Genomic DNA, 57,538 nt, shown 5'->3' with positions numbered 1-57,538 from the left:
GAACAGCGTCGATTTTCCGACGTTGGGCAGCCCGACGATTCCGAGGGTGAGACTCACGAGGAGCAGAGTCTACGCGGCGTAGCCTGGGAGCCATGCAGCCCACCTCCGAGGTGGTGACGGCCCGGCCCGCGCAGGCGCTCGCCGGGTTCGTCGACCACTACCTCGGCTATCGGCAGACCGGGTACGCGCCCGGGCTGCATCGCGGGCTGCCGTCGCGGCATCTCACCTTCATCGTGGCCATCGGGCCGCGGATCGAGGTGGTCGCGCAGGCCGATCCGGGGCAGCGGCCGGACGCCTACGGCTGCGTGCTCGGCGGGTTGCAGGCCGGGCCGGCCACCATCCGGCACGACGGCAATCAGGAGGGCGTCGCCATCGCGCTGACGCCGCTCGGCTGCCGCACGCTCTTCGGGGTGCCCGCCGGGGAGTTGTGGAGCCTCTCGCTGGAGCTGGCCGACGTCGCGGGGCCGCTGGGTGAGCGGCTCTGGACCGAGTTGCAGACAGTGCCGGACTGGCCGGGGCGGTTCGCGGCGGTCGATCGGGTTCTCACCGACCTGGCCGATCACGAGCGGCAGGTCACGCCGGAGCTGGCCTGGGCGTGGCGCACGGTGGTGCGCAGCGGCCCGGCGATCGGGGCGCTGGCCGGGGAGATCGGCTGGAGCAGGCAGCATCTGACCAGGCGGTTCACCGGGGAGTTCGGGCTGGGGCCGAAACTGGCCGGGCGGATCGCCCGGTTCGAGCGGGCGCGGCGGATGATCGAGCGGGTGCCGTCGCACATCTCGCTGGCGCAGGTCGCGGCGGCCTGCGGGTACTACGACCAGGCGCACCTGAACCGGGACTTCGCGGAGCTGGCCGGGTGCGCGCCGACGCTGTGGCGCACCGAGGAGATTCCATCCGTCCAAGACGGGACCACCCACCTGGCGTGAAGGTGGAGCCATGAGTGAAAACACTGTCGGCCTCTGGCCCTGCCTCTCCTTCCGCGACGCGGAGAAGACCGTCGATTTCCTGGTGCGCGCCTTCGGATTCCGGAAGGTCGCCGAGTACACGAGGGAGAACGATCCCTCGATCGTCGAGCACGGCGAACTCCGCTGGCCCGCGGGCGGCGGCATCATGTACGGCACCGCGAACAAGTCCGAGGATCCGTTCTGCTCCCGCGCCACCGGCAACGACAACATCTACCTGGTGACCGACGAGCCGGACGCGCTGTTCGAGCGCGCCACCGCGGCAGGCGCCGAGCTGGTGCGCGGGCTGCGCGACGAGGACTACGGCTCGCGCGGGTTCAGCGTCCGCGATCCCGAGGGGAATCTCTGGAGTTTCGGAACCTACCGCGGGGAATGACGCGCGGAGGAACAATATGGAACAAGGCCGGGCCGGTGCTCTCCGATCGGATACGTTGACTGCTGTTTCGGCAACGGGGCTGGGCGTCGACGGGAGAGTGAGCAGATGGCGACGATCGAATATCTGCGGACGGATCCGGATCTGCCACCGGTCGGCGTGGTGGACAGACGTCCGATCACGCCGGTCAAGAAGGGGATATTCGGCGCCATCGCGGTGCTCGGCGCCGTCGCCTGGGCGATTCTCGCGGTGGTCCGCGGCGAATCGGTGAACGCGGTGTGGATCGTGATCGCGGCGGTCTGCACCTACGTCATCGCGTACCGATTCTACTCGACGCTGATCCAGCGCAAGATCACCAAGCCGCGCGACGACCTCGCCACCCCGGCCGAGATCCTGGACAACGGCAAGGATTTCGTGCCGATGGACCGGCGGGTGCTGTACGGGCACCACTTCGCCGCCATCGCGGGGGCCGGGCCGCTGGTCGGCCCGGTGCTCGCGGCGCAGATGGGGTACCTGCCCGGCACGATCTGGATCGTGGTCGGCGTGGTGCTGGCCGGCGCGGTGCAGGACTACCTGGTGCTGTGGATCTCGCTGAAGCGCCGCGGGCGTTCGCTGGGGCAGATGGCCCGCGACGAGCTGGGGCTGGTCGGCGGGGTCGCCGCCATCGTCGGCGTGCTGGTGATCATGATGATCCTGCTCGCGGTGCTCGCGCTGGTGGTGGTGAACGCGCTGGCGGAGAGCCCGTGGGGGATCTTCTCCATCGGCATGACCATCCCGATCGCGCTCTTCATGGGGGTCTACCTGCGCTACCTGCGGCCGGGGAAGGTCGGCGAGGTCTCGATCATCGGCTTCGTGCTGCTCATCCTGGCCATCGTCTCGGGCGGCTGGGTCGCCGAGACCAGCTGGGGCGCGGACTGGTTCACGCTCGCCCCGGTGACGATCGCCTGGCTGCTGATCGGCTACGGCTTCGTTGCCTCGGTGCTGCCGGTGTGGCTGCTGCTCGCCCCGCGCGACTACCTCTCCACCTTCATGAAGATCGGCACCATCGCGCTGCTGGCGATCGGCATCCTGGTGACGCTGCCGGTGCTGAAGGCGCCCGCGATCTCGGAGTTCGCGATCAGCGGCACCGGCCCCGCCTTCGCGGGCAGCCTCTTCCCGTTCCTGTTCATCACCATCGCCTGCGGCGCGCTCTCCGGATTCCACGCGCTGATCGCCTCCGGCACGACCCCGAAGCTGCTGGAGAAGGAGTCGCACGCCCGGATGATCGGGTACGGCGGCATGCTCATGGAGTCGTTCGTCGCGGTGATGGCGCTCATCACCGCCTGCATCATCGACCAGCACCTCTACTTCGCGATGAACGCGCCGGCCGGGCTCACCGGCGGCACCCCGGAGACGGCAGCCGCCTACACCAATTCGCTCGGCCTCTCCGGGCCGCCGACCACGCCGGAGGCGCTCGGCCAGGCGGCGGCCGACGTCGGCGAGGAGAGCATCATCTCGCGCACCGGCGGCGCGCCGACGCTGGCGATCGGCATCTCCGAGGTGTTCTCCCAGTTCCTCGGCGGCGCGGGCATGAAGTCGTTCTGGTACCACTTCGCGATCATGTTCGAGGCGCTCTTCATCCTCACCACGATCGACGCGGGCACCAGGGTGGCGCGGTTCATGCTCTCCGATTCGCTGGGCAACTTCGGCGGGCCCGCGCGCAAGTTCAAGGATCCGTCCTGGCGGATCGGGGCCTGGTTCTGCTCGGCGGCGGTGGTGCTGGCCTGGGGCTCGATCCTGCTCATGGGCGTCACCGACCCGCTCGGCGGCATCAACGCGCTCTTCCCGCTCTTCGGCATCGCGAACCAGCTGCTCGCAGCGATCGCGCTCACCGTCGTGCTCACCATCCTGATCAAGAAGGGCATGGTGAAGTGGGCCTGGATCGCGGCGGTGCCGCTGGTCTGGGACCTGGTGGTGACGATGACGGCGTCCTGGCAGAAGATCTTCTCCGCCGATCCCAAGCTCGGCTACTGGAAGCAGCACAGCATCTGCCAGCAGGCGCAAGAGGCGGGCACGCTGTGTCTGACCGCCAAGACGCCGGAGAGCGTGGACGCCGTCGTGCGCAACACCTTCATCCAGGGCACGCTCTCGATCATCTTCGCGGTGCTGGTGATCATCGTGGCGGTGGTCGGTGCGCTGGTCTGCGTGCGGGCGCTGCGCTCCGGCGGCGCGGAGACCACCGAGTCGCCGGAGGAGCCGTCGAAGCTCTTCGCGCCGAGCGGGTTCTTCCCGACGGCGGAGGAGAAGGAGGTGCAGCGGCAGTGGGACGAGCTGGCGGAGAAGCCGACGCGGACGCCGGAGCCGGCGAGCTGACCGGGCGGGACGGCCGGACCGCGCTCCCGGCCGTCCTGCGCCGGGCGCTCGCCGGGGTGCTCTGGTGGTTCGACGGCGTGCTCGGGGGGCAGGACTACCAGCGCTACGTCGCGCACCTGCGGCGCGCGCACCCGGAGCGGCCGGTGCCGTCGGAGCGGGACTACTGGCGGGAGCGGCACGCCGAGGCGGAGCGGAATCCCGGGGCGCGCTGCTGCTGAGCGCAGGCCGACCCGCGGCCGGATCCGCCGTCGGCGCCGAGTGGCCGCGTGCGGGCTCGACCGCGCTGCGGCGGCGGGTGGCCCGCGTGGCGGTGAAACGCACGCCGCACGGTCGTGTCCGATTCCCGCTGGCCCGCGGTGGACGGCGCTGCCAGAGTGGAGGGCGTGAACGACACGGCTCTCGACTTCGAACGCTGCTACCGGGCGGTCTCCACCCGGGACGCCCGCTTCGACGGGCAGTTCTTCACCGCGGTGCGGACCACCGGCATCTACTGCAGGCCGTCGTGCCCGGCGATCACCCCGAAGCGGGCCAATGTCTCTTTCCTGCCGACGGCAGCGGCCGCCCAGCAGGCCGGCTACCGGGCGTGCAGGCGCTGCCTGCCGGACGCCGCTCCCGGCTCGCCGCACTGGAACACCAGGGCCGATCTGGCCGCGCGGGCGATGCGGCTGATCGGGGACGGCGTGCTGGAGCGCGGCGGGGTCCAGGGGCTGGCGGCCGGGCTCGGCTACTCGCCGCGGCAGCTGACCCGGGTGCTCACCGCCGAGCTGGGCGCGGGTCCGCTGGCGCTGGCCAGGGCGCATCGCGCGCACACCGCGCGGCTGCTGATCCAGACCACGGCCATGCCGATCTCGGACGTGGCCTTCGCGGCCGGGTTCGCCAGCATCCGGCAGTTCAACGACACGGTGCGCGAGGTCTTCGGGGTGAGCCCGACGGTGCTGCGCACCGAGGCGCGCCGCCGCGGTGCCGAGCCGGACACCGCCGCCGGAACGCTGACCCTGCGGCTGCCCTTCCGGCCACCGCTGGACCGGGCCTGGCTCGGCTGGTTCCTCGCCGCGCACACCGTGCCCGGGCTGGAGGGCTGGGCGGACGGCGTCTACACCAGGGCACTGCGCACCCCGCACGGGCACGCGCTGGTCCGGCTGACGCTGCTCGACGACCACGTGCGGGCCGAGCTCGCGCTGCGCGACATGCGCGACCTGGCGCCCACCGTGGCCCGGGTGCGGCACCTGCTCGATCTCGACGCCGACCCGGTCGGCATCGACGAGGCGCTCACCGCGGTGCGGCCCGGGCTCACCCCCGGCATCCGGGTGCCGGGGAGCGCGGACGGCGCGGAGTTGCTGCTGCGCACCATGATCGGGCAGCAGATCTCGGTCCCCGCCGCGGCCACGCACACCGCGCGGCTGGTGGCGGCGCTCGGCGAACGGGTCGAGGGGGCGGTGCTCTTCCCGGAGCCCGCGGTGGTCGCGGAGCGCGGGGCCGAGGTGCTCACCGGGCCCGGGCGGCGGGTGGCGGCGGTGCTCGGTGCGGCGCAGGCGGTGGCGAGCGGGGCACTCGTGCTGCACGCCGGACGGACCGCCGCCGAGCTGCGGCGCGACCTGCTCGCGCTGCCCGGTGTCGGGCCGTGGACCGCCGACTACGTCACCATGCGGCTGCTCGCCGATCCGGACATCCTGCTCGGCACCGACCTGATCGTGCGGCGCGGCGCGGAGCTGCTCGGCATCGACCTGGCCGAGACGGCGGCGTGGTCGCCCTGGCGGTCGTACCTCTCCATGCATCTGTGGCGGGTGGCGCTCGGCGCTCGGGTGCCCGCCCTCTCCGACTCGAAAGTGCAGGTTCAGTGATGATTTCGACTGCCGACTACGCCGTGCTCCCGACGCCGATCGGGCCGTTCACCGCGCTCGTCGACGCGGACGGGGCGGTGCTCGCCAGTGGGTGGACCGGTGATGCGGAGGGGTTGCGCGGGCTGATCCACCCCGCGCTGCGGCCCGATGCGCTGCGCGAACGGGATTCGCTCGGCGCGGTGAGCGAGGCGATCGTCGCGTTTCACGACGGGGAGGTGGGGGTGATCGATGCGGTGCCGGTGCGGCAGCGGTCGGGGCCGTTCCTGCTGCACGCGTGGGACGTGCTGCGGAAGGTGCCCGCCGGGGAGCCGATCACGTACACCGAGTTCGCCGGGGTGGCAGGGCGTCCGGCGGCGACTCGCGCGGCCGCCAATGCCTGTGCGCGGAACGCGGCGGCGCTGTTCGTGCCGTGCCACCGGATTCTGCGGATCGGCGGGGCGCTCGGCGGTTTCCGATGGGGGCTGGAGGCCAAGCGGTGGTTGCTCGCGCACGAGGCGCGGGCGGTGACCGGTGGCGCCGCGGGCGAGCTGGCCGGAGCGGTACGGCGATAGCCGGTTGCCTCGCGCGCGGGCCCCGGCTCCGGCTCCTCCGCGCCGGGCGGAGTCGCTCGCGGCGCGCGGCTGTCGATGATTGAATGGCGCTCCGCTGCGGGCCGCCAGTCAGGCGACGGTGGCCCGCAGCGAAGAGCCCTCACGGCCGCGGACGACGTGCAGGCGGCTGGGGATGCGCTGGCGCATCTCGTCGACGTGGCTGACGATGCCGACCACCCGCCCGCCCGCGCGCAGTTCGTCGAGGACGCCCATGACGGCGTCGAGCGTGTCGGCGTCGAGGCCGCCGAAGCCCTCGTCGATGAAGAGGGTGTCCAGCACGATGCCGCCGGATTCGGCGGCGACGGTGTCGGCGAGGCCGAGCGCGAGGGCGAGCGAGGCCATGAAGGTCTCGCCGCCAGAGAGCGTCTTGGCGGGGCGGACGCGGCCGGTGTAGTCGTCGCGGATGTCGAGGCCGAGACCGCCGCGGCGGCCGCGCGGGCCTGCCCGGTCGGAGTGCACGAATTCGTAGCGGCCGCCGGACATGCGGCGCAGCCGTTCGGAGGCGGCGACGGCCACCTCCTCGAGGCGGGCCGCGAGCACGTAGGAGCGCAGCGACATCCTGCGGTTGTTCTCGCCGCGGCCCGCGACCACCTCGGCCAGGCCCGCGAGCTCTTCGAACTGGGCCTGCACCGGGGCCACCAGGTCGACGGCGGCCCACAGCTGGCTGCCCAGCTCCTCCAGCTGGACGACGCGGCGCTGCGCCTCGGCCTGCTCGGCGATGGCGCGGTCGCGCTGCTCCTGTGCCTCGGTGAGGTGGGCGCGGAGGGTCTCCAGGTCGGCCGGTTCGGTGTCGGTGGCGGCGCCGACGTCGGGCTCGGCCAGGACGGTTTCGGCGCGGTCGCGCAGGCGGTCGGCGGCGGCGAGTTCGGCTTCGGTGTCGGACTGCCAGCGGGGGTCTCGTGCGGCCGGGGTGACCAGTTCGGAGATCGTGGTCAGGCGGGTGATGGCCGCGGTGAGGGGGGCCTCGGCCGCGGCGGCGGCATCGGCCTGCGCCTCGCCGGCGGTGAGGGAAACGAGGTCGGCGGGAGCGGCCGGGTCGGTATGGGCGGTCGAATCGGCGGGTCCTGCCTCCGCGGGTGCCGGAATCGCGAAGAGCGCTGCGGGAGCGTCCGGCAGATCGAACAGGGTCCCGAGTTCCGCGTCGGTGTCTGCGGACCCGCCGGGCGCGGGGTCGAGAAACCCCTCCGCCCTGGCGAGCCCGTCCACCCGGTCCGCCACCGACTCGACCCGCTCGACGGCGCTGCTCACCTGATCGCGCGCGCCGCGCAACCCCTCGGCGGCGCGCACCAGGGCGCGCAGCCGGTCGCGGCGGCGGTCGAGGGAGGTGTCGGCGCCCGCGGCGGTGCGCAGCCGGTCGGTGAGCTCGGCCAGGCGCTGCTCGCCCGCGGTGATGGCGGAGCGAAGCGTGCCGCGCTCGGTCTCGTACTCGCGCAGCTGGTCCTGCATCCCGGCCGATTCGGTGCGCAGCCGCTCCACCTCGGCGGCGGTGCGCTCGCGGGAGTCGGCGAGTTCGCGGGCGTCCTCGACGCGCAGGGTGGCCTCGCGCAGATTCGCGGCGAGCTCGACCCGGTCGGCGTCGCCGCCGCGCGCCGCCAGCGCCTCGGCCTCCCGCTCCAGCTCGGTGACGAGCGCCAGCGCGGTGTCCCGAGCCCGCTCGGCGGCCTGCTCGGCTTTGCGGGCGCGCGCCTCGGCGGCCTCGGAGACGGCCTCGGCCGCCGCGGCGGCGGGCTTCGGGTGCTCGGCGGAGCCGCAGACGGCGCAGGGCTGCCCGGCGGCGAGCGCGGCGGCGAGCTCGCCCGCCATTCCGGCCAGGCGGCGCTCGCGCAGGTCGAGCACCTGTTCGCGGGCGTCGGTGTGCGCGGCCCGCACGGTCTCGAAATCCACCCGCGCGATATCGAGCTCGCGCCTGCACTCGGCGAGCCGGACCGCCGCGGTGGCCGCCGCACCCAACCGCTCGATCTCGGAGGTCAGCGCGGGCAGCGCGGCGACCGCGGTCTCGGACTCGCGGAGCCGGGCCTCGGCATCCGCGAGCCGGGCGGGGAGGGCATCCCTGCGGCCGGCGAGCTCGTCCAGCTCGCGGCCGAGCCGGGTCTCCCGGCCGCGCAGCTCGGTGAGCTCGGCGCCGAGCCGCTGCGCGGTGGCGGCGTCGGCGGCGACCTCGTCCAGCGCGCCGATCCGGCCGCTCCAGACCCGAACCGCCGCATCGAGATCCGCGGCGGCGGTGACCACCCCGTCGGTGACCGGCAGCTCCCCGACCCCGGCGATATCGGCGGCCGCCGGTTCGGTGAGCGCCGAACCGAGCCGCGCGGCCGCGGCCGCGCGGGCCTCCAGCCTGGCCCCGGCCTCGCGGACGGCGGAGCGGGCCTCGGCGAGCGCGGTCGTCACCGGGGCGGCCCGGCGGGCGGCGTCGAGCTCGGCGCGCAGCGCGGCCCTGCGCTCGGCGTCGGCGGCGTGCGCGTCCAGCTGGGTGCGGGCGGTGGCGGCGCGGGCGCGCAGCTCGGCGGCGCGGCGTTCGGCGTCGAGCGCCTGCCTGGCGGTGTCGTATCCGGTGCGGCAGGCGCGCACCCCGGCGTCGGCCGCGGTGAGGGCGGCGCGGGCGGCGGCAAGCAGCTCCTGCGACCAGCCGACCGCCTCGGACGGCGCGACCGCCGTTGTCACCGGCTCCCCCGCCGCCACCCCGACCTGCGCGACCAGCCGGTCGATGTTCTGGTGCCTGGTCTCCAGCTCGCCCGCCGCTACCCGGCGCCGCTCGGCCAGCCACTGCTCGGCGGCACCGAACCGCTCGGTGTCGAAGAGCTTCTCCAGCAACTTCTCCCGGTCCTCGTTCTCCGCGCGCAGGAAGCGGGCGAAATCGCCCTGCGGCAGCAGCACCACCTGGAAGAACTGGTCGGCGCTCATGCCGAGCAGGCGCAGGATCTCGTCGCCGATCTCCTGGATCCGGGAGAGGTTGGTTCCCCTGCCGTCCAGCCAGGTCAGCGTGGCCTTCGGCTGCTCCTTGGTGGTGCCGTCGCCGCGGCGCTTGGGCCGCTCGAACTCCGGCGTGCGGCCGATCCGGACCCGGCGGCCGCCGAGCGTGGCCTCCAGCGACACGCTGGGCGGGATGTGCACCGGGGCGTGGTCGGAGTGCAGCCGCTTGCTCTCCGCGCGGGCGCCGGGCACCCGGCCGTAGAGCGCGAACGCGATGGCGTCGAGCACGGTGGTCTTGCCCGCGCCGGTCTGGCCGTGCAGCAGGAAGAGGCCGTCCGCGCCGAGCGCGTCGAAATCGATCACGGTCTTCCCCGCGAACGGGCCGAAGGCGGTCAGCTCCAGCCGGTGCAGCCTCATGCGGAGAGCTCGCCCGGCTCCGGGGCGGCCGCCGCCGGGGCGTCCCGCTCGGTCACCGCGGCGGCCAGCGCCCGCTCCAACAGCCGGACCTCGCCCGCGGACGGCTCGTCGCGCACATCGCCGACGAAGCTCGTGGCGATCTCGATATCCCGCCTGCCGTGCACCCGCTCACGGTAGCGCAGCTCCGGATTGCCCTCCGGCCGAACCCATTCCACGTGTACCGCGTGCGGGAAGCGCTCCCTGAGCCTGCGCAGCGGCTCCACCGGGCGGGTGTGGTCGGTGAGCGTCGCGGAGATGTAGTCGTCGACCGCGGCGTCCAGCGCCGGATCCTCCAGCAGCCCGTCCAGGGTGCCGGAGAGCGCGCGCAGGCCGCGGACCACGGGCAGCTCGCGCCCGCGCACCTCGCGCAGCCCGCTCGCGTCCAGGTCGACCAGCCAGACGGCCTTGCGGTGCGAGCGCTCGCCGAAGGAGTACGGCAGCGGGGAGCCGGAGTAGCGCACCGACTCGGTGAGCGTCTGCGGCGAGTGCAGGTGCCCGAGCGCCACGTAGTCGATGCCGGCGAAGGCGGCGGCGGGCACCGTCTCCACCCCGCCGACGGCGATCGAGCGCTCGGAGCCGGTCGCCTCGCCACCGGTCACGAAGGCGTGCGCCAGCACCACCGAGCGCGGGGTGCCGCGGGCGACCAGATCTGCCCTGATCCTGGCCATGGCGGCGGCCAGCACCTCGGCGTGCGAACGGGCCTGCGGCACGTCGAGTTCGGCGCGGGTGATCTCCGGCTCCAGATAGGGGATGCCGTAGCAGGCGACGGTGCCGTGCTCGTCCTCGAGCAGGATCGGCCGGTCGCAGGCGGCAACGGTGGTGCAGAGGTGCAGCCCGCCCGCGGCGGCGAAACCGGCGCCCGCGCCGAGCCGGGCCGGGGAGTCGTGATTGCCCGAGGTCGCCACGATGCGGGCGCCCGCTTCCCGGATCGCCTCGAAACCGCGGTTGCAGACGGCGATGGCGTCGGCGCTGGGGATGGCGCGGTCGTAGACGTCGCCGGCGAGCAGCACGACGTCGACCGACTCGGCCGCGACCAGCTCGGCGACGGCGGTGAGCGAACGAGCCTGATCGGCAAGCAGATCGACGCCGTGGAAGGTGCGCCCGATGTGCCAATCGGAGGTGTGCAGCAGCCGCATGCCGCGAAACCTAGGCCAACCCACCGACACAGTTCAAACATCCACGCGGTGACCGGGGCGTCCGCGGTAACCGACCCGCCGTTCCGTCCCACCGGCCGACGGCGGGTTAGTGTGCATTCCGTGGCTGCTTCCCAACGTGTGCGACCCCGCGTGCCCGCATCGCAGCGCTCGGCCCTGCCCGCGGTCCGTGGCGTCTCGGCACCGGTGGCGGTACTGATCGCGGTTGCCTGCACGATCGCGGGGTTTCTGGTCGATGCCGCCGGTGGTGGCAGCGAACTGACCCTGGTCTTCTCCGGGGCGTACGTGCTCGGCTGCCTGCTCGCGGTGCTCGCGGTGCGGTACCGGGGGCTCTTCACGACGATGGTGCTGCCGCCGCTGTTGCTCTTCGCCTCGGTGCCGCTGGCGTACCAGTTCCTCACCGCGGGCGGCTCGACCTCGATCAAGGACATTCTGCTCAACCTGGCGATTCCGCTGGTCAACCGGTTCCCGGCGATGCTGCTCGCAACGGTGCTCGCGCTCGCCGTCGGCGGACTCCGGATCTGGCTGCGGCGGCGCGAGGCGGCGAGTGAGCGGGCGGGCGAGGCGCGGCGGGGTACCAGCTGGGGGCGCGGGTCCTCGCTGCGCGATACCGGGGAGCGCGGGCGGCGGTCGCGGAGCGAGCCGGAGGACGACGTCAGCGAGATGAAGACCGAGTTGCTGCCCGGGCCGTCCCGGCGACCGGCCGTGCCGCCCGCCGAAGCGGCGCCGCCGCGGAAACCCCGTGGCTCCGGCCGTGGGCGCGCCGCCACACGGGACCGCGAGGACGAGCCCCAGCGCCGCCGCGAGGGCGCGGCGCCGGGGCGGCCGACGGTGCGCTACCGCGACCGCGACGACGACCGGCGCAAGCCCAAGCGCTAGCGGCGGGCGGGGCGCAGCTCGCGGGGCAGGGCGAAGACCAGCGTCTCGTTCGCGGTGGTGACCGGCTGGACGTCGGCGAAGCCGTGCTCGGCGAGCAGCTCGATCACCCCGTCGACCAGGATCTCCGGCACCGACGCGCCGGAGGTGATGCCGACCGTGCGGACCCCGTCCAGCCAGGCCGTGTCCACCTCGCGGGCGTAGTCGACCAGGTAGGCGGCCCGGGCGCCCGCGTTCAGCGCGACCTCGACCAGCCGGACCGAGTTGGACGAGTTGCGCGAGCCGACCACGATCACCAGGTCACACTCCGGCGCCATCGCCTTGACCGCGGTCTGCCGGTTGGAGGTGGCGTAGCAGATGTCGTCGCTCGGCGGATCCTGCAGCAGCGGGAACTTCTCGCGCAGCAGCCGGACCGTCTCCATGGTCTCGTCGACGCTGAGCGTGGTCTGCGAGAGCCAGATGACCTTGTTCTCGTCGCGCACGGTCACGCCGTCGACCCCGCCGGGGCCGTCGACGAGCTGGACGTGGTCGGGCGCCTCACCGGCGGTGCCCTCCACCTCCTCGTGCCCTTCGTGGCCGATCAGCAGGATGTCGAAGTCGTCACGGGCGAAGCGCTTGGCCTCCTGGTGCACCTTGGTGACCAGCGGGCAGGTGGCGTCGATGGTGCGCAGGCTGCGTTCGGCCGCCGAGGCGTGCACCGCGGGCGAGACGCCGTGCGCGGAGAAGACCAGCAGGGCGCCCGCAGGCACCTCGTCGGTCTCGTCGACGAAGATCACGCCGCGTTCCCGCAGCGTCTCCACGACGTGCCGGTTGTGCACGATCTCCTTGCGGACGTAGATCGGCGCACCGTGCTTCTCCAGCGCCTTCTCCACGGTCTCGACGGCGCGGTCGACGCCTGCGCAGTAACCGCGCGGTTCGGCCAGCAGCACCCGCTTCGCATCGGCCGCACCGGAGGAACCGGCGGAGCGCGCGATTCCGACGTTCAGGGAAATAGCCGAGGACATGTCCCACAGAATACGGACTCGGGCCGGGTGCCGCCCGCAGCGGTCGCGCACGGAAGAATCACACGCCGTGACACTCGTCCTTTGCATCACACATCGTTTCGGGCAGGCTGGGACCATGTTCCGACCACCGTTCCTGGCCAGGGTCGCGGCCGGCGCCGCCGTGTACGCCCTCGAAGAGAGCCGCAGGTTGCCGAGCGCGGCAATTCATTTCCCGATCACGGCGGTGAGCCAGCTGCTGCAGACGTCGATGCACGTGCAGCAGTTCGTCACCAGTTTGGCGCTGAAGGGCGACGCGGTCTTCGAGCGCCTCGGCGGCAATCCGGTGGAACAACCGGAATGGGCGACCTTCGACGAGGACGTCGACGAATACCGGGACGATTTCGCCCCCGGCGGCATCGCCGACCCCAAGGTCAGCCGTTTCGACCGCTACACCGGCGACGACATCGGCAGTGGCAACGGCCATCTCGCGACCGCGCCGAGCTACAGCGCGCCGGAGATAGCGGCCGAGCCGGTCCCGGACGACGCCATCGCCTCGGTGACCGATATCACCCCGGAGCACCCGCTGGAGACCGGCTCCGCACCGCAGCCGCTCGCCGAGCCGGAGCCGAGCGCGCCCGAGCCGAGCGGCCCGGAGCTGCCCGAGGTCGCCGCCAAGTACGACTACCCCGGCATGACGCTGGCCCAGCTGCGTGCCCGGCTGCGCATGCTCTCGGTGGACGACCTCTCCGCGCTGCTCGCCTACGAGGAGCAGACCCTGGCCCGCGCGCCCTTCCTCACCATGCTCACCAACCGGATCGCCACCGTGCGGGCGCAGTGACCTCCGGCCCCGCGAACTCCGCGGAGCAGCCGTGGCCGGTGCGCACCGTCTCGATGAAGGTCGCGCAGTGGATCGACAAGCTGGGCAGCGTCTGGGTCGAGGGGCAGATCACCCAGATCTCGCTGCGGCCGGGGACGCGGACCGCGTTCCTCGTCCTGCGCGACCCGTCGGCGGACATGTCGCTCGCGGTGACCTGCGATCCGGAGCTGGTGCGCTCGGCGCCGGTGCCGCTGCGCGAGGGCACGCGGGTCGTCGTCTTCGGGAAGCTGCAGTTCTATCCGGCGCGCGGCAGTCTCTCGCTGCGGGTGCTCGAGATCCGCGCGGTCGGGGTCGGCGAACTGCTGGCCCGGATCGAGCGGCTGCGCGCGCTGCTGGACGCGGAGGGGCTCTTCGACCCGCGGCTCAAGCGCCCGCTGCCCTTCCTGCCCGGCACCGTCGGGCTGATCACCGGGCGCGGCGGCGCGGCCGAGCACGACGTGCTGACCGTCGCCAGGAACCGCTGGCCCGCGGTGCGGTTCGAGATCCGCAACACCGCGGTGCAGGGCGCGGCGGCGGTGCCGCAGATCCTGAAGGCGCTGGCCGAGCTGGACGCCGACCCCGCGGTCGAGGTGATCGTGCTCGCGCGCGGCGGCGGCAGCGTCGAGGACCTGCTCCCCTTCTCCGACGAGGCGCTGTGCCGTGCCATCGTCGCGGCGACCACGCCGGTGGTCAGCGCGATCGGGCACGAACCGGACAGCCCGCTCAGCGACTACGTCGCCGACCTGCGCGCCGCCACCCCGACCGATGCCGCCAAGCGGATCGTGCCGGACGCCGCCGCCGAGCTCGCCGGGGTGCGTGAGCTGCGCGAGCGCGCCGCCGGGGCGCTGCGCGGCTGGGTGCACCGCGAGGAGCGAGCGCTGGCGCAGCTGCGCTCGCGGCCGGTGCTCGCCGACCCGCTGCGCGAGATCGAGCGGCGCGCAGACGAGATCGAGCGGCTGCGCGGCGCCACGCGGCGCTGCGCCGAGCACCGGGTGAGCGGAGAGCGGACGACGCTGCGGCACCTGCGGGAGAAGCTGGTCGCGGTGGGTCCGGCCGCCACCATGGCGCGCGGCTACGCTGTCGTGCAGCGCGTCAACGGCCGGGAGCGGCACGTGGTGCGCACCGTCGACGAAGCGCAGGCGGGCAGCCAGCTGCGCATCCGGGTGGCGGACGGCGCGATCAGCGCGGCCGCGCTGGGAACCGAGCGGACAGGAGGGGCGTGAGCGTGCCGGACAAAGATGCCGGGGAGAACGTCGATGACGTTGCCGCATTCGGCTACGAGCGGGCCCGCGACGAGCTCGCCACCGTGGTGCGGATGCTCGAGCAGGGCGGGCTCGACCTGGACGAATCGCTCACGCTCTGGGAGCGCGGAGAAGCCCTGGCCAACCGCTGCGAGGAGCACCTCGCCGGTGCCCGCGAACGCGTCGAGAACGCGCTCGCGCGCGCCGACCTGGAGCACGGGGAGTGAACGGCCTCAGCGGGACGGCGGCTGTAGCGGCCGCGCCGCGGTGGTGGCGCCGGCGAGGGTGCGGAAGGCGGCCTCGTTGCCCGCGCCGGTGACGAGCACCCGGACCGCGCCGAGGTCGGCGACCCAGGCGTTCTCCTCGGTCGGCTCGCTGTAGACCACCCACTTCACGCCGTCGACGTCGACCGTTCCGGTCGGGTAGCGGGAGCCGAGCACGAACCGGGCCAGCTGCTCCTCGGTCGCGCTGCTCTGCGAGAGCCGCACGTAGGTGCCATCCCCGGTGATGTATCCGACGGTGCTGACCGGCCCGCCGCCCGCGGCGGTGATGGTCTCTCTGCTGCCGGAGTTCGGGGTCCAGTCGGCCGGGAGCTCGGGGTTACGGATGGGGAAGGGCAGGGTGCGGGCGTCCGAACCGAGCGCGGCGTCGACGTCGAAATGCGGGATCCGCCCCTGGGTGGGGCCGGTGGCGGAGAAGCTGCACTGGCTGGCCAGCCCGGCGAAGACCACGGCGATCAGCACCAGCGGGATCAGCGAGAAGAACAGATCCCTGTAGTCGTGCAGGATGCGTGGCTTCTGGTTCGGCACACCTCCAGTATCCCCACCTGCGGCGCAGCCCGCGCACAGGGGTGTACGGGCGTACCGGTCGTAGTGAGACAATCGCGGTGGATTTCCCGAACCAAGGAGGCACCCCGCGATGACGGCAACTTCGCCCGCACCGAGCCGCCGTGAGGCACCCGACCGCAACCTCGCGCTGGAGCTGGTCCGCGTCACCGAGGCCGGTGCCATGGCCGCCGGCCGCTGGGTCGGCCGCGGGGACAAGGAGGGCGGTGACGGCGCGGCCGTCGACGCGATGCGCCAGCTGGTCAGCTCGGTATCGATGCGCGGCATCGTGGTGATCGGCGAGGGCGAGAAGGACGAGGCGCCCATGCTCTACAACGGCGAGGCGGTCGGCGACGGCACCGGGCCGGACGTGGACTTCGCGGTCGACCCGATCGACGGAACCACGCTGATGTCGAAGGGCTCCCCCGGCGCCATCTCGGTGCTCGCGGTGGCCGAGCGCGGCGCCATGTTCGATCCGTCCGCGGTGTTCTACATGCACAAGATCGCGGTCGGGCCGGAGGCAGCGGGTGTGGTCGACATCTCGGTGCCGATCTCGGAGAACGTCCGCCGGGTCGCCAAGGCGAAGGGGTTGCACAAGTCCGACCTCACCGTCTGCATCCTGGACCGCCCCCGGCACTCGGACCTGATCCAGCAGGTCCGCGACGCGGGCGCCCGGATCCGGCTGATCTCCGACGGCGACGTGGCAGGCGCCATCGCCGCGGCCCGCCCCGACTCCGGCACCGACATCCTGGTCGGCATCGGCGGCACCCCGGAGGGCATCATCGCGGCCGCCGCCATGCGCTGCATGGGTGGCGAAATCCAGGCCAAGCTGGCGCCGAAGGACGACGAGGAGAAGCAGAAGGCCGTCGACGCCGGCCACGACCTGGACCGCGTGCTCGGCACCGAGGATCTGGTCTCCGGCGAGAACGTCTTCTTCTGCGCCACCGGCGTCACCGACGGCGACCTGCTGCGCGGCGTCCGCTACTTCGGCGGCGGCGCCTCGACGCACTCCATCGTGATGCGCTCGAAGTCCGGCACGGTGCGCATGATCGACGCCTACCACCGCCTGACCAAGCTGCGCGAGTACTCGTCGGTCGATTTCGACGGCGACGAGAACGCCAACCCGCCGCAGTTCTGATCGCCGCGGCCCCGGCCGGAGGATTCCGCGCCGGGGCTGTGCGATTCCTCTCGACCGTGGCTCCCCCATCCCGCCGGGGCGCGGCCTAGGGTCGGAGTTATGACCGAGGACACGCAGTTTCGGATCGAACACGACACCATGGGAGAGGTTCGCGTCCCGGTGGAGGCGCTCTGGCGGGCGCAGACCCAGCGCGCGGTGGAGAACTTCCCGATCTCCGGCCGCGGCCTGGAGCGGGCGCAGATCCGGGCGCTCGGGCTGCTCAAGGCGGCCTGCGCCACGGTGAACAGGGAACTCGGGCTGCTCGACCCGTCCAAGGCGGAGGCCATCGTGGCCGCGGCGACCGAGATCGCGGAGGGCAAGCACGACGACCAGTTCCCGATCGACGTGTTCCAGACCGGCTCCGGCACCAGCTCGAACATGAACGCCAACGAGGTCATCGCCTCGATCGCCGCGAACGCGGGCGTCACGGTGCACCCGAACGACGACGTGAACATGTCGCAGTCCTCCAACGACACCTTCCCGACCGCGGTGCACCTGGCCGCCACCGAGGCGATCGTCACCCAGCTGGTGCCCGCGCTGGACCACCTGCGGCTGGCGCTGCGGGACAAGTCGAGCGAGTGGCGCACGGTGGTGAAGTCCGGGCGTACGCACCTGATGGACGCGGTGCCGGTGACGCTCGGGCAGGAGTTCGGCGGCTACACCAGGCAGATCGCGGCCGGGATCGAGCGGGTGCTGGCCACGCTGCCCCGGCTCGGCGAGCTGCCGATCGGCGGCACCGCGGTCGGCACCGGGCTGAACGCGCCCGCCGACTTCGGCGCGCGGGTCGTCGCCGAACTGCGCCGCAGCACCGGTCTGGAGGCGCTGCGCGAGGCCGATGACCACTTCGAGGCGCAGGCGGCGCGGGACGGGCTGGTCGAGGCGTCGGGCGCGCTGCGCACCGTCGCGGTCAGCCTCACCAAGATCGCGAACGACATCCGCTGGATGGGGTCGGGGCCGCTCACCGGGCTCGGCGAGCTGCAGCTGCCCGACCTGCAGCCGGGCAGCTCGATCATGCCGGGCAAGGTCAACCCGGTGCTGCCGGAGGCGGTCACCCAGGTGGCGGCGCAGGTGATCGGCAACGACGCGACGGTGGCCTTCTCCGGCGCGAGCGGCGCCTTCGAGCTGAACGTCTACATCCCGGTGATGGCACGCAACCTGCTGGAGTCGATCCGGCTGCTCGCCAATGTCTCGCGGCTCTTCGCCGATCGCTGCGTGCACGGGCTGGTCGCCAACACCGAGCGGCTGCGCACGCTGGCGGAGTCCTCGCCCTCCATCGTGACCCCGCTGAACTCGGCGATCGGCTACGAGGAGGCGGCGGCGGTCGCCAAGGAGGCGCTGAAGGAGGGCAAGACCATCCGGCAGACGGTGATCGACCGGGATCTCATCGGCGACAAGCTCAGCCTCGAGGAGCTGGACCGTCGGCTGGACGTGCTGTCCATGGCGCGGGTGGCCGAGGACCGATAGGCCGGTCCCGGCTGCGCGACTTCGTTCGGGCAGCGCCCCGGCCGGGATACCACTCGGCGGCGCAGCCGGGTCGGGCACCGCGGGCCCGGCCGGAGCCACTCTCCGGCCGGGGCGGAGGAGATCAGCCCTTCAGATGCGCCAGCTCGGCGCGGGCCTTCTCGCCCGCTTCACCGAGGTCGGTGCGGGTGAAGACCTTCCACCGGTCGAGCAGCGGGGCGAAGACCAGCCGGTTCTCGTCGGCGGCGCGGTAGATCCCGGCCTCGGCCAGCACATCGTCGCTGTTGCGGCCGTCCGGCAGCGCGACGGTGGGCACCCGGAACTCGGCGACCCGGTCGGCGACGGCGCGCAGCGTCTGGTCCGGCGCCAGGTCGAAGGCGGCGGAGATCAGGTCGGCGAAGAACTCGGACTGCAGCTCGTCGTCGCGGGCGATGCGCTCGGCGATGGCGGTGACGATCGGGTTCTCGTTCAGCGCGGCGGTATTGCGGTGCCTGATGGCGGAGGCGGCCTCCTCGAAGGCGGCATTGGCCAGCACGTCGAGCAGGTGCAGCGGGGCGCGCCGGAAACCCGTGGTCATGTGGTCCATGCGCAGCCGCTCCAGCTGCACCGGGTCCACCGAGCGGGTAAGCATCAGGTAGTTGCGGATGACGATCTCGTGCCGGTTCTCCTCCGCGGTCCAGCGGCCGACCCAGCGCCACCACGGCCCGCTGCGCAGCGACTTGCCCAGCTCCCGGTGGTACGAGGGCAGGTTGTCGGCGATCAGCACGCTCACCGTGAGCGCCAGCTTCGCCGTCTCGCCGAGCGTGGTCTGGCTCGGATCCCAGTCCTCGCCGCCGAGGAAGCCGAAGTTGCGGCCGTCGGACCACGGGACGTAGTCGTGCGGCTGCCAGCCGTCGGCGATCTGGATGTGGCGATGCAGGTTCAGCTCCACCTCGTCGGTGAGCGACTCCAGCAACTCGCGGTCGGTCAACACTGTGTGCACGCTGACAAGGTAGCGGGTCCGCGCCCGATACGGGGATGCCCGGTCGAGAAACTGGGCAGTACCCCAGCGCGGCCCCCCTTCCGCGAGGGCACGCACCAACCGGCGGCCCCCGGAAGGGGACCGCCGGACGGCTCAGCGGCTCAGGAGTTCGGCCCGTACTCCTCCAGCATCTCGGTGACCAGCGCCGCGATCGGCGAGCGCTCGCTGCGGGTCAGCGTGATGTGCGCGAAGAGCGGGTGGCCCTTCAGCTTCTCGATCACCGCCGCGACGCCGTCGTGCCTGCCGACCCGCAGGTTGTCGCGCTGCGCCACGTCGTGCGTGAGCACCACCCGCGACCCGCTGCCGAGCCGGCTGAGCACCGTGAGCAGGACGTTGCGCTCCAGCGACTGCGCCTCGTCCACGATCACGAAGGAGTCGTGCAGCGAGCGGCCGCGGATGTGCGTGAGCGGGAGGACCTCCAGCATGCCCCGGCTCAGCACCTCCTCCAGCACCTCCCGGCTGGCCAGCCCCTCGAGGGTGTCGAAGACGGCCTGCGCCCACGGGCCCATCTTCTCGCTCTCGCTGCCGGGCAGGTAGCCGAGCTCCTGACCACCCACCGCGTACAGCGGCCGGAACACCACCACCTTGCGCTGCGTGCGCCGCTCCATCACGGCCTCCAGCCCGGCGGTCAGCGCGAGCGCCGACTTGCCCGTGCCCGCGCGGCCGCCGAGCGAGACGATGCCGACACTCTCGTCCAGCAGCAGATCCAGCGCGATGCGCTGCTCCGCGGAGCGGCCGTGCAGCCCGAACGCCTCGCGCTCGCGCACCACCTGCACCCGCTTGTCCGGCGTGACCCGCCCCAGCGCGCTGGAGTTCGGCCCGAGCAGCCGGATGCCGGTGTGGCAGGGCAGCTCCCGCGCCTCCTCCAGGTCGATCGACGACTCCGAGTACAGCGCGTCCACCCGGTCACCGGCGACGTCCAGCTCGACCATCCCGGACCAGCCCGAGGTCACCACGTCCTGGGCGTGGTACTCCTCCGCCGCCAACCCGACGGCGGAGGCCTTGACCCGCAGCGGGATGTCCTTCGACACGAGCACCACCCGTGCCCCCTCGGCCGCGAGGTTCAGCGCGCAGGCGAGGATGCGGGCGTCGTTGGTGTCGGTACGGAAACCGACGGGGAGCAACGCGGGGTCGGTGTGGTTCAACTCCACCTGGAGGGTGCCGCCCTCGGTACCGATCGGCAACCGCTCGTCCAGCCTGCCGTGCTGCAGCCGGAGATCGTCCAGGTTGCGCAGCGCCTCGCGGGCGAACCAACCCAGCTCGTGGTGGTGCCGCTTGGACTCCAGTTCACCGATCACCACCAGCGGGAGGACCGCGTGGTGTTCACCGAACCGGGTGAAGGCCCAGGGATCGGAGAGCAGGACGGAGGTGTCGATGACGAAGGTCTTGCAGCCGTCCACGGCTTCCCCTCGCGGGGAATCTGCTTTTGCCGGCGATACGGACGACGCGGGAGCGGAAACGGAGCGTGCAGCAGTCACGGTGGGCTCCTAAAGTGTTCGCACGGCACCCGCACGAACGATCGCGCTGGACCGGTCCGTCCTGATGAAGGCCGACTTGCGTCAACCGTCACGAGGGCCGGGTGCCGGCCCCCTCGTACTGATTGCCTCAGTCACGGTCAGGACCTCCCGTACGAACCACAACGACGCGGCCCGCACCAACGAAGTTACCGCCGACCCCCGACACCGCGCTGCATGTAGCGCGGGACTGGCGGTGAATATGTCGTTAACGAGCAGGCAGCGGCATTCCGGTCGGGCTGCGGTTAAAGTCGCGGACATGGCCGTACCAGAGGATCTCGCCGCACTGTCGTCCAAGGAGCTGCACGACCGGGCCGTCAAGCTGGCGGTGCGCCGCGCCGACGTGAAGTACCTGTGGCAACTGCTGAAGCGCATCCCGGCGGCCGAGGCCGCGGCGGGCAAGGTCGGCGAGAGCGAGGCCGACATCAAATACGTGCTGCCCCTGATCGACGACTACCTGCACGCCGGGGAGGGCGAGGTCGCCGAGCAGTTGCGGCCGTTCTACCTGGAGTACCTCGCCGAGCACTCCGGGTAGCGGGTCAGCGGCGGGAGAACACCGCGCGGAAGACGCCGCCGACGGTGCCGCGCAGGAAGTTCTCCCAGCTGAAGTGGTCGTCCCAGAGCACGATCTTCCCCTCGCGGAGCACGAAGGTGCCCATCACCCAGAACCGGATGGCGACCGGGCCGAAGCGCAGCACGTCGGTCCGGTCGGTGAGCACGACCGCGCCGTCCGCGGCGATGTGGTGCACCTCGACCGCGAAGCCGAGGGCCGGGCGCTCCAGCCCGCGCAGCACGCCCGCGACGCGGCGCGCGCCGCGCACGTCGGGCAGCGTGGTGTTCTTCCACACCACGTCGGGGTGCAGCAGCTCGACGGCGGCGTCGGTGTCGCCGCGCTCCATCGCCTCGAGGAAGGTGCGGACGGTGCGCACCGACTGCGTGCCGGGGCTGCTGCCGTTCAGCGACTGCGGCGCAGTGCCGCCGTTGCGGGTGGTCTCCAGATCGTCGGCCATGTACCGACGATAGGCGGTCCCCCGCGACGGCGACAGCCCTAGCCGAGCAGGCCCCACTCCTCCAGCCCGGAGTACAGCGGGAAGTCCTGCGCCAGCTTGCGCACCCGAGCCCGCAGCGGCTCGCGCTCGCCGCCGGCGAGCGCGGTGGCGATGATGTCGGCGACCTCGGTGAACTCGGTGTCGCCGAAGCCGCGGGTGGCGAGCGCGGCGGTGCCGATGCGCAGCCCCGAGGTGACCATCGGCGGGCGCGGGTCGAACGGGACGGCATTGCGGTTCACCGTGATCCCGATCTCGTGCAGCAGATCCTCGCCCTGCTGGCCGTCGAGCTCGGAGCTGCGCAGATCCACCAGCACCAGGTGCACGTCGGTGCCGCCGGTGAGCACGCTGATGCCCCTCCCCGCGACGTCCGCGCCGGTCAGCCGCTCGGCGAGCAGCGCGGCGCCGGAGAGCGTGCGCTCCTGGCGCTCCTTGAACTCCGCGGTGCCCGCGATCTTGAACGCCACCGCCTTGGCCGCGACGGCGTGCATGAGCGGCCCGCCCTGCTGGCCGGGGAAGACCGCGCTGTTCAGCTTCTTGGCCCACTCCTGCCTGGCCAGGATGATCCCGGAACGCGGGCCGCCGAGGGTCTTGTGCACGGTCGAGGAGACGACGTCGGCGTGCGGCACCGGCGAGGGGTGCAGTCCCGCGGCGACCAGCCCGGCGAAGTGCGCCATGTCCACCCACAGGTAGGCGCCGACCTCGTCCGCGATCGAGCGGAAGGCCGCGAAATCCTGCTGCCTCGGGTAGGCCGACCAGCCCGCGACGATCACCTTCGGCCTGGCCTCCAGCGCGATGGTGCGCACCTCGTCCATGTCGATCCGGTGGTCTTCCTTGCTCACCCCGTAGGAGTGCACGTCGTAGAGCTTGCCGGAGAAGTTCAGCCGCATGCCGTGCGTGAGATGCCCGCCGTGCGCCAGGTCGAGCCCGAGCAGCTTGTCGCCCGGATCCAGCAGCGCGTGCAGCACCGCGGCGTTGGCCTGCGCGCCGGAGTGCGGCTGCACATTGGCGAAGTCGGCGCCGAACAGCGCCTTCGCCCGCTCGCGGGCGAGGTTCTCGATCACGTCGACGTGCTCGCAGCCGCCGTAGTAGCGGCGGCCGGGGTAGCCCTCCGCGTACTTGTTGGTGAGCACGCTGCCCTGCGCCTGCAGCACCGCGCGCGGCACGAAGTTCTCCGAGGCGATCATCTCGAGGGTGTCGCGCTCGCGGGCGAGCTCGCCCGCCACCGCTGCCGCGACCTCGGGGTCGAGCTCTGCGAGGGACTGGGTGTTCACCGAAGCGGTCGTCTGCGTCACCCCGCCGATTCTATGGACCCGCCGCGGGCCGCCCGGCGGCGGGTCTGCCGGGGTCAGGCGGGTGCGAGCTCCCGGCGCAGCGCGCCGGGGGTCAGCGGCTCGTCCAGCAGGCGGCGGAAGCGGTCGGCCCGCGCGGCGGGGCCGGCGGCCTCGTCCAGCCAGCCGCCGAGCAGCCGGTAGCCCTCGACGTAGGTGCTGATGTAGGCGCGCCAGAGTGGCGAGGAGAGGAAGCGCAGCGACTGCCGCGCCCGCTCCGGGGTGGTGAGCGCCCAGCGCTCCAGGAACCCGGCCACCTCGTCGGCGTCCCGGTGCCGGTCGTGCAGCAGCAGCGCCGCGTCCTGCCGGACCCCGAGCAGCCCGGCCGATGCCCGCGACAGCTGCTCGGCGCGCTCGCCGTCGAAGCGGAGACCGAGGTCGGCGTAGATCTCCTGCGCCCACGCGCCCCAGCCGGGGCCGACGATCGCCCTGAGCGCCAGGTCGGCGAGGCCCTCGGCCATCAGGCACTGCGGGGTGTTGACGAGGAAGAGCGTCTGCTCCGCCTGCCCGGCGGCGACCAGTCCGGCCTCCTTGCGGCAGTGCTCGGTGTGGTGCCCGGGGTAGGACTCGTGCGCGATCAGGTGCGGCAGGTTCGCCATCTGCTGGCGCAGGTCGGAGTTGATGGCGACGGTGGAGTGGTAGCCGCCGTTGTAGTAGTTGAAGCCGGACCACGGTTTGTCGCCGACCACCTCGTAGGTGACGTGCTCGCCGTCCGGCAGCGGGAAGCGCTCGCGCACCCGCTCGCGCAGCGCACCGGAGAAGGCCGCCACGCAGTCGCGCAGCCGCTCCGGCGGGATCTCGTCGGCCTTCCGGTGCGCGGTGATCCGCTCGATCAGCGGGCCGTCGCCGGGCAGTACCTCGTCCAGCTGCCGGTGCGCCTCGCGGTAGAGCGCCTCGTCGCCGGGGGCGATCTCGACGTCGAAGTAGGCGCGCACCTCGTCCACGAAGCCGATCTCGGCACCGGCGAACTTGCGCCCGGAGCACTCCAGCGCGCGCAGGTGCACGTCGACGAATTCGGCTCGCTCCGGCGGCAACCCGGCCCCGGGCAGCTCGGCCCGCAGCGCGGCGGCCCTGCGGGCCAGCTCGGCGGGCTCCGGCGCGGGCGCGTTCCGGACTGCCCGGCGCAGCTCCGGGTCGCCGGTGAAGGCATCGACGAAGCCCTCTTCGAGGCGGTCGAAGGCGAGGCCGAGCCGCAGGTACTCGGTGACGAGCGGATGCGCTTCCATTCGGCCGAGACTAGCGCGAAACGCACCGCCCCGGCATGCCGAATTCCCGACCCCGCGTGCGGTGCGCCCGCGGCGCGGAGCACAATTCGGCTGTGCGGCGACGGTGCGGAGCGACTTGCACCGAGCCGGCGCGCGACGGAGCGTGTTTGCACGGAGGAGGCATCGGGTAAGTGGCACGAATGGGCGAGCCGAGTCCGTATGTGGAATTCGACCGGAAACAATGGCGAAAACTCCGCAAATCGACTCCGCTGGTACTGACCGAGGAAGAACTGTTCGGGCTGCGCGGGCTCGGTGAACAGATCGACCTGGAAGAAGTGGCCGAGGTCTATCTGCCGCTCGCCCGGCTGATCCACCTCCAGGTGGCGGCCAGGCAAAGGCTTTTCGCGGCGACCGCCACCTTCCTCGGCGAAACGCACCCGGACAGCCAGGTCCCGTTCGTCATCGGGGTGGCAGGCAGCGTCGCGGTCGGCAAGTCGACCACCGCCCGGGTGCTGCAGGCGCTGCTGGCGCGCTGGGACCACCACCCGAGGGTCGACCTGGTCACCACCGACGGGTTCCTCTACCCCACCGCCGAGCTGACCCGGCGGGGCATCATGCACCGCAAGGGCTTCCCGGAGAGCTACGACCGCCGCAAGCTGCTGCGATTCGTCACCGAGGTGAAGTCGGGCGCGGCCGAGGTCTGCGCGCCGGTGTACTCGCATGTCTCCTACGACATCGTGCCGGACGAGAAGCACTGCGTGCACCAGCCGGACATCCTGATCGTCGAGGGGCTGAACGTGCTGCAGACCGGGCCCCGGCTCATGGTCTCCGACCTGTTCGACTTCTCCATCTACGTGGACGCCAGGATCGAGGACATCGAGAATTGGTACGTACAGCGTTTTCTCACGCTGCGCGACGGCGCCTTCGCGGATCCGCGCGCGCATTTCCACCATTACTCGGCGCTCACCGACGATCAGGCGGTGGTCGCGGCGCGCGATATCTGGAACTCGACGAACCGGCCGAATCTGGTGGAGAACATCCTGCCGACCCGCCCGCGCGCCACCCTGGTGTTGCGCAAGGACGCGGATCACACCATCAATAGGCTGCGGCTGCGGAAATTGTGAGATATCCGACAGGTCAGACGCCGAAACGGCGGTGCCGCGCGGCGAAATCGCGCAGCGCACGCAGGAAATCGACGCGGCGGAATTCCGGCCAGTACGCCTCGGTGAACCAGATCTCCGAGTAGGCGCTCTGCCAGAGCAGGAATCCGGAGAGCCGCTGCTCGCCGGAGGTGCGGATCACCAGGTCCGGGTCGGGCTGGCCGGAGGTGTACAGGTGCTGGCCGATGGCGGGGACGGTGATCGACTGCACCAGATCCTCGCCGGTCTCGCCCGCGGCGATCTCCTGGCGCACCAGGGAGCGCACCGCGTCGGTGATCTCCTGCCTGCCGCCGTACCCGACCGCCACGTTGACGTGCACGCCCGGCTTGCCGATGGTGCGCTCGGCGGCGGTGTTCAGCCGCTTGGCGATCAGCTCGGGGAAGCCGTCCAGCGAGCCGATCAGCCGGACGCTCCAGTCCTGCTCCGGGTCGGCGAGCTCCTCGACCACGTCGGTGATGACCTCGAAGAGCGTCTCCAGCTCCTCCGGGTCGCGCCGCAGGTTCTCGGTGGAGAGCAGGTAGACGGTGACCATCTCGATGCCCTCGTCGGCACACCAGCCGACCAGCTCGGCGATCTTCAGCGCGCCGACGCGGTGCCCGTGCCTGACGTCGGTGAAGCCGTTCTCCCGCGCCCAGCGCCGGTTGCCGTCGCACATGACCGCGACGTGCCGGGGGTGCTCCTTGCCCGCGAGCTGCTTCGACAGCCGGGACTCGTAGAGGCGATAGGGCAGCCCCCGCACCTGACTTCCAAGCTCCACCCGGGTCACCCTACGCCTCGAGACCATGAACACAGCATCCGGCGATTGCGTGCCGGTAGGGTGACTGCCACCATTAACCTACGGTTCCGTAGGTTACCGAAGAGTTCAGTAGGAGGCATCCCGTGTCCGATACCGTCGGCGCCGCCGCGTCGCCCGCCGAGGAGCTGGCCGAGGCGATCGGCAAGCCGCGGCTGCGCGGCTGGATCCACACCTGGGCCGTCGGGGTCGCGGCCGTCGCGGTGGTCGCGCTGGTCGGGGTCGCGACCACGGTCTCGCTGACGGCCGTGCTGTCGACCCTGGTCTACGGGGTCACGGTGTGCGCGCTGTTCGGGGTGAGCGCGGTGTACCACCGGGTCACCTGGCGGACGCCGCAGACCCGGATCCGGATGAAGCGCGCGGATCACTCCATGATCTTCGTCTTCATCGCGGGCAGCTACACCCCGTTCGCGCTGCTCGGGCTGCCCGGCTCGACGGGGCGGACGCTGCTCACCGTGGTCTGGGCCGGTGCGCTGGCCGGGGTCGCGCTCAAGCTGCTCTGGCCGACGGCGCCGCGCTGGGTCGGGGTGCCGCTCTATCTGCTGCTCGGCTGGGCGGTGGTCCCCGTGGCGGGGCAGCTGCACGCCGAGGTCGGGCTGGCTCCGCTGATCCTGCTGGTCATCGGCGGCCTCATCTACAGCGCGGGCGCCGTTCTCTACGCCACGAAATGGCCCAATCCGTGGCCCGAGGTCTTCGGCCACCACGAGTTCTTCCACGCCGCCACCGTGCTGGCCGCGCTCGCCCACTACGCCGCGATCTGGCTGGTCCTGCTGCGCTGACCCGGTAGGTTTCACCCCGTGATCGCTCGCCTCATGCTGTGGGCGCTGCAGGCCCGCTGGGGGCTCGCCGTCGTCGTGATCGCGGCCAACCTCAGCGGCCTCGGCGTGATCGTCACCGCGCTGTGGCTGAACGGCTTCCTCGGCCGGCTCGGCCCGGACTGGCGCGCGGCGCTGCTGCTGGTGGCGATCTACCCGACCGTCGGCTTCCTGGCCGGGGTGGCGCTCGCGGTCCGGGATCGGCGCAGGCACTTCGGCTGGCTGGACGACCTGCGCAAACCCACCCCGGACGAGGCGCGCGCCCTGCTCCGGCTGCCGGTGGCGATCACCGTGCGCGCGCTCGCGCTGTGGATACCGGGCGTGGTCATCGCGGCGGTGCTGTTCTCGCTCTTCGCCGACAGCACCAACCCGGCGGTCACGGCGGCCGTCTTCACGCTCGGCGCCTTCGAGTCGTCGGCACTGACCTTTCTGATCGTGGACCGGCTGGTGCGGCCCGCCATCCCGGTGGTGGCGGCGGTGCTCGGCGCGACCATGCACTGGAGTTCCTCTGTGCTGGCCCGGGTGCTCGTCACCTGGGCGGTGGCAGGCGCGATGCCGATGCTGCTGCTCATCACGGTGCTCGCGGACCCGGTGGCGGGCGCGCCGGACCGGGTGCGCACCGCCCTCTACCTCGCCATCGTCGGCTTCGCGGTCGGCGCGCTGGCGACCGCCTTCCTGGCGCGGGCGGTGGCATCGCCGGTGCGCACGCTGCGGCTCGCGCTGGACCGGATCACCCGCGGCGAGTTCGACATCCGGGTGCCGGTCGGCAGCGTCGGCGAGATCGGCAGGCTGGAGCACTCGGTGAACGAGCTCGCGGCCAGCCTGCGCGATCGGCAGCGGCTGCGGGACGTGTTCGGGCGGCACGTCGGCGCCGAGGTCGCGGAGCGGGCGCTCGTGGCCCGCGGCGTCGACCTGACCGGGGACGTCCGGGTGGTCTCGGCGCTCTTCGTCGACGTCACCGGGTCGGTGGCGCTCTCCACCGGGCTGCCGCCGCAGGAGTTCGTCGCCAAGCTGAACCGGCTGCTCGGCACCGTGATCACCGCGACCGAGGAGAACGGGGGGCTGGTCAACAAGTTCGAGGGGGACGCGGCGCTCTGTATCTTCGGGGCGCCGATCGCGCTGCCGGACAACGCGACGCCCGCGCTGCGCGCCGCCCGGCGGATGCGGGACGAGGTGCGGGCCGCCGGAGAGCTGGACATCGGCATCGGGGTGGCGCGCGGGCTGGTCTTCGCCGGGGACATCGGGGCCGATACCCGGCTGGAGTTCACCGTGATCGGGGATGCGGTGAACCGGGCCTCCCGGCTCACCAGCGAGGCGAAGCGGGTGCCGCGGCGGGTGCTGGTGAGCGCGGACGTGATCGAGGCGGCGGCGGCCGAGGAGCGGGCGCACTGGGTGCACTTCGCGGACATCCCCCTGCGGGGGATGTCGGAGCCGACGCCGTGCTGGACGGATGTGGACGAGGCCGGGGGCCCGCCTCGCGCGGAACAGGCGCGGTGAGCGTCGAAGACCCGTCGTCGCGGGCAGGCACCCCAGTCGCGAGGCGGCCGCCCCGGCGCAGGTTTCGGGCGAGGCCCCGCGGCGCGGGTCAGCGGCGGGCGAGGGACGCTGTCAGGTCGATCGCGCCGGTCACCGGGAGATCGCAGACGGTGCCGCGGCAGACGTAGGCGGCGGGTTCGGCGCCGACCGGAGGGCGGTCCGCCAGCAGCGGGGCCGAATCTCGTTCGCCCGCGACGATCACCGTGCCGCCGGGTGCCGAGGCGCGCGCGGCGGCGAGCAGCTCGGCGGCGTCACCGCCGGGCGGAACGGAGATCGCGATCTGCAGCGGACCGTGGAACGCGGCCTCCGCCACCGTCAGCCACTGCCCCGCCGAGCGCGGCGCCCGCGCCAGCACCACAGCGCCGCGCGCCAGCGTGCGATCCGCCAGCTCCCGATACCGCACCGCGTTCTCCGGCTCGGCCAGCGCGGCGGCGGTGAGCAGCGCCTCGGCCAGCGACGATGCCCCCGCCGGGGTCGCCCCGTCGATCGGGTCGCGGGGCCGCGCCACCAGCGTCTCGGCATCGTCGGCGGTGTCGAACCAGCTGCCCGGCTCGTCCGGGTCGGCGAAGTGCTCGATCGCGGCGTCCAGGATCTGCTCGGCCCGCGCCCGCCACTCCGGCTCGCCGGTCACCTGGTGCAGCGCCAGCAATCCGGTGACCAGCCAGGCGTAATCCTCCAGCACACCCGGCGACGGCCCGGCCGCGCCGCCGAGCGAGGCCCGCAGCACCCGGCCGTCCACCACGTGCACCCGCAGCAGGAACTCCGCGCAGCGCCGGGCCGCCGCCACCCAGGCCGGAACATCCAGCGCCGCACCGGCTTCGGCGAGCGCGGTGATCGCGATGCCGTTCCACGCGGTGACCACCTTGTCGTCGCGCTCCGGCTGCGGGCGGCGGTCCCTTGCTTCGCGCAGCGCCACCCGCGCTCTGTCGAGCCGCTCCGGGTCGTCCGGCTCGGCGAGCCGGGTGAGCACCGACGTGCCGTGCTCGAAGGTGCCCGCCGTGGTCACGCCCCATTGGGCCGCGGCCCATGCTCCTTCGATGGGACCGAGCTCGGCGACGAGTTCGGCAGGGGTCCAGACGTAGGTGGCGCCCTCGACGCCGGGCTCGCCGGGGCGCACCGGGGTGTCGGCGTCCAGGGCGGAGGCGAGCCCGCCCTGCTCGGTGCCGAGATCGTCCAGCAGGAAGGCGGCGGTCTCCGCCGTCACCCGCGCGGCGAGCGACTGCCCGCCGCTGCCCGGCTCGGCCGGGAGCTCCCGGCGCGCCAGGTGCGCGTAGGCGCGCAGCAGCTGCGCGTTGTCGTAGAGCATCTTCTCGAAGTGCGGCACCAGCCAGCGCTCGTCCACCGAGTAGCGGGCGAAGCCGCCGCGCAGCTGGTCGTAGATGCCGCCGCGCGCCATGGCGGCGGCGGTCCGCTCGACCAGCGCGTAGGTCTCCGGGTCGCCGGTGCGTTCCCAGCTCCGCAGCAACCCGGCGAGCAGCGCCGACGGCGGGAACTTCGGCGCGCCGCCGAACCCGCCGAACGCCGTGTCCTCGTCCTTCCTGACCGCGCTCACCACGTGATCCAACAGGTCGGCGCCGATCGCGCCGCCCGCGTCCGGCAACCCGGTCGCCTGCGCGCGCAGCGCCTCGGTCACCTGCGCCGCCGCCTGCTCCACCTCGTCGCGCCGGTTCCGCCAGGTGTCGGTGATGGCGGTGAGCACCTGCGTGAACGACGGCGAGCCGCCGCGCGGCACCCGCGGGTAGTAGGTGCCGCAGTAGAACGGCGACCCGTCCGGGGCCAGGAAGCAGGTCATCGGCCAGCCACCGTGCCCGGTCATGGCGACCGTCGCGTTCATGTAGACCGCGTCCAGATCCGGCCGCTCCTCGCGATCCACCTTCACGCACACGAACTCCGCGTTCATCTGCGCCGCCGTCGCCTCGTCCTCGAACGACTCGTGCGCCATCACGTGGCACCAGTGGCAGGAGGCGTAGCCGATCGAGAGCAGGATCGGCACGTCCCGCTCCCGCGCCTCCGCCAGCGCCGCGCTGCTCCATTCCCGCCAGTGCACGGGGTTGTCGGCGTGCTGGCGCAGGTACGGAGAGGTCGCTGTTCCGAGCCGGTTCATACGTTCAGCGTTCCACAGAAGTCCGGGTGCACACGTTCGTCACGGTGCCAGGCGCCACAGTGCCTCCATCGGCACCGCCCGGAGCTTCGGGCCGTAGGGCAGGGTCTGCTTGCCGGTGTACAGCACGTATCCCGCGACGAACCGCTCCCCCACGGCCGCCTCCAGATTCCGCAGGCCGGCGAGGTCCTCCGAGCGCACCGTCGCGCCCGCCTTCACCTCGATCCCGACGATCCGGCCATCGGGCGTCTCCAACACCACGTCGACCTCGACCTTGTCCTTCGTGCGGTAGTGGAACATCCGGACCCGCTCGTCCGACCAGGTGAGCTGCCGCGCGATCTCCATCGCGACGAAGTTCTCCAGCATCGGCCCGGCGGCGCCGCCTGGCTCGTCCAGGCGGGCCACGCTCTGGCCGAGCAGGTGACTCGCGATTCCACTGTCGACGAACGCCAGTTTCGCGGTGCCGACGGCACGATGCGTCGAACCCGACGACCACGCCGGGATGCTCTTGATCAGGAAGACCGACTGCAGGAGTTCGAGGTACCGCGTCAGCGTGGTCCGGGGAATTCCGGATTGGCCGGCCAGGCGCGAAGGAACCAGCAGATTGCCCGCCCGCGAGGCGAGCAGGCTCAGGAGTTTCAGCATCTCCCCGTGCCGCTCGATACTCGCCAGCTGGAGGACGTCGCGTTCGATCAGGGTCTGCAGATACGACTCGAAGAACGCCGACCTGCGCCGTGGCGTGCGTCGATGCGCCTCCGGGAAGCCGCCGACCACGACTCGCTCCAGATAGTCCCTGCGCCGGAGCGTCGTCGAGTGATCGAGCGCGGGGCCGTGTTCGAAGGCGGCGTCGACGAAGCGGTCCGGCCCGCCGTCCACCTCGCCCTGCGAGAACGGCCATAGCTCGATCACCTCCATCCGGCCGGGCAGCGCGTCGGGCAGAGTGCGCAGGGCAAGGATGCGCGATGAGCCGGTCAGGAGAAATCGGCCCGGTGTCGGGTCCAGGTCGACGGTCAATTTGATGGGGCGGAGCAGTTCGGGGGCCAACTGGATCTCATCGATGATCATCAGCCCGGATTCGCGATCGACAAAACCCGCGGGATCTGCCCGCGCTGCACGCAAGGTCGCCGGGTCGTCCAGCAAGCGGAAGACCACGTCCGAACTCGAGCCCCCGACCAGCCTGGTAACCGTGCTCTTACCTGTCTGACGAGCACCGTTGACCAGCACCACCCTGGTGTCCATCAGCGCTTCACCGATCAACGCCTCGGCTCGCCGTGGAAGCAGATCTCGCGAGTTCACCGTCCCAGTATGGCACCGGACAGGCCCTCGTCGTGGTCATCTGGCCGCTTACGGTGTGGTCACTTGGACGCCAGGACGGTGGACATATAGCCGCTTGATCGGTGGTCATCTGGCCGGGCGGTGGGAGCTCACCCGATCCGGACGACGTGGGCCCAGGGGGGTGGGCGGTCGGGGACGTGGTCGGAGTGCTCGGAGTAGCCCGGGGGCAGGCCGGGGAACAGGCCGACGACGGTGCGGCAGGGTGGGCGGGTGCTGGGCCAGGGGGTGTATCCGTCGGTGAGGACGACGATGACGTCGGGGCGGAGGCGGAGGGCTCGGGTGAAGCCGGTGCGCAGGTCGGTGCCGCCGCCGCCGATGAGCGGGATGGCGGTTGGCGCGGCAGAGGGGGGCGGCGATGTGGGCGGCGGCGTCGCAGGAGAGGACGGTGACGAGGTCGCGGCGGCCGCCCGCGGCGCGGGCGATGGCGGCGGTTTCGAGGAGGGCGCTGCCGAGGTCGGCGTCGGAGACCGAGCCGGAGGTGTCGATGACGACGGCGACGCGGGGCGGGGTGCGGCGCAGGCTGGGCAGGACCAGGCCGGGGAGCGCGGCGGAGCGGCGGGCGGGGCGGCCGTAGGTGTAGTCGTCGCCGGCGCCGGACGCGGAGGCGGCGGCGCGGATGGCGGCGCCGAGCAGGTCGCGCCACGGCTGCGGCGGGTGCAGCGCCTCGTCGGCCCAGCGGCGCCAGCCGCGCGAGGCGGTGCCGGGGCGGCCCGCGATGCTCTGCGCGACGCGGAAGCGGGCGGCTTCGCGCTCCTGTTCGCCGAGTGCGTCGGCGCCGTCGGGGCCCAGTTCCCACTCGCGGTCGAGGCCGTCGGCGCCGCTGCCGCAGTCCAGCCAGGCCATGGCCTCGGTGAGCATGCCGAGGCGGAATTGGCGCAGGTAGTCCTCCATCAGTTGGCCGCTGTCCAGCCCGAGCAGAGCGGGGAGCACGGCGCCCGATGGCTCGACCAGTCCGTCGCCGAAGGCGTCGTCGTTGATCTCGGCGTCGGCGGCGATGTTCATCCGGAGCCGCTCGGCCGGGCCGGAGAGGTCGTGCGCGCGGGCGAAGCGGTCGCTGCGGCCGTGGTGGTCGCGGATCAGGTGGGAGACCTCGTGCACCAGCACCGAGGCCAGCTCGGGGATCGGGGTGCGCTCGACGAAGGCGGGCGAGACGTAGCAGCGCCAGTACCGGTCGACGCCCATGGTCGGCACCCGGCGCGATTCGACGAGGTGCAGCGCGTACAGCACGGTGGCGAGGTAGGGCCGCGCCGCGGCGGCGAGCAGCCGGGCGGAGTAGAGCTTCGCGTCGATCACCGGCCCACCTCCGCCCCCTGCGCGACCGCGACCAGCCCGGCCAGCCGCTCGATCGTCGCGGGCACCACCCAGTCGTCCCGGCGCAGGGTGGCCAGGGTGGTGGCGGGGACGACGACCAGGTCCGGCGGACCGGTCTCGACGGCGCGCACCAGCAGCGCCCACGCCGCGTCCCAGCGGGCCCGCTCCGGGCGCTTGCGCACGGCGGCGACGACGCCGTCGAGCGCCGCCTGGCGCAGGTCGCCACGTTCCGGGAGCTCGGCGGCGGCGGGGTCGGCGAGCAGCGTTTCCGGGTCGGGCAGGTCCATCCGATCCATGCTGCTGAGCAGCTCGAAGCCGGGGCCGTCGCCCACCGCGCCGCGGACCAGAAGGGAGAGCACCTCCCGGCCGACGCCCGACGCTGTGGCGAAGGCGACCAGCCGCACCGTCATCTCCCAGCTGCGCGGCGACGGCCAGGCGCCGCCGCGCTGCGTCTCCCCGCTCGGCAGCCGGTGCACGAGCAGGGGCCGGGCGGCGAGCAGCTCACACACCGCGCGGCGGGCGAAAGTCACCGCTTCCGCGAACTTTTCGGGGTCGAGCACGGGTAGCGTCGCCCGCGGCCAGGTGCCGCCGAGGCCGCGGACGACCACGTCGTGGTCGTGGGTCCAGTGCAGGTGCACGAACCGGTTGGCCAGCGGCGGGCTGAGCTCCCAGCCGTCGGCGGCGGAGGCGCGCGGGTTGGCGGCGGCCACGATGCGGACACCGTCCGGCAATCGGAGCGCGCCGATCCGGCGCTCCAGCACCAGCCGGAGCAGGGCGGCCTGCACGGCGGGCGGCGCGGTCGAGAGCTCGTCCAGGAAGAGCAGGCCGCGGCCGGCGCGGACCAGCCGGACGGCCCAGTCCGGCGGCGCCATCGGGACGCCGTCGGTGGCGGGGTCGGCGCCGATCACCGGCAGCCCGGAGAAGTCGGACGGCTCGTGCACGCTGGCGATCACCGAGGTCAGCGGGAGATCGAGGGTCGCGGCGAGCTGGGTGAGGGCGGCGGTCTTGCCGATACCGGGCTCGCCCCAGAGCAGGACCGGGAGGTCGGCGGCGACGGCGAGGGTCAGGGCGTCGAGCTGGGTGTCGGGGCGGGGTTCGGTGGTGGTGGCGTTGAGCAGGGTGAGGAGGTCGCGGGCAGCGTTCAACTGGGACATTTCAGGCATGGAGGCATCACCGTGGGGAGCGTAGGGATGGGGTCAGCGCTGGGTGGCGTGCCGCGGGTGGGCGCGCGTGGTCCGGCGCGGCGTGCGCCGGGGTGGCGGGCCGGCCGGGGTGAGCCCGGCGCGGTAGAGGCCGTGGGTGATTCGCCGCTCGGCGGCGGTTTCCAGTTCTTCGCGGAGCGGGCCGTCACGTAGCAGGGCGCCGGGGCCGAGCAGCCCGTCGACGGCGGCGAGCGCACCGCGAATATCGCCGTGGCGCAGGCGTTCACCGATGGCGGCGATGGTATCCGGGTCGCGGTGTGCCCGGTCGATCACGCGCAGGCAGGGCAGGGGGGTTCCGGAGAGGGCGACCAGGAGTTCCTCGCGGCGGAGTTCGGCCGCGGTGTGGTCGATGGCGGTCAGTACCCCGTCGACCAGGCCGAGGCGGTGCTGTTCGCCGCGGCACTCGACGAGCAGTTGTTCCCGGCCGCCCGGCTCGGAAGCCGGTGCGTGTCCCGGGGCGAGCGCCGCGGCGACGAGGGGGTGCAGGCGATCGGGGGTGATGGCGTCGGCGCGGAGTAGCTCGAGGTCGGGAAGTGTCCAGGTGGCGGCGTCCGGGAGGACCGGGAGCGCCGACAGCGCCCCCGGCCCTCCCGGCCGGTGACGCGACGGGGCTCGGTGGACGTTCGATGTCGCCGAGCAGCGCCGCGGCACTTCCGGGCAGAGGTGCGACGTCCACGAGCAGGGGTGCACGACCGCGCGACGTCGAGCGCCGAACCGTACCAGCACGGGTCCGGGCGGACGCCCCTCCGCGCGCAGCAGGAGCGCCGCCTCCGCGGGCCATCGGGCGGCCGCGCACCACGGCGGGAGGCGCGATTCCCCGGCGCCGCCGAGTATCTCGATCCCGGAAGGCTCGAAGTCCGGCGGCGGCACGGGGGCCGCGTGATCGCCGGATGCTCCCGCCCGGCCGCGGCACCCGGCTTCCGCGCGATCACCGGGTGCCGCGTCCGTTGCCCCGCATCGCAATCCGAGTTCACCGACCCGGCGTACATCCCACAGGTGCCGGTGCAGATCGAGCCGGAACCGCCGGTCGGGCCGCGGGTGCGGATGCGCCCCGGCCGCACCCCCGTCCCACAGCGCGAGACTCACCCGCTGCCCGGCATCGGCCCAGGCGGGCGCGGTGCGCACCACGAGATGCACCGGCCCGTACCGGGCCAACGTCATGGTCAGCCCCGGACGCAGCAGCCCGTCCGGGGCAATCCGGGGCAGGTGCCAGCGCAGCAGATCGGGCGCCAGACAGCGGAGATCGGCGCGCACCGGCGGGGGCAACGCTCGCGGATCGAGGTCGAGATCGAATCCGGCGGCGGCACACGCCCCGGCCCAGTCGCCGGCGAGCCGCCGGGCGGTACAGGTTTCGATCATCGCTGCCGGAACCGCGAATTCGCGGACGCGCAGCCAGAGGGAGATTCGGGCTTCGTTCATCAGCACACCCCGTGTGCGAACGAAACCTCCGTTCCGTACTCGGAAGAGGTAGTCATCGTCTCGACGATAGCACCCACGGCGCGGCGCCGAGGGTGGCCCTGCGGTCCGGCAGCGCCAGCGTGACCCCGGCGAGCACCAGCGCGACCAGGGCGATGGCGGTGAGCATGACCATGCTGCCGCCGAGCGTGTGCGCGCGGAAGAAGAGCGCGGCGAGCACGGCGAGCCCGACCGAGTTGCCGATCTGCTCGACGGTCGGCAGCAGCCCGGAGGCCTCGCCCATGTCGCGGTCGTCGAGCCCGGCCAGCATGATCGGCTGCAGCGGGATCCCGAACACCCCGACGCCGAATCCGGCGAGGAAGACCGGGCCGGTGACGAGCAGCAGGTTCACCGTGCCGTCGGTGATGTGCAGGTAGCAGACGCCGACGACGACCCAGAACCCGAACGAGGCGATCCCGGCGGCCAGCGCGCGGATACCGAAGCGGTGCACCAGGATCGGCGAGACGACGGCGCCCGCGCCCGCGCCGACGGCGAATGGCGTCATGGCGATGCCGGTGCGCAGCGCGGAGAAGTCGAGCACCTCCTGCAGCAGGATGGAGACGGTGAAGACGAAGGCGGTGAAGAGCCCGAAGAACACCGTCACCAGCACCGAGCCCACGGCGAAGCCGCGGTCGCCGAAGAGGTCGAGCCGGACGAGCGCGATCCCGCCGCGCCGCCGGGTGGCGCGCTCGTAGGCGACGAAGCCCGCCCCGAGCGCCAGCGCCGCCACGACACCGCAGGCGTGCCCGATCCGCCACCCCGCCTGCTGACTGTCGGCCAGGGCGAAGAGCAGCAGGAAGAGCGCGGCGGTGGCGAGCACCGAGCCACGCAGGTCGAGCGGGGGCCGCTCCGGCGCGGGGCCGATCTTCAGGTACTTCAGCGCGAGCCCGATGGCGATGATGCCGAGCGGCAGGTTCATCAGGAAGATGACGGGCCAGCCGAGCCCGAACGGGTCGACGGTGATCAGCACCCCGCCGAGGATCGGGCCGAGCATGCCCGCGAACCCGGCGACCGCGCCGTAGACGGCGAAGGCGTAGGGCTGGTGATCGCGGCGGAAGGTCGCGGTGATCACCGCGATGGTCTGCGCCGCCATCCCGGCCCCGGCCACGCCCTGCACGATCCGGGCGAGCACGAGTTCCATTGCGCTGCCGGAGATTCCGCACCACACCGAGGCGGCGGTGAAGGCTGCCGCCGACCAGAGGAACATCCGGCGGCGGCCGGTGATCGCGCCCAGCCTGGCCCCGGTGAGCAGCGCGCAGGCGAAGGCCAGCGAATACCCTGCTACCACCCACAGCTGCTGCGCGCGCGAGGCTCCGAGTTCGGTGGTGATCACCGGGAGCGCGGTGTTGACGATGGTGACGTCGATCATCTGCATGAAGACCGAGAGCAGGCAGGCGCTGAACGCCCCGATCGCGACGGTCGCTTCCTGCCGGGTCACCGCGGCGCCTTCTCGAATATCGTTCGTTGCAGATTCTTCGGCATTTCCACTCCCGGACCATAGTCGACGTTATTCGCGGCCGGCCGCTACCGGAATTCGCGGACTTTTGTGATCGCTACCAATTCCGGCGCGCGGCATTTCGATACGTTTCCCAATTCCCCACCACGAGGCATCGCCGAAGATCCGCATGACCGCGGGGACGAGCAGCACCCGCAGAATTGCGGCGTCGATGAAGAGCGCGGTCACCATGCCGACCGCGATGTACTGCATCATCACCAGGTCGGAGAGGGCGAAGGCGCCGCAGACGACGAGCAGGACGAGCGCGGCGGCGGTGATGATCCAGCCGGTGCGGGCGATGCCGGCGCGCACCGCCTCGGTGGTGGAGGCGCCCTCGGCCCGCGCCTCCACGATCCGGGCCAGCAGGAACACCTGGTAGTCGGTGGAGAGGCCGTAGATCACCGAGACGATCAGCACCAGGACCAGCGCCATGATCGGCTGCGGCGTGAAGCCGAGCACCCCCGCGCCGTTGCCCTGGACGAAGATCCAGGTCAGCACGCCGAGCGTGGAGCCGAGGCCGAGCAGGTTCAGGAATCCGGCCTGCAGCGGGAGCACGATCGAGCCGAAGGCGACCATCATGAGCACCGTGGTGATCAGGAAGACCAGCACCACCATGAGCGGCAGCCGGTCGAGCAGCGCGGCCACGCTGTCCCGCTCGCTCGCCGGTTGCCCGCCGACCAGCACGATGGTGCCCGGCGGGGTGGGCATGGCGCGCAGGTAGTCGATGGTCTCGTTCGCGTCGTACGAGTCCCGCACCACGGTGTTCGTCGTGAAGACGCCGAGGTCGGACTGCGCCTGCAGCGCGGCCGGGAACGGCGCCTGCAGCCCGGGCGCGCCGTTCGCGCGCTCCACCACCTCGCCGATCACCGAGGTGTCGAAGGTGATCACCACCAGGTCGACCGGGTTGATCTGGCGCAGCGGGAAGAGCTCGTCGAAGTGCTGCTGGGCGGTGCGGGTCGGGTGGTCGGGGGGCAGGAAGCGCTCGGAGATTCCGCCGAACGCGACGTCCCGCACCGGGGCGATGAGGATCAGCAGCAGCGCCACCACCGGCACCGCGACCAACCAGGGCCGGCGCATCACCCGGCCCGCGATCCGGCCCCACGGATTGTTCCGCTGCTCGATATCGGCCCGGCGGGCGTGGAAGCGGTTGCAGCCGAGCCGGTCCACCCGGTGCCCGAGGATCGCGAGCATGGCGGGCAGCACGGTCACCGAGACCGCGGCGGCCAGCGTCACCGTGATCATGGCGCCGAGCGCGAAGGAGCGCAGGAAACCGTGCGGGAACAGCAGGATCGCACCGGAGGCGAGCACCACGACGGTGGCGGAGAAGGCGACGGTCCGGCCCGCCGTCGCCACCGCGCGAGCGACGGCGTCCGGCACCGGGCGGCCGGCGGCCAGCTCCTCGCGGAACCGGCTGACGATGAAGAGCCCGTAGTCGATGGCGAGGCCGAGCCCGATCATCGACACCACCGGCGAGACGAACGAGTTCACCTCCATGACGTGGGTCAGCAGCCGGACGACGCCCCACGCCCCGAGTACGGTGAGCCCGCCGACGATGAGCGGCAGCGCCGCGGCCACCACCCCGCCGAACAGGAAGAACAGCAGCACCGCCACCGCCGGGATGGCGACCAGTTCCATCCGCCGCTGGTCGTGCGCCATCGTGTCGTTGAGCGCGAGCGCGACCGGCTGCGCGCCCGCCACCTCCAGCTCCACCCCCGGCAGCACGAACTCCTCCGCGATCTGCCGGTAGTTGTTCAGCACCTCGGTGTCGTCGCGGCCGCGCACCGCGACCGAGGCGAAGGCGTGCTCGCCGTCCGGCGTGCCGAAGACGTCGGGGACCGCGAGCCCGGTGTTCGTCTCCCAGTAGCTGCCGTTGATCTTCTCGATCCGGTCGGGGAAGCGCTCGGGCAGCCCGTTCAGGAAGCCGGTGACGGTGGCCGTGAACTCCGGGTCGTCCACGGCCTTCCCGGCCGGGGCGTGGAAGACCAGCAGCACGTCGGCGACGTGGTTGTGGCCGAACGCCTCGTCCTTCACCCGCAGCGCCCGCGCCGACTCCGAACCGGGGTCGTCCCAGCCGCTCACGCTGAGGTGCGGGTGCAGCCCGATGCCGTACCCGCCGAGCGCGAGCAGCCCGCCGACCACCACCGTGAGCACCAGGAACCGACGCCGGACGAGCAGCCCGATCCACCGGCCGAATCCACCGGACACAGCCACCTCCCGACCCTCGAACCGCACTCACCGACACGTGAAACATAGGCACCGGCAACGGCTTCCACAGCCCCCGGATTCGACCGGCTCGAAATCCCACAACTGATTCGGGACCGTGTTGTGAACTGTCCCTGAAACATCGAGCGGTACCTGTGAGCGTGGTTACGCTGACCCCGGTCGCCAGCTGCATCGGCCACATTCACGAGTCGCCCGGAAATCGGTGGCGCTCGAATCAAGTCCGGCTCGGGAGGATATGCATGTCGGATATCGCGATTGTCGGCATCGGTTGCCGTTTCGCCGGAGGAATCGACTCACCGGACACGTTCTGGGATTTCGTCCTCGACAAGCGTGACGGTGTCGTCGAGATGCCCGCGGACCGATGGGACTACCGCCGCTACTACGACCCGGAGCCGCGCACGCCCGGTCGCAGCTACACCAGGCACGGCGCCTTCATGACCACCGATCCGTGGGAGTTCGACCCGGACTTCTTCGGCATCTCGCCGCGCGAGGCCACCGTGCTCGACCCGCAGCAGCGGCTCATGCTCGAGGTCACCTGGGAGGCGCTGGACGACGCCGGGATCGCGCGGCACGCGGCAGGCGGCCCGGTCGGCGTCTACGTCGGCGGTTTCGTGGTCGACCAGTCGGTGATCGGCGTGGTCGGCCCGGCGCTGTTCCACACCGACATGCACACCCCGGCGAGTGCCTCGTACACCATGCTCTCCAACCGAATCGCCTACGCGCTCAACCTGGTCGGGCCCGCGATCACCGTGGACACGGCCTGCTCGTCGTCGCTGGTCGCCTTCCACCTGGCCTGCCAGGCGCTGGCGAACGGCGACTGCGAGGTGGCGCTGGCCGGCGGCGTGAACGTCATGCTGCAGCCGGAGACCTTCGTCCTCATGTGCAAGGGCGGGTTCCTCGCGACCGACGGCCGCTGCAAGTCCTTCGACGCCTCCGCCGACGGCTACGGCCGCGGCGAGGGCGCGGGCATGGTGGCGCTGAAGAAGCTGGACGACGCGGTCCGCGACGGTGACCGGATCTACGCCGTGGTCAAGGCCACCGGCTCGAACCAGGACGGCCGCACCACCGCCATCACCGTGCCGAACGTGGATTCGCAGGAGTCGCTTGCCCGTTCGGTGTGCGTGCGCTCGGGGCTGGCTCCGGAGTCGATCACCTACGTGGAGGCGCACGGCACCGGCACCCTGGTCGGCGACCCGGTGGAGCTGCGCGCGCTGGGCCGGGTCTTCGGCTCGCCGTCCGGGCGCACCGAATCGCTCGGCGTCGGCTCGGTGAAGTCGACGATCGGGCACACCGAGGCGGCCGCGGGCGTCGCCAGCGTGATCAAGGCCGCGCTGGCCATCAGGCACAGGACCATCCCGCCGCAGGGCTGGATCGACAAGCCCAACCCGGACATCCCCTTCGACGAGCTCGGGCTGCACGTCCAGACCGAGGCCGAGCCGCTGCCCGCCGACGCCCCGCCGATGTCGGTCGCGGTCAACGGCTTCGGCTACGGCGGCACCAACGCGCACGCCATCCTGCAGGAGTACCGCCCCGCCACCGTGGTCGAACCCGCCCGCGAGCCCAAGCACTACGGCGTGCTGCCGATCTCGGCCCGCGGCACCGCGGCGGCCCGCGCGCTGGCAGGCCGCTTCGCCGACCTGATCACCGGCGGCGCCGACCCGGCCCGGCTGGCCGAGGCCGCCTGGACCAGGATGGCGCACCACCAGCACCGCACCGGCATGCTGCTCGGCGACACCGACGACCTGGTCCGCGAGCTGCGCGCCTTCGCGGGCGGCGAGGGCAGGGACGCGGTGCGCACCATCGTGGCCCGCACCACCGAGCCGGTCTTCGTCTTCTCCGGCATGGGCCCGCAGTGGTGGGGCATGGCGCGCGAACTGCTCAGCACGGAAGGCGCTTTCGCCGAGGCCGCGAAGGAGATCGACGACGAGTTCCGCACGCTCGCGGGCTGGTCGATCATCGAGGAGCTGCGCAAGCCGGAGGAGGAGTCGCGGGTCACCAGCACCGAGGTCGCGCAGCCCGCGAACTTCCTGGTGCAGGTGGCGCTGGTCCGCGAGCTGGAGCGGTACGGCATCGCGCCGGCCGCCATCGTCGGGCACAGCGTGGGCGAGGTCTCCGCGGCCTACGTCAGCGGGGTGCTCTCGCTGCGCGACGCCGTGCTGGTCGCCTACCACCGCGCCCGGCTGCAGGCCACGACGGCGGGCACCGGCGGCATGCTCGCCGTCGGGCTCAGCGCCGACCAGGCCCGTGAACTGGTCGAGAACGACCCGCGGGTCGATATCGCCGCGATCAACAGCGCGACCTCGCTCACCCTCTCCGGCGACATCGACCGGCTGGACGAGATCGCCGAGAAGCTCACCGAGGACGGCGTTTTCGCGCGCCGCCTGCGGGTCGAGGTGCCCTACCACAGCCGGCTCATGGACCCGATCCTGGACGAGCTGCGGACCGTGCTCGCTCAGCTCGACCCGCAGTCGCCGACGATCCCGCTGTACTCCTCGGTCACCGGCGACGAAGTGACCGGCCCGGACTGGGGCGCCGAGTACTGGTGCGCCAATGTCCGCGAGCCGGTGCGCTTCGCCGACGCCATCGCGAAGCTGATCGCCGAGCGGCGGGTCTTCCTCGAGGTCGGGCCGCACCCGGTGCTGTCCGGCAATATCCGGGAGATCCTGCTCGGCGCGGACGTGAACGGCACCACGGTGCCGACGCTGGACCGCAAGCAACCCGACTCGGACAGCCTGCGCCGCACCCTGATCGGGCTGTACGGCGCGGGCGTGCTCGACCTGGACGCGCTGTTCCCGGCCGAGGACGGCACGGTCCCGCACACGCCGCTGCCGCGCTACCCGTGGCAGCGCACCCGGCTGCACTCCGCGCTCCCGCTCTTCGAGCAGGCCAGGCTCGGCACGCCGGGCGGTTACGCCATGCTCGGCGACCCGGACGTCGAGGGGCGGCCGGACTACCTGCTGCAGGTCGGCACCGAGCTGCTGCCCTGGCTGGCCGACCACGTGGTCAACAACATCAAGATCATGCCGGGCGCGGCCTACCTCGACGCCGCGCTCAGCGCCACCGCCAAGCGGCTCGGCGTCGACCGGGTCGCGCTGGAGCAGGTGCGCTTCGTCGCGCCGCTCATCATGGGCCAGCCGGACACCCCGCTGCTCGCGCTGACCATCGAGGAGGCCAGCGGCCGCTTCGTGATCCGCTCCCGCTCGGCCACCGGCACCGCGTGGACCCTGCACGCCACCGGCCGCACGCTGACCGGCAGCCACCGGCAGACCACGGTCGAGGTGCCGGAGATCGCGGTCGGCGTCGACGTCGACCCGGCCATGTTCTACACCGGGCTGGCCGCGGCCGGGCTGCAGTACGGCCCCGCGTTCCGGCGAGTACTCACCGCCCGCGTCGGGCAGGACGCGGTGGTCGCCACCGTCGACGGCTCGATCGCGGCGGGCTCCGGCCACCTCGCGCACCCCGCCGTGGTGGACGCCGCCATGCAGACCGCGGCGCTGCTCTTCGCCGAATCCCGCATCGACGAGGGCACGCTGGTGCCGGTCGGGGTGGCGGCGGCGCGCATGGTCGCGCCGCTGCCGGAGCGGGTCACCGTGGTCGCCAGGCGCGACCCCAACGCCAGGCTGCGCGCCGACGTCGACCTGCTCGACGATGACCACAACCTGGTCATGCGGCTGAGCGGGCTGCAGATCGGCGCGCTCACCCCCGGCCAGGACCCCCTGCGCCGGATGGCCGACTTCTTCTACGTCGAGACCATGGAGCAGCGCGACCCGCTCGACCCCACCGCGCTGCCGCAGGACTCGGTCAGCACGGTGGTGGTCGCGCTCGGCGGCAGCAACAGCCGGGCCGAGGCGCTGGCCGAGACGATCCCCGGCGCCCGGCTGCACCTGGCCGGGCTGACCGGCGAGGACCCGGCCGCCGGGCTGGCCGACACCCTCGCCGCCACCCGCGCGGACGGCACCGAGCGGCTGCACGTGGTCGTCGTCGCGGGCGCCGCCGAGGACGACGTCGCCCAGCTCTGGACGCTGGAGCAGGTCGCGGTCGCGATCGACGCCTTCGCACACCCGGCCGAGACCGAGCAGCGCGGCATCGGCGATGTCTTCGGCGACGGCGAGTGCCACGTCACCCTGGTCACCGAGCGCGCCTTCGCCATCCCGGACAACCCGGCGCTGCCGGACACCAAGCAGGCCGCGCTGGCGGGCGCCCGCCGCGTGTTGCTCAACGAGCAGACCACGCTGCGCTGGCGGCTCGTCGACGTCGAACCGAGCACCGAAACCGCCGATCTCGTCACCGAGCTCGCGGTCCCCGGCGCCTTCTGGAACGACAACCTGGACGAGGTCGCGTTGCGCTCGGGCACCCGCTGGGCCCCGCTGATCACCAAGCCGCTCCCGGACCGGCTGGAGGCGCTGGACACCCCGGCCCCGCTCACCGACCCGGAGGCCAATTTCGCCCTGGAGATGCCGCGGACCAGGGTGCTCTCCGCGCTGGCCTGGCGCGAGTGCCCCCGCCCCGACCCCGCGGCCGACCAGGTCGAGGTCAGGATGAAGGTCATCGGGCTGAACTACAAGGACCCGCTCAAGGTGATCGGGCTGCTCGGCGAGCGCGAACTGGCCCCCACCTACTTCGGCACCGTGCCGGGCATGGAGGGCGTCGGCGAGGTGGTCCGGGTCGGCTCGGGCATCACCGACATCGCCGTCGGCGACCAGGTCGCCATCGCCACCAAGGGCATGATGCAACGCTACGTGCTGGTCGACCGGAACCGGGCCATCCCGCTTCCCCCCGACGCCGACCCCGGCTACTGCACCAGCACCATCGCCTTCGGCACCGCCGAGTACGCGCTGCACGACCTGGCCCGGATCGAGCCGGGCGAGTGGGTGCTGATCCACGGCGCGGCGGGCGGCGTCGGCACGGCGGCCATCCAGGTCGCCAAGGACCGCGGGGCGCGGATCATCGGCACCGCGAGCACCGACGAGCGCCGGGCGCACGTGCTCGCGCTCGGCGCCGAGCACGCCATCGACTCCCGCTCGCTGAACTTCGTGGACGACGTGCTGGAGATCACCGGCGGCAAGGGCGTCGAGGTGGTGCTGAGCAGCGCGCCCGGCGAGATCCTGCGGCAGAACTTCAACGCGGTGGCCGAGTTCGGCCGCATCGTCGAGGTGGGCAAGGCCGACATCTACACCGGCGGCCTGCTGGAGCTGGCCAACTTCGACAAGAACGTGGCCTACTTCTCCATGGACCTGGACCGCCTGGTCGCGGTGGACGCGCAGCGGCTCATCTCACTGCTGCAGCGGGTCTACGAGAAGGTGCTGGCGGGCACCTACACGCCGCTCCCCTACCGGCTCTTCGAGACCGACGAGGTGGCGAGCGCCTTCGAGGAGACCATCCGCTCCACCGGGCTGCGCCGGATCGCGCTGCGCGTCGACTCGCCGCTGCCCGCCGTCCGGCCGTACCTGCCCGAGGTCGAGTTCGACGCCGCCGGAACGTATCTGGTGACCGGTGGCTTCGGCGGCTTCGGCATGGCGATCGGGCGCTGGCTCGCGCTGCGCGGCGTGCGGCGGCTGGTCCTGATCAGCCGCAGCGGCCCGGCCACCGACGAGGCGCACCGGCAGCTGGAGGCCTGGCACGCGGCGGGGGTCGAGGTGATCGACGAGCGGGCCGACATCACCGACGCCGCCGCGGTCGCGGCCGTCGTGGCCAGGGCGCACACCGCCGAGCACCCGCTGCGCGGCGTGTTCCACGCGGCGGGCTCGGTGGCGGACAACCGTCTGGCCGCCATGACCTACCGCGAGCTGGACATCGTGTACCGGCCCAAGGTGCACGGCGCCCGGGTGCTGCACCAGGCGGTCGCGGACGCCGGGATCACCCTCGACATGTTCGTGCTCTGCTCCTCCGGCGGCTCCATGTACGGCATCTACGGCCAGTACAACTACTGCGCCGCCAATGTCGCGGTGGAGACCATGGCACAGGAGTGGGCGCGGGGCGGCGAGCGGGCGCTCTGCATCGGCTGGGGCCACCTCTCCGGCGCCACCGGCGGCATGGCGGCCGACGAGACCGCGGTCAAGTACCTCGACCTGGTCGGCTTCGACCCGCTCGACATGGCCGACGCCACCGCCTACCTGGAGCAGACGCTGCGCCTCGGCGACCCGAGGGCCGGGATCATCCCGACCGACTGGTCCAAGCTCACCGGCACCTTCCCGCAGCTCACCCGGACCGGCCGGACCGTCGCGCTGGCCCAGGTCTCGGCGAAGGACACCTCGGAGCTGGCCCAGCTGCGCGCCGAGGTGGCCGCCATCGAGGAGGGCAAGCGCGGCGCCTTCGTCGCCCGCAAGATGGCCGAGGAGCTCGCGGTCGTCATGGGGGTGCCGGTGGAGTCCATCGACATGACGGTTCCCGTCCCCGAGCTGGGGCTGGACTCGCTGATGGCGGTGGAGCTCGGCGCCAGGGTCACCAAGACTCTCGGCATCGACCTGATGTCGCTGCAGATGGGCCGCTCGTTCAGCCTGGAGCAGGCCGGGCCGAAGGTGGCCGAGCTGATCCTGGCCGCGGAGTCGGCGAGCGGCGGCGGGCTCGACCCGTCCAAGCTGATCGCCGAGGCCGCGGCCGAGCCGGTGCCGGTGGGCGCGCCATCGTGACCGGCACCCGTCGAAACGAGGTTGCAGCATGGTCGAATTCGGCCTGATCGACGACTGGGCACCGGCGCCGGGCCGGTTGACCACTTGGACCGCGGCACCGGAGTCGGTGGCGCGGGCCAGGCTGGCACCGGCCCACCCGGCCCCGCCCTCGCACCAGCAGGAGCAGTACCTGAAGGCGGCCGCCCAGCACGCCGCGGCGGAGTTCCGCTACTCCGGGCTCTGCCTGGTGACCGCGGAGATCCCGACCGGCGAGCTGAACCGGGTGGCCATGACCACCGCGGTCAACGCCTTCCTGCAGCGGCACGACACCTTCCGGACCTGGTTCCGGATCGAGGGCGGCGCCGTCCGGCGGCACCTGGTGCCCGCCGACGACGTCGAGTTCGTCCCGGTCGAGCACGGCCGGGTCGACGACCCGGCCGCCGTCCGGGAGCACGTGCAGAAGACGACACCCGGCCCGTTCGAGTGGGACTGCTTCACCTTCGGCGCGATCGAGCGGGAGGAGTCGACCACCGTCTACCTCGCCGTCGACCACCTGCACACCGACGGCTTCGGGCAGTACCTCTCCGGCTTCGACCTCGCCATGCTCTACACCCGCGAGGTCTGGCCGGACGCCCCCGACATGCTGGAACCGGCCGCCAGCTACCTGGCCTATTGCACCGCCGAGCGCGCCTACACCGGGCAGATGTCGCTGACCTCGCCCGGCGTGCGCAAGTGGCTGGAGCTGATCCGCGGGAACGAGGGCAGGCTGCCGTCGTTCCCGCTCGATCTCGGGAAGCGAACCGACGGCTACAACCGCAGCGCGCACCGCACGGTCACGCTCTTCGACGAGGACACGGCGTCCCGTTTCGAGGAGCGCTGCCGGGCGAACGGGGCCGAGTTCGTCGGCGGCATCTTCGCCGCCGCCGCGCTGGTGGAGCGGGAGCTGATCGACAGCGACTACTACTTCGGCATGACCCCGGTGAGCACCCGCGGCAGCCTTGCCGAGCGGGCATCGGTCGGCTGGTACGTGACGCTGCTCCCGGTCGCCTTCCCGCTCGGCGCGACCTCGTTCGACCGGGTGGTGAAGCTGGCCCAGCACGCCTACGAGAACGGGCTCCGGCTGGCGCCCACCTCGTTCCAGCGGGTGGTCGAGCTGCTGCCCGCCGACTCCGACCTGGACCTGAAACCGGGCTGGTCCTGCCCGATGATCTCCTTCGTCGATGCCAGGGAGCTGCTCGGCAACGAGTTCTTCGACGCGGCCTCGGCCGGGCTCTACGCCAATCGGGCCGCCTCCGAACAGGTGCTGATCTGGATCAACCGGCTGGCGGCCGAGACCACGCTGAGCGTCATCTACCCGGACACGCCGGTGGCGCACGAATCGGTCGAGCGCTACGTCGCGGTGCTGCGGCGGGTCTTCGCGGCGGCGGCGGAGGGGAAGCCGTGATAGACACCGTGTTCCGCGATCCCGGCATCCCGGACGGGGAGAAGTCGGTCTACGCCGTGCGGGTGGCGAACCAATCCTCCGCGCTGGAGCTGGTCAGCGCGATCGGGCACGACACCGACGGGTACCGGTCGATCATCCAGGTCGGCTCCGGGGACTTCGCGGTGACCGTCGAGCAGCGCTTCCAGCGCGTCGGCGAGCGGCTCAGGGCGGCGAGCTACCGGGCCGAGACCAGGTCCGGCGGGGCCGTGGTGAGCCGGGAGGAGGCGAACTTCGTCGGGACGACGCACCTGCAGTTCGGTGGCGGCGTCGCGCCCTTCCCGGCCGATCTCATGCCGCTGGCCGGCGGGCTCACCCTGCTGCGCGGGCTCGACTTCGCCGATGGTCTGGAAGCGGACCTGGCGCTCTGGCTGGCCTTCTCGGTGCACATTCCGGTGAGCGCCAGGGTGGAGCAGCGCGCGGTGATCGAGGTGCCCGCCGGGGAGGTGGAGTGCTGGCAGGTGCGGCTGCGGCCGCGGCTCTCCGGGTTGAACGCGCTGCTGGAGAAGATGCTCAGCGGGTTCCTTCCGCCCGCGGTGGCGCACATCGAGGTGGCGGCGCCGCACCGGATGATCCGCTTCGGGTTCCCCACCGGGCCCATGCCGTGGGATCCGCGCGGGACCATGGAGCTGGTCTCGTAGCTCACGACAATTCGCGACCCCGCGCCGGCCGAGCCGACGCGGGGTCGCGGTGTGTGGGAAACCGGCGGCCGACCGCGCGCGTCAGACCCGGCGGCCGGTGTAGGCGAGCAGCCGCAGATGGTCCGGTGCGTCGTCGGCGACCGGGACCGCCGGGTCGAACCAGCCCGGCTGCCGGTAGGGATCGAGCCCACCGGCACCGACGACGGCCTCCAGCAGCGCGGCACAGAGCGCGTCGTCCGCGAGGTCCGGCCTGCCGATCGCCAGCGCGAGATCGGTCCCGTGCACCGTGAGCTCGAGCAGGTGCGCCAGCGCCGCGCTCGGCCCCGGCAGCTCGCCGAGCGGCGTCGGCACCGCGCGCTCCAGCGCGTCCGGACGACTCCAGGCCGCGCGGTCCAGCTCGGCGGCGGTGGCGAAGGCGCCGTGCGGGTCGGAGCCGAGCACGTCCTCCGGCAGCTCCGCGTCGCCGGTGATGTCGCTGAGCGCCGCGACCGACCCGTACATGACGGTGACCAGGTGGTCGAGCAGGGTGTGCACGTCCCATTCGGCGCAGAGCGTGGCCGCGCCGAGCGATCCGGGTTCCAGCGCGGCGACCGCGGCACCCGCGGTGTCCAGTGCGCGGTCGATCGCGGCGACCACCGTCTCCGTCTCGATACGGCCGATCGCGGGGTCCTGCACACGGTTCATGGGAATCCTTCTGGTCGATCGAGGCGATGCTGGCCCGAATACACACCGCTCACCAATGGAAACCCGAAATTGTGCGGCGCGCACCGCACAGCCGCCCGGGTTGACAAGGCAGGCCGGGATTGTCGGTCAGCCCGACCCTTCGCGCCGCTTTCCGTCCGGATCCGGCTCGGTGCGGGCGATGCCGTGCTCGGTGCCGTCGTCGGCATCCTGGTCCGGCTCCGGATGCTCCGGCTCGAAGGTCGCGGGCAGCCCCCTGATGTGCCGGTTCATCGACCGGATCAGCAGGAACGTCCCGGCGAGCAGCACGAGCACGATGATCAGCCCGAGCGGCGACGCCTTGCCGAACTCGGGCCCGGTCGGGGTGCCTGGCGTCTGCGCGAGCACCTCGGTGAGCAGCGGTAGCGCGGACATCACCGGTGCTCGTCCCCGATCCCGGCGAACAGGTCGTGCTCCGGGAGCGCGGTCTTGACCCTGGTCTGCGCGAGCTCGAACTCCTCGGTCGGCCAGACCCGCTTCTGCAGGTCGAGCGGGATCGCGAAGAAGGCGCCGTTCGGGTCGATCTGGGTGGCGTGCGCGAGCAGCGCGCCGTCGCGCTGCGGGAAGTACTCCGAGCACTCGATCTGGGTGGTCACCCGCGACATCACGTCCCCGCGCTCCACCGCGTACTTGCGCGAGCGGTCCAGCCACTCCTGCAGCGGGAAGGGCTCGCCGAGCCGGTCGTACTCCTCGGCGAAGCGCTCCAGCCTGCGCAGGCTGAACCCGTGGTTGTAGTACAGCTTGAGCGGGGTCCACGGCTCGCCCGCGCCCGGGAACCGCGCCGGGTCGCCCGCCGCCTCGAACGCGGCCACCGAGACCTCGTAGCAGCGGATGTGGTCCGGGTGCGGGTAGCCGCCGGTCTCGTCGTAGGTCGTCATCACGTGCGGCCGGAACTCCCTGACCACCCGCACCAGCGCCTCGGTCGCCTCCTCCAGCGGGACGAGCGCGAAGCTGCCCTCCGGCAGCGGCGGCGGCGGATCCCCCTCCGGCAGACCGGAATCCACGAAGCCGAGCCAGGTCTGGCGCACCCCGAGCGCGGCCGCGGCGGCGGCCATCTCCTCGCGCCGGATCTCGTGGATCCGCTCCAGCACGCCGGGGGTGTCCATGGCCGGGTTGAGGATGCTGCCCGCCTCGCCGCCGGTCAGCGTGACCACGAGTACCTCGTTGCCCTCGGCGGCGTACTTGGCCGTCGTCGCGGCGCCCTTGGATGACTCGTCGTCGGGGTGCGCGTGCACCGCCATCAGCCGGAGCCCGCTCACGTCCTGTTCACTCCGTCGCTCACCGTCTACCTCGCGCTCTCCGCCGTCTCGTCTCGGTGCCGTGAGGCACCCGATCCTCGCTTACCTATAGTTCCATCCAAACCCCGCTGTATTCCGACCACCCCCGGGAGCGTCCGACGATGACCGACTCGAGCTCGCGAGCAGGTGCTGCGCCTGAACCCGCGACGCAGGCGGAGATCGCCGAGGCCGAGCGGCGCCGCGCGAGCCGCAGGGCCGAGCGCTACGGCGGGGCGGGCCGCACCGAGCCGCGGCGCCGCCGCGCCATCGCGGCCGGGCTCGGGGTGCTGGTGGTCGCCGCCGGGGTCGGCGTCGGCTTCCTCGGCTACCAGAAGTTCGGCCCGACGGACGTCGAGGCCGAGCAGCTCGGCTACGTCGTCGTCGACGATTCCACGCTCGACCTGCGGATCAAGGTCACCAGGGACGATCCGGCGCAGCCGGTGGTCTGCATCGTCCGGGTGATGTCGCGCGACGGCGAGGAGACCGGGAGGCGCGAAGTGCTGGTCACTCCCTCGGTCCACGGCACCGTCGAGGTCGCCACCGTGATCCGCTCCTCGGAGCGGCCCGCCTCGGGCAGCGTCTACGCCTGCTCTACCACCGTTCCGGGGTACCTGCGCGCGGACTGACCCGATCCGGCCGCACAAAATCGACTTGACCTGCATATTTGTGAGTCATGCTAGAATGGCCTGACACACGGTTCCGGAACCCGGAGCCGTGTTTGCTGCATTGGCGGCCAGCGCGAGGCATTCCGGAAAGCACGACACCCTCCGATCGCGTCCAGCCGTCGGCCGATGCGTGCCCGCCTGCCCCGGTGGGTACAGCAGCGGTGTTCAGGGAATCCCGGCGCGCCGGGAACAACTACTAGGGAGTGATCGAGATGACCGAGAATGTGACCTGGCTGACCCAGGAGTCGCACGACAGGCTCAAGAGCGAACTCGACGCGCTCATCGCCAACCGTCCGGTCATCGCCGCCGAGATCAACGAGCGCCGCGAGGAGGGCGACCTCAAGGAGAACGGCGGCTACCACGCGGCGCGGGACGAGCAGGGCCAGCAGGAAGCCCGCATCCGGCAGCTGCAGGAACTGTTGAACACCGCCAAGGTCGGCGTCGCGCCGACCAAGTCGGGCGTCGCGCTGCCCGGCTCGGTCGTCAAGGTCTACTACGACGGCGACGAGGGCGACACCGAGACCTTCCTGATCGCCACCCGCGAGGAGGGGCTCGGCCACTCCGACCTGGAGACCTACTCGCCGAACTCGCCGCTCGGCGGCGCGCTGATCGACGCCAAGGTCGGCGAGACCAGGGAGTACAACCTGCCCAACGGCAACACCATGAAGGTGACGCTGGTCAGCGCGGAGCCCTACCACAGCTGAGCCGCTCCGCGGGGGCGCGGAGTGCCGCGGCCCCGCGCTACCGCGCCGGCTTCCCGGCCGAGGCCGGAGTCCGGGGCCACCTGAACAGCAGCGGCCGCACCCGATACTCGAGTGCGGCCGCTGGTTCATGTTCGTGTTCCCCTACTGCGCGAGCGCCTGCTCGACATCGGCCAGCAGGTCGGCCGCGTCCTCGATACCGACCGAGATCCGCACCAGGTCGGCGGGGACCTCCAGCTGTGAACCCGCGGTGGAGGCGTGCGTCATGGCGCCCGGGTGCTCGATCAGCGACTCGATCCCGCCCAGCGACTCCGCCAGCGTGAAGACCTTCGTCCCGGCGCAGAAGCGGCGGGCGGCCTCCTCGCCGCCGTGCAGCCGCACCGAGAGCATGCCGCCGAAGCGCCGCATCTGCTTGGCCGCGACGCCGTGCCCGGCATGCTCGGGCAGCCCCGGGTAGATGACGGTCGAGATGGCCGGGTGCCTGGCGAGGAACTCGGCGATCAGCTCGGCGTTGTCGCAGTGCCGCTCCATCCGCAGCGCCAGCGTCTTGGCGCCGCGCAGCGTCAGGTAGGCGTCGAACGGGCCCGGCACCGCGCCCGCGCCGTTCTGCAGGAAGGCGAATTTCTGGTCGATCTCGGCGTCGTCGGTGACCAGCGCGCCGCCGATCACATCCGAGTGCCCGCCCAGATACTTGGTGGTGGAGTGCAGCACGACGTCGGCGCCGAGGGTCAGCGGGGTCTGCAGGTAGGGGGTGGCGAAGGTGTTGTCGACCACGAGCAGGGCGCCCGCGGTGTGCGCCACGTCGGCCAGCGCCGCGATGTCACCGATGGTGAGCAGCGGATTGGTCGGGGTCTCGACCCAGATCAGCTTGGTGTCGGGCCGGACGGCGGCCCGGACCGCGTCCAGGTCGGCGATGTGCGCGGGCGAGTGCTCGATGCCCCACTGGGTGAACACCTTGTCGATCAGCCGGAAGGTGCCGCCGTAGGCGTCGTCGGGGATGACGATGTGATCGCCCGGGCGCAGCAGCGCCCGCAGCACACAGTCGGTCGCGGCCATCCCGGAGGCGAAGGCGCGGCCGTACCGGCCGAGCTCCAGGGCCGCGAGGTTTGCCTCCAGCGCCGTGCGGGTCGGGTTACCGGTGCGGGCGTACTCGTACCCGCCGCGCAACCCTCCCACGCCGTCCTGGGCGAAGGTCGAACTCGCGTAGATGGGTACGTTCACCGCGCCGGTCTGCGGGTCCGGTTCGAACCCGGCGTGCACGGCGCGGGTGGAGAATCCCAGCTCGCTCATGGCCCCAGCCTAGAACCGGGCACCGGCGTCCCATTCCCGGGGGGTGCGTGTGCCCGCCTGGTTACGCTGACCGGATGGCGCCCGACACACCCCGCACCCTCGACGAATTGTTCGCGACCGATGCCCTGCTGCAGCCGGAGGAGCGGGAGATCCGCGACACCGTCGCCGCCTTCGCCGCCCGGCGGCTGCGCCCGCACGTCGCCGACTGGTTCGAGGCGGGCACCTTCCCGGCCCGCGAACTCGCCCCTGAGCTGGGTGAACTCGGGCTGCTCGGCATGCACCTGGACGGCTACGGCTGCGCCGGGCTCTCCGCCACCGCGTACGGCCTCGCCTGCCAGGAGCTGGAGGCGGTCGACTCCGGCATCCGCAGCATGGTCTCGGTGCAGGGCTCGCTGGCCATGACCGCCATCCACCGCTACGGCTCCGAGGAGCAGAAGCAGCAGTGGCTACCCGGGATGGCCGCGGGCGAGCTGCTCGGCTGCTTCGGGCTGACCGAGCCGGACTTCGGCTCCAACCCCGGCGGCATGCGCACCCGCGCGAAGCGGGACGGCGACGACTGGGTGCTGGACGGCGCCAAGATGTGGATCACCAACGGCTCGGTCGCCGACATCGCGGTGATCTGGGCCTACACCGACCCCGACGAGGAGGGCGGCCGCCCGGTGGTGCGCGGCTTCCTCGTCCCGACCGACGCCCCCGGCTTCGTGGCGCGGGAGATGCACCGCAAGCTCTCGCTGCGCGCCTCGATCACCGCCGAGCTGAACTTCGACGGGGTCCGGCTGCCCGCCGACGCGGTGCTGCCCGGCTCGCGCGGGCTCTCCTCGCCGCTGGCCTGCCTCGGCGAGGCGCGCTTCGGCATCGTCTTCGGCGCGCTCGGCGCGGCCCGCGACTGCCTCGCCGCGGCGATCGAGTACTCGCGCAGCCGCGAGGTCTTCGACAAGCCGCTGGCCGCCTACCAGCTCACCCAGGCGAAGCTCGCCGACCTGGCGCTGGAGTACGGCAAGGGGCAGCTGCTCGCCATCCACCTTGGGCGGCTCAAGGACCGCGGCGAGCTCACCGCGGAGCAGGTGAGCGCGGGCAAGCTGAACAGCACGCGGGAGGCGATCGCGATCGCCCGCGAGTGCCGGACCATCCTGGGCGCCAACGGGATCACGCTGGACTACCCGGTGTTGCGGCACGCCAACAACCTGGAGTCGGTGCTCACCTACGAGGGCACCGCCGAGGTGCACCAGCTCACCCTCGGCAAAGCCCTCACCGGGAGCAATGCCTTCCGCTGAGCACCGTGTCACGAAGCGTCATCGGGGGGTCACCCCGCGGTCACCCGATAGCCCGAAATGTCCCGCATCCTGGAACGACCATGCTCCACCGGTCGTTCCAGGAGGTGCACCGTGTGCACACTGCCGTTCGCTCTTCCCGCTACGCCGGGAGACTCCGATGCGCGATGCTGAACTCCCGGACCGCCGAGAACTACTGGCCGCCTTCGCCGCTCCGGCCGAAGCGGGCGACGACCCGGTGATCCGATCGGCCGCACTGCTCGCCGAACTGCACCGGCAGCGGCACCTCGACCCGCTGGCGGCAGCCGGAATCGACTGCCGCCGAGCCGAACTCGTCGCCGCCGTCGACCTCTGGACCGATGCCGCCCGGCCCGCGCGGGTGCGCGGCGTCTCGCTCGGCGCGCTGCTGGATCGGATGGCAGCGGCGCACGTGCACGCCGGACACCTCCTGCACAGCTGCGACAAGGTCGCCGAGACCAGGGTGCACGCCGCCTGGTACCGGCTGGCCATCCTGGCCGACGAATGGAGCGATCTCGTCGCGGGCTACCTGCCCGAGCGCGGCACCGCCACCAGCCGCTGACCGGGGCGGCCCCACGCGGGGAGCGTCCGAACTACTTGCCGATCGCGCCGACGCTGAGGAACCCGAGCAGGTCGTGCCTGGTGATGACGCCGACCGGCTTGCCCTCCTCCACCACCATGAGCGCGTCGGTCTCGGACAGCGCCTTGGTGGCGGCCGAGATCGGCTCGCCCGCGCCGATCAGCGGGAACGAGGCGCTCATGTGCTTGGCCACCGAGTCGGTGAGGTGCGCCCGCCCCTCGAACACCGCGGAGAGCAGGTCGCGCTCGGAGACGCTGCCCGCCACCTCGCCCGCCATCACCGGCGGCTCGGCGCCGACCACCGGCATCTGGGAGACGCCGTACTCGCGCAGGATCTCGATGGCGTCGCGCAGGGTCTCCGACGGGTGCGTGTGCACCAGGTCGGGCAGCTCGCCGGACTTGCCGCGCAGCACGTCGCCGACGAGCGGCTCGGCCGCGCCGTCCAGCCGCTCGCGCAGGAAGCCGTAGGAGCTCATCCACCGGTCGTTGAAGATCTTGGAGAGGTAGCCGCGGCCGCCGTCCGGCAGCAGCACCACCACGACGGCGTCGGGGTCACGCCGGGCCACCTCGATGGCGGCGACGACGGCCATGCCGCAGGAGCCGCCGACCAGCAGCCCCTCCTCGCGGGCCAGCCGCCGCGTCATGTCGAAGGAGTCGGCGTCGGAGACCGCGATGATCTCGTCCGCGACCTTCGGGTCGTAGGCCGACGGCCAGAAGTCCTCGCCGACGCCCTCGACCAGGTACGGCCTGCCGGTGCCGCCGGAGTACACCGACCCCTCCGGGTCGGCGCCGATCACCCGCACCCGCCCCTCGGAGACCTCCTTGAGGTAGCGGCCGGCGCCGGTGATGGTGCCGCCGGTGCCGACACCGGCGACGAAGTGCGTGATCCTGCCCTCGGTGTCGGCCCAGATCTCCGGGCCGGTGGTCTCGTAGTGGCTCCGCGGCCCACCGGGATTGGAGTACTGGTCCGGTTTCCAGGCCCCGTCGATCTCGCGGACGAGCCGATCGGAGACGCTGTAGTAGCTGTCCGGGTGCTCCGGCGCGACGGCGGTCGGGCAGACCACGACCTCGGCGCCGTAGGCGCGCAGCACGTTGCGCTTGTCCTCGCTCACCTTGTCCGGGCAGACGAAGACGCACTTGTAGCCGCGCTGCTGCGCCACCAGCGCCAGCCCGACCCCGGTGTTCCCCGACGTCGGCTCCACGATGGTGCCGCCGGGGCGCAACTCGCCGGACTGCTCGGCGGCCTCGATCATCCTGACCGCGATCCGGTCCTTCGAGCTGCCGCCCGGGTTCAGGTACTCGATCTTGGCCGCCACCAGCCCGGCGTTCGGCCCCACCACCGAGTTCAGCCGGACCAGCGGGGTATTGCCGATGAGGTCGACGACGTGCTCCGCGATGCGCATAGCTCCATCGTTGCAGAAGCCGCCCGGACGTGCCGCTTCGCGTTCCGCTCAGCGCCCGGGCACCTGGTTGATCAGGTCGTCCACCGACATCCCCAGCTCCCGCGCCACCGGCTCGGCGCCGCGCGCGGCGAGCAGGGTGCCGATGGCGTGCCGCGGCGAGGTCGCCGCCACCAGCGCCGCGAACTCAGGGCCGAGGATCCCGGCCAGCCGCTGCGCCAGCACCGCCGCCCGCGCCGACTCATCCACCATCCGGTGCGCGCGGTCCCGCACCTCCGCCGCCCGCCCCGGCGGGACCCGGGTGATCACGGCCCGCGCCGGTGCGGTCCCGAAAGACGATGCCGCGAGCAGCGTCTCCGTGCTGTCCGGCGCCGCGGCAGCCCGCGGGTGGTCGTTCTCCGTCTTCTTCGTCATGTCCACTCCTCTCCAGGAGACGGCCGATCCACGGCTCCCGTGCTCTGAGCACCGCCCACCGGCGCTCGACGGCGCGGGCCGACGGCTCGCCGAACAGCTCGGCGACCTCCGCGTGCGTGTGCCCGCAGGCCTTCCCCCAGACAATGTTCCGGTCGCGCTGGGGCAGCCGGAGCAGGTGTTCGCGCAGTACCGCACGGTCGGTGACCAGGCGGGCCGGATCGGCGGCCTGCTCGGTCTCCCGGCGGACGGCGGAGAGGGTCAGGTGGTGTCTGACCTCCGCACGCCGGTACTTCTTGAACTCGTTGACGAACGCGATCGCGCACTTCGCGGCGAACCAGGTCGTCAGGCTCGCACCCCGGTCGGAACGCCAACCGGTGCCGGCCCGCGATTCCGCGCGGAAGGCGAAGAGCGCCTCCGCAACGGCGACGTCGACGAACTCCGCGCGGAATTCGCGATCGCGCAGGAACCGGGCGCGCTCCTCGGCGCCGAGCGTGAGCGGCACGCCTGCCGCCGCGGCCCGGCGGCCGATCTCGCCGGTGGCCAGCCAGGCACCGAGCACGGCGATGCCGTAGCGGCAGACCTCGGTGGCGAAGCGATCCCAAGCGGGCCCGGCGAAGTTCTCGGCGCGCAGCAGCTCGAAGAGCGCGCCGTCGCCCGGCGGGCCGGGACCGTAGGCGCTCCTGCCGACCGGTTCTGTGGTCATGGGACTCCCCCTTCTCGGAGTATGCGTTGTTGTAGGCGCTCACGCCTCCGGATCTCCCCGCCCGCTCCTGGCGAGCTGGCCGGCGAGCGCGCACCCGCCGCTGAACACGGTGACCGCGGCGCCGAAGTCGCCGTGCGCGGCGCTCGCGGCGGCGAGCGCGGCCGAGGTCAGGAAGACC

The 57,538-nt window shown here is 72.3% G+C and carries 48 protein-coding genes and 1 pseudogene (2 of these 49 cut by a window edge); 23 read left to right on the top strand and 26 right to left on the bottom strand.

All coding sequences use genetic code 11. From position 1 onward, the window contains the following. Positions 1–57 carry the 5' end (the start) of a redox-regulated ATPase YchF gene (gene ychF, locus ACFO0B_RS01315; RefSeq protein WP_378610390.1) on the bottom strand. 1,023 nt of this gene lie to the left of the window's left edge, so the window shows 57 of its 1,080 coding nt (coding positions 1–57); its start codon is at positions 55–57; its stop codon lies beyond the left edge, outside the window. A gap of 35 nt (positions 58–92) precedes the next feature. Between ychF and ACFO0B_RS01310 the strand changes: the two genes are divergently transcribed. From ACFO0B_RS01310 to ACFO0B_RS01285, 6 genes are all read left to right on the top strand, one after another. After that, positions 93–923, top strand: coding sequence for an AraC family transcriptional regulator (locus tag ACFO0B_RS01310; RefSeq protein ID WP_378610389.1), 831 nt, complete (start codon positions 93–95; stop codon positions 921–923). Positions 924–933: 10 nt separating this feature from the next. Next, positions 934–1,335, top strand: coding sequence for a VOC family protein (locus ACFO0B_RS01305; protein ID WP_378610388.1), 402 nt, complete (start codon positions 934–936; stop codon positions 1,333–1,335). Positions 1,336–1,440: 105 nt separating this feature from the next. Then, positions 1,441–3,684 carry a carbon starvation CstA family protein gene (locus tag ACFO0B_RS01300; protein ID WP_378610387.1) on the top strand — a complete coding sequence of 748 codons (2,244 nt, stop codon included), beginning with the start codon at positions 1,441–1,443 and terminating at the stop codon, positions 3,682–3,684. A gap of 35 nt (positions 3,685–3,719) precedes the next feature. After that, positions 3,720–3,902: a YbdD/YjiX family protein gene (locus ACFO0B_RS01295; protein WP_378610481.1), complete on the top strand. Its 183-nt coding sequence runs from the start codon at positions 3,720–3,722 to the stop codon at positions 3,900–3,902. A gap of 165 nt (positions 3,903–4,067) precedes the next feature. Continuing rightward, the gene (locus ACFO0B_RS01290) at positions 4,068–5,525 is read left to right on the top strand and encodes an Ada metal-binding domain-containing protein (RefSeq protein WP_378610386.1); all 1,458 of its coding nucleotides are present in this window, start codon (positions 4,068–4,070) and stop codon (positions 5,523–5,525) included. Further along, positions 5,525–6,076: a methylated-DNA--[protein]-cysteine S-methyltransferase gene (locus ACFO0B_RS01285; protein ID WP_378610385.1), complete on the top strand. Its 552-nt coding sequence runs from the start codon at positions 5,525–5,527 to the stop codon at positions 6,074–6,076. The genes ACFO0B_RS01290 and ACFO0B_RS01285 overlap by 1 nt, the downstream gene beginning before the upstream one ends. A 108-nt stretch (positions 6,077–6,184) precedes the next feature. On the opposite strand, the gene ACFO0B_RS01280 is transcribed toward ACFO0B_RS01285, so the two are convergent. Then, positions 6,185–9,439, bottom strand: coding sequence for an AAA family ATPase (locus ACFO0B_RS01280; RefSeq protein ID WP_378610384.1), 3,255 nt, complete (start codon positions 9,437–9,439; stop codon positions 6,185–6,187). Beyond that, on the bottom strand, positions 9,436–10,614 hold the full coding sequence (locus ACFO0B_RS01275) for an exonuclease SbcCD subunit D (RefSeq protein ID WP_378610383.1): 1,179 nt from the start codon (positions 10,612–10,614) through the stop codon (positions 9,436–9,438). The genes ACFO0B_RS01280 and ACFO0B_RS01275 overlap by 4 nt, the downstream gene beginning before the upstream one ends. Before the next feature lie 150 nt (positions 10,615–10,764). Here ACFO0B_RS01275 and ACFO0B_RS01270 point away from each other — a divergent pair, with 150 nt between their 5' ends. Beyond that, positions 10,765–11,511, top strand: coding sequence for a DUF6542 domain-containing protein (locus ACFO0B_RS01270; RefSeq protein WP_378610382.1), 747 nt, complete (start codon positions 10,765–10,767; stop codon positions 11,509–11,511). Here ACFO0B_RS01270 and ACFO0B_RS01265 read toward each other — a convergent pair. Beyond that, complete coding sequence (locus ACFO0B_RS01265; protein WP_378610381.1) at positions 11,508–12,512, bottom strand: 4-hydroxy-3-methylbut-2-enyl diphosphate reductase; 1,005 nt, start codon at positions 12,510–12,512, stop codon at positions 11,508–11,510. The genes ACFO0B_RS01270 and ACFO0B_RS01265 overlap by 4 nt on opposite strands. A gap of 115 nt (positions 12,513–12,627) precedes the next feature. On the opposite strand from ACFO0B_RS01265, the gene ACFO0B_RS01260 reads away from it, so the two are divergent. Genes ACFO0B_RS01260 through ACFO0B_RS01250 form a run of 3 tightly spaced genes read left to right on the top strand, consistent with a single transcriptional unit; the run spans position 12,628 to position 14,815 of the window. Continuing rightward, the gene (locus tag ACFO0B_RS01260) at positions 12,628–13,329 is read left to right on the top strand and encodes a lipid droplet-associated protein (RefSeq protein WP_378610380.1); all 702 of its coding nucleotides are present in this window, start codon (positions 12,628–12,630) and stop codon (positions 13,327–13,329) included. Beyond that, positions 13,326–14,570, top strand: a complete 1,245-nt coding sequence (gene xseA / locus ACFO0B_RS01255; protein ID WP_378610379.1) for an exodeoxyribonuclease VII large subunit — start codon at positions 13,326–13,328, stop codon at positions 14,568–14,570. Before ACFO0B_RS01260 ends, xseA begins: the two co-directional genes overlap by 4 nt. A 2-nt stretch (positions 14,571–14,572) precedes the next feature. Beyond that, entirely contained in the window at positions 14,573–14,815 is a 243-nt protein-coding gene (locus ACFO0B_RS01250; protein ID WP_378610378.1) for an exodeoxyribonuclease VII small subunit, read from the top strand. Positions 14,816–14,821: 6 nt separating this feature from the next. Here the strand turns inward: ACFO0B_RS01250 and ACFO0B_RS01245 are convergent, their stop codons facing one another. Next, positions 14,822–15,397, bottom strand: a complete 576-nt coding sequence (locus ACFO0B_RS01245; protein WP_378610377.1) for a DUF4245 domain-containing protein — start codon at positions 15,395–15,397, stop codon at positions 14,822–14,824. Positions 15,398–15,506: 109 nt separating this feature from the next. Between ACFO0B_RS01245 and glpX the strand changes: the two genes are divergently transcribed. Beyond that, a complete protein-coding gene (glpX, locus tag ACFO0B_RS01240) occupies positions 15,507–16,550 on the top strand; it encodes a class II fructose-bisphosphatase (protein WP_378610376.1) in 1,044 nt (347 codons plus the stop codon). A 99-nt stretch (positions 16,551–16,649) separates the two neighbouring features. Next, positions 16,650–18,053 (top strand): class II fumarate hydratase, encoded by a 1,404-nt coding sequence (locus ACFO0B_RS01235; protein WP_378610375.1) that lies wholly within the window; start codon positions 16,650–16,652, stop codon positions 18,051–18,053. Between the two features lie 121 nt (positions 18,054–18,174). Here the strand turns inward: ACFO0B_RS01235 and ACFO0B_RS01230 are convergent, their stop codons facing one another. Further along, the gene (locus tag ACFO0B_RS01230) at positions 18,175–19,032 is read right to left on the bottom strand and encodes an acyl-ACP desaturase (RefSeq protein WP_378610374.1); all 858 of its coding nucleotides are present in this window, start codon (positions 19,030–19,032) and stop codon (positions 18,175–18,177) included. Between the two features lie 140 nt (positions 19,033–19,172). Then, positions 19,173–20,549: a PhoH family protein gene (locus tag ACFO0B_RS01225; RefSeq protein WP_378610373.1), complete on the bottom strand. Its 1,377-nt coding sequence runs from the start codon at positions 20,547–20,549 to the stop codon at positions 19,173–19,175. Positions 20,550–20,844: 295 nt separating this feature from the next. Between ACFO0B_RS01225 and ACFO0B_RS01220 the strand changes: the two genes are divergently transcribed. After that, complete coding sequence (locus tag ACFO0B_RS01220) at positions 20,845–21,120, top strand: hypothetical protein (protein ID WP_378610372.1); 276 nt, start codon at positions 20,845–20,847, stop codon at positions 21,118–21,120. Between the two features lie 4 nt (positions 21,121–21,124). On the opposite strand, the gene ACFO0B_RS01215 is transcribed toward ACFO0B_RS01220, so the two are convergent. Genes ACFO0B_RS01215 through ACFO0B_RS01205 form a run of 3 tightly spaced genes read right to left on the bottom strand, consistent with a single transcriptional unit; the run spans position 21,125 to position 24,188 of the window. After that, a complete protein-coding gene (locus tag ACFO0B_RS01215; RefSeq protein WP_378610371.1) occupies positions 21,125–21,595 on the bottom strand; it encodes a limonene-1,2-epoxide hydrolase family protein in 471 nt (156 codons plus the stop codon). A gap of 38 nt (positions 21,596–21,633) precedes the next feature. Beyond that, entirely contained in the window at positions 21,634–22,926 is a 1,293-nt protein-coding gene (gene glyA / locus ACFO0B_RS01210) for a serine hydroxymethyltransferase (RefSeq protein ID WP_378610370.1), read from the bottom strand. A 53-nt stretch (positions 22,927–22,979) separates the two neighbouring features. Beyond that, positions 22,980–24,188 carry a DUF885 domain-containing protein gene (locus ACFO0B_RS01205; protein WP_378610369.1) on the bottom strand — a complete coding sequence of 403 codons (1,209 nt, stop codon included), beginning with the start codon at positions 24,186–24,188 and terminating at the stop codon, positions 22,980–22,982. A gap of 170 nt (positions 24,189–24,358) precedes the next feature. Here ACFO0B_RS01205 and coaA point away from each other — a divergent pair, with 170 nt between their 5' ends. Beyond that, the gene (coaA, locus tag ACFO0B_RS01200; protein ID WP_378610368.1) at positions 24,359–25,291 is read left to right on the top strand and encodes a type I pantothenate kinase; all 933 of its coding nucleotides are present in this window, start codon (positions 24,359–24,361) and stop codon (positions 25,289–25,291) included. Between the two features lie 13 nt (positions 25,292–25,304). On the opposite strand, the gene ACFO0B_RS01195 is transcribed toward coaA, so the two are convergent. Next, positions 25,305–26,111, bottom strand: a complete 807-nt coding sequence (locus ACFO0B_RS01195) for an isoprenyl transferase (protein WP_378610367.1) — start codon at positions 26,109–26,111, stop codon at positions 25,305–25,307. 95 nt (positions 26,112–26,206) lie between these two features. Between ACFO0B_RS01195 and trhA the strand changes: the two genes are divergently transcribed. Next, complete coding sequence (gene trhA / locus ACFO0B_RS01190; protein ID WP_378610366.1) at positions 26,207–26,899, top strand: PAQR family membrane homeostasis protein TrhA; 693 nt, start codon at positions 26,207–26,209, stop codon at positions 26,897–26,899. Positions 26,900–26,917: 18 nt separating this feature from the next. Continuing rightward, positions 26,918–28,432 (top strand): adenylate/guanylate cyclase domain-containing protein, encoded by a 1,515-nt coding sequence (locus tag ACFO0B_RS01185; protein ID WP_378610365.1) that lies wholly within the window; start codon positions 26,918–26,920, stop codon positions 28,430–28,432. Positions 28,433–28,520: 88 nt separating this feature from the next. Here the strand turns inward: ACFO0B_RS01185 and ACFO0B_RS01180 are convergent, their stop codons facing one another. From ACFO0B_RS01180 to ACFO0B_RS01150, 7 genes and pseudogenes are all read right to left on the bottom strand, one after another. Continuing rightward, positions 28,521–30,575 (bottom strand): thioredoxin domain-containing protein, encoded by a 2,055-nt coding sequence (locus ACFO0B_RS01180; protein WP_378610364.1) that lies wholly within the window; start codon positions 30,573–30,575, stop codon positions 28,521–28,523. A gap of 39 nt (positions 30,576–30,614) precedes the next feature. Further along, complete coding sequence (locus ACFO0B_RS01175) at positions 30,615–31,868, bottom strand: ATP-binding protein (protein ID WP_378610363.1); 1,254 nt, start codon at positions 31,866–31,868, stop codon at positions 30,615–30,617. A 128-nt stretch (positions 31,869–31,996) separates the two neighbouring features. Continuing rightward, positions 31,997–33,200: pseudogene (locus tag ACFO0B_RS01170) on the bottom strand (vWA domain-containing protein). After that, on the bottom strand, positions 33,197–34,381 hold the full coding sequence (locus ACFO0B_RS01165) for an AAA family ATPase (RefSeq protein WP_378610362.1): 1,185 nt from the start codon (positions 34,379–34,381) through the stop codon (positions 33,197–33,199). The pseudogene ACFO0B_RS01170 and the gene ACFO0B_RS01165 overlap by 4 nt, the downstream one beginning before the upstream one ends. 33 nt (positions 34,382–34,414) lie before the next feature. After that, positions 34,415–35,839, bottom strand: a complete 1,425-nt coding sequence (locus ACFO0B_RS01160; protein ID WP_378610361.1) for a hypothetical protein — start codon at positions 35,837–35,839, stop codon at positions 34,415–34,417. A 52-nt stretch (positions 35,840–35,891) separates the two neighbouring features. After that, positions 35,892–37,313, bottom strand: a complete 1,422-nt coding sequence (locus ACFO0B_RS01155; protein WP_378610360.1) for an MFS transporter — start codon at positions 37,311–37,313, stop codon at positions 35,892–35,894. Between the two features lie 69 nt (positions 37,314–37,382). After that, positions 37,383–39,575: an MMPL family transporter gene (locus ACFO0B_RS01150; RefSeq protein ID WP_378610359.1), complete on the bottom strand. Its 2,193-nt coding sequence runs from the start codon at positions 39,573–39,575 to the stop codon at positions 37,383–37,385. Between the two features lie 257 nt (positions 39,576–39,832). On the opposite strand from ACFO0B_RS01150, the gene ACFO0B_RS01145 reads away from it, so the two are divergent. The 3 genes from ACFO0B_RS01145 to ACFO0B_RS01135 are packed head-to-tail and all read left to right on the top strand — an operon-like array spanning position 39,833 to position 48,322. Further along, complete coding sequence (locus ACFO0B_RS01145) at positions 39,833–46,222, top strand: type I polyketide synthase (protein ID WP_378610358.1); 6,390 nt, start codon at positions 39,833–39,835, stop codon at positions 46,220–46,222. A 28-nt stretch (positions 46,223–46,250) separates the two neighbouring features. Next, positions 46,251–47,645: a condensation domain-containing protein gene (locus ACFO0B_RS01140; RefSeq protein ID WP_378610357.1), complete on the top strand. Its 1,395-nt coding sequence runs from the start codon at positions 46,251–46,253 to the stop codon at positions 47,643–47,645. Next, complete coding sequence (locus tag ACFO0B_RS01135; protein ID WP_378610356.1) at positions 47,642–48,322, top strand: hypothetical protein; 681 nt, start codon at positions 47,642–47,644, stop codon at positions 48,320–48,322. The genes ACFO0B_RS01140 and ACFO0B_RS01135 overlap by 4 nt, the downstream gene beginning before the upstream one ends. An 81-nt stretch (positions 48,323–48,403) precedes the next feature. Here the strand turns inward: ACFO0B_RS01135 and ACFO0B_RS01130 are convergent, their stop codons facing one another. The 3 genes from ACFO0B_RS01130 to mca all read right to left on the bottom strand — a co-directional run bounded on the left by ACFO0B_RS01130 (position 48,404) and on the right by mca (position 50,301). Further along, the gene (locus ACFO0B_RS01130) at positions 48,404–49,006 is read right to left on the bottom strand and encodes a TIGR03086 family metal-binding protein (protein ID WP_378610355.1); all 603 of its coding nucleotides are present in this window, start codon (positions 49,004–49,006) and stop codon (positions 48,404–48,406) included. Between the two features lie 126 nt (positions 49,007–49,132). Further along, positions 49,133–49,417, bottom strand: a complete 285-nt coding sequence (locus ACFO0B_RS01125) for a hypothetical protein (RefSeq protein WP_378610354.1) — start codon at positions 49,415–49,417, stop codon at positions 49,133–49,135. Then, positions 49,417–50,301, bottom strand: a complete 885-nt coding sequence (mca, locus tag ACFO0B_RS01120; RefSeq protein ID WP_378610353.1) for a mycothiol conjugate amidase Mca — start codon at positions 50,299–50,301, stop codon at positions 49,417–49,419. The genes ACFO0B_RS01125 and mca overlap by 1 nt, the downstream gene beginning before the upstream one ends. A gap of 140 nt (positions 50,302–50,441) precedes the next feature. Here mca and ACFO0B_RS01115 point away from each other — a divergent pair, with 140 nt between their 5' ends. Then, positions 50,442–50,945 carry a DUF4307 domain-containing protein gene (locus tag ACFO0B_RS01115; RefSeq protein WP_378610352.1) on the top strand — a complete coding sequence of 168 codons (504 nt, stop codon included), beginning with the start codon at positions 50,442–50,444 and terminating at the stop codon, positions 50,943–50,945. 251 nt (positions 50,946–51,196) lie between these two features. Further along, positions 51,197–51,688, top strand: coding sequence for a transcription elongation factor GreA (gene greA, locus ACFO0B_RS01110; RefSeq protein WP_233020386.1), 492 nt, complete (start codon positions 51,197–51,199; stop codon positions 51,686–51,688). Between the two features lie 141 nt (positions 51,689–51,829). Here greA and ACFO0B_RS01105 read toward each other — a convergent pair whose 3' ends face one another. Continuing rightward, entirely contained in the window at positions 51,830–52,975 is a 1,146-nt protein-coding gene (locus ACFO0B_RS01105; RefSeq protein ID WP_378610351.1) for a cystathionine gamma-synthase, read from the bottom strand. Between the two features lie 74 nt (positions 52,976–53,049). Here ACFO0B_RS01105 and ACFO0B_RS01100 point away from each other — a divergent pair, with 74 nt between their 5' ends. Continuing rightward, positions 53,050–54,249: an acyl-CoA dehydrogenase family protein gene (locus ACFO0B_RS01100; protein WP_378610350.1), complete on the top strand. Its 1,200-nt coding sequence runs from the start codon at positions 53,050–53,052 to the stop codon at positions 54,247–54,249. A gap of 157 nt (positions 54,250–54,406) precedes the next feature. Further along, positions 54,407–54,826 carry a DUF4254 domain-containing protein gene (locus ACFO0B_RS01095; RefSeq protein WP_378610349.1) on the top strand — a complete coding sequence of 140 codons (420 nt, stop codon included), beginning with the start codon at positions 54,407–54,409 and terminating at the stop codon, positions 54,824–54,826. Positions 54,827–54,857: 31 nt separating this feature from the next. On the opposite strand, the gene ACFO0B_RS01090 is transcribed toward ACFO0B_RS01095, so the two are convergent. The 4 genes in view from ACFO0B_RS01090 to ACFO0B_RS01075 are tightly spaced (at most 48 nt apart) and all read right to left on the bottom strand, a layout consistent with a single transcriptional unit that may run on beyond the window. Then, positions 54,858–56,246 carry a cystathionine beta-synthase gene (locus tag ACFO0B_RS01090; protein ID WP_378610348.1) on the bottom strand — a complete coding sequence of 463 codons (1,389 nt, stop codon included), beginning with the start codon at positions 56,244–56,246 and terminating at the stop codon, positions 54,858–54,860. Positions 56,247–56,294: 48 nt separating this feature from the next. Then, on the bottom strand, positions 56,295–56,495 hold the full coding sequence (locus ACFO0B_RS01085; protein ID WP_378610347.1) for a hypothetical protein: 201 nt from the start codon (positions 56,493–56,495) through the stop codon (positions 56,295–56,297). After that, positions 56,485–57,360 carry a hypothetical protein gene (locus ACFO0B_RS01080; RefSeq protein WP_378610345.1) on the bottom strand — a complete coding sequence of 292 codons (876 nt, stop codon included), beginning with the start codon at positions 57,358–57,360 and terminating at the stop codon, positions 56,485–56,487. The genes ACFO0B_RS01085 and ACFO0B_RS01080 overlap by 11 nt, the downstream gene beginning before the upstream one ends. A 39-nt stretch (positions 57,361–57,399) precedes the next feature. Continuing rightward, positions 57,400–57,538: the 3' portion of a hypothetical protein gene (locus ACFO0B_RS01075; RefSeq protein WP_378610344.1), read on the bottom strand. The gene runs 68 nt beyond the window's last position; the window shows 139 of its 207 coding nt (coding positions 69–207); its start codon lies beyond the right edge, outside the window — the gene reads right to left on this strand; its stop codon occupies positions 57,400–57,402.

It is taken from the genome of Nocardia jiangsuensis, from assembly GCF_042650385.1.
Taxonomy (GTDB): Bacteria; Actinomycetota; Actinomycetes; order Mycobacteriales; family Mycobacteriaceae; genus Nocardia; species Nocardia jiangsuensis.
The sequence above is the reverse complement of the archived record's forward strand: the minus strand, read 5'-3'. Positions and strand labels throughout refer to the sequence as shown.

Coding starts and splice junctions, on each gene's coding strand:
- ACFO0B_RS01195 (WP_378610367.1), bottom strand. CDS start 26,111: ATGGTCTCGAGGCGTAGGGTGACCCGGGTGGAGCTTGGAAGTCAGGTG.
- ACFO0B_RS01140 (WP_378610357.1), top strand. CDS start 46,251: ATGGTCGAATTCGGCCTGATCGACGACTGGGCACCGGCGCCGGGCCGG.
- ACFO0B_RS01220 (WP_378610372.1), top strand. CDS start 20,845: ATGGCCGTACCAGAGGATCTCGCCGCACTGTCGTCCAAGGAGCTGCAC.
- ACFO0B_RS01100 (WP_378610350.1), top strand. CDS start 53,050: ATGGCGCCCGACACACCCCGCACCCTCGACGAATTGTTCGCGACCGAT.
- ACFO0B_RS01180 (WP_378610364.1), bottom strand. CDS start 30,575: ATGAACCGGCTCGGAACAGCGACCTCTCCGTACCTGCGCCAGCACGCC.
- ACFO0B_RS01115 (WP_378610352.1), top strand. CDS start 50,442: ATGACCGACTCGAGCTCGCGAGCAGGTGCTGCGCCTGAACCCGCGACG.
- ACFO0B_RS01265 (WP_378610381.1), bottom strand. CDS start 12,512: ATGTCCTCGGCTATTTCCCTGAACGTCGGAATCGCGCGCTCCGCCGGT.
- ACFO0B_RS01300 (WP_378610387.1), top strand. CDS start 1,441: ATGGCGACGATCGAATATCTGCGGACGGATCCGGATCTGCCACCGGTC.
- ACFO0B_RS01095 (WP_378610349.1), top strand. CDS start 54,407: ATGCGCGATGCTGAACTCCCGGACCGCCGAGAACTACTGGCCGCCTTC.
- ACFO0B_RS01085 (WP_378610347.1), bottom strand. CDS start 56,495: ATGGTGGATGAGTCGGCGCGGGCGGCGGTGCTGGCGCAGCGGCTGGCC.
- ACFO0B_RS01130 (WP_378610355.1), bottom strand. CDS start 49,006: ATGAACCGTGTGCAGGACCCCGCGATCGGCCGTATCGAGACGGAGACG.
- ACFO0B_RS01305 (WP_378610388.1), top strand. CDS start 934: ATGAGTGAAAACACTGTCGGCCTCTGGCCCTGCCTCTCCTTCCGCGAC.
- ACFO0B_RS01165 (WP_378610362.1), bottom strand. CDS start 34,381: ATGCCTGAAATGTCCCAGTTGAACGCTGCCCGCGACCTCCTCACCCTG.
- ACFO0B_RS01145 (WP_378610358.1), top strand. CDS start 39,833: ATGTCGGATATCGCGATTGTCGGCATCGGTTGCCGTTTCGCCGGAGGA.
- ACFO0B_RS01260 (WP_378610380.1), top strand. CDS start 12,628: ATGTTCCGACCACCGTTCCTGGCCAGGGTCGCGGCCGGCGCCGCCGTG.
- ACFO0B_RS01205 (WP_378610369.1), bottom strand. CDS start 24,188: ATGGAAGCGCATCCGCTCGTCACCGAGTACCTGCGGCTCGGCCTCGCC.
- ACFO0B_RS01160 (WP_378610361.1), bottom strand. CDS start 35,839: ATGAACGAAGCCCGAATCTCCCTCTGGCTGCGCGTCCGCGAATTCGCG.
- ACFO0B_RS01280 (WP_378610384.1), bottom strand. CDS start 9,439: ATGAGGCTGCACCGGCTGGAGCTGACCGCCTTCGGCCCGTTCGCGGGG.
- ACFO0B_RS01080 (WP_378610345.1), bottom strand. CDS start 57,360: ATGACCACAGAACCGGTCGGCAGGAGCGCCTACGGTCCCGGCCCGCCG.
- glpX (WP_378610376.1), top strand. CDS start 15,507: ATGACGGCAACTTCGCCCGCACCGAGCCGCCGTGAGGCACCCGACCGC.
- ACFO0B_RS01105 (WP_378610351.1), bottom strand. CDS start 52,975: ATGAGCGAGCTGGGATTCTCCACCCGCGCCGTGCACGCCGGGTTCGAA.
- ACFO0B_RS01285 (WP_378610385.1), top strand. CDS start 5,525: ATGATTTCGACTGCCGACTACGCCGTGCTCCCGACGCCGATCGGGCCG.
- greA (WP_233020386.1), top strand. CDS start 51,197: ATGACCGAGAATGTGACCTGGCTGACCCAGGAGTCGCACGACAGGCTC.
- ACFO0B_RS01235 (WP_378610375.1), top strand. CDS start 16,650: ATGACCGAGGACACGCAGTTTCGGATCGAACACGACACCATGGGAGAG.
- ACFO0B_RS01215 (WP_378610371.1), bottom strand. CDS start 21,595: ATGGCCGACGATCTGGAGACCACCCGCAACGGCGGCACTGCGCCGCAG.
- ACFO0B_RS01090 (WP_378610348.1), bottom strand. CDS start 56,246: ATGCGCATCGCGGAGCACGTCGTCGACCTCATCGGCAATACCCCGCTG.
- ACFO0B_RS01125 (WP_378610354.1), bottom strand. CDS start 49,417: ATGTCCGCGCTACCGCTGCTCACCGAGGTGCTCGCGCAGACGCCAGGC.
- ACFO0B_RS01310 (WP_378610389.1), top strand. CDS start 93: ATGCAGCCCACCTCCGAGGTGGTGACGGCCCGGCCCGCGCAGGCGCTC.
- ACFO0B_RS01275 (WP_378610383.1), bottom strand. CDS start 10,614: ATGCGGCTGCTGCACACCTCCGATTGGCACATCGGGCGCACCTTCCAC.